Source organism: Agromyces sp. NPDC029043 (assembly GCF_055564615.1).
This window is the reverse complement of the sequence record NZ_JBVHVX010000004.1, coordinates 78,581-135,458: the sequence shown is the minus strand read 5'-3', so window position 1 is coordinate 135,458 and position 56,878 is coordinate 78,581. Positions and strand designations below refer to the sequence as shown.

Below are 56,878 nucleotides of genomic sequence, written 5' to 3'. Positions count from 1 at the left end.
CGACGCTGCCGACATCGAGCGCGACGAGCGCGTCATCGGGCAGGTGCTGGTTCAGTGCGCGCACCGCGAACTCGGGGTTCACCGGGTCAGCGGATGTCTCGGCGCGCGCGTCCGCGATGCGCCGCCAGTCGCGCACGTGCTCGGCGACCCGCTGCCGCCATCCGTCGACCTCCGTCCGATGCATCCGCACCGCCAGCAACCGGAGGGTCTCGCCGGCATCGCCCACCAGCCCGACCTCGACGGGGTACCGACGGCCGATCGCGCGCCCGTCGAGGTCGATCTGCACCGCGCGCGCCTGACCCGGCGCGGGGTAGAACTCCGTCCACGGATCGCTCGAGCCGACGATGAGCAGCGTGTCGCACTCGGCCATCACCCGGGCGCTCGCGGTCGTGCCGAGATGCCCCATCGTGCCGGCGGCGAACGGCAGCGACTCGTCGACGAGCGGCTTGCCGAGCAGGCTCGTGACCACCGCGGCGCCCAGGCGTTCCGCGATCGCGATTACGTCGTCGATGCTGCGACGAGCGCCCTGCCCGACGAGAACGACCGGCCGCTTCGCCTCGGCGAGCAGCGCCGCGGCGCGCTCGAGCTCGCCGGGGTCTGGCAGGACGCGCGGCGAGCGGTAGCCGACCGCCGTCGTGAGGTGTCCGTGCTCGGCCGCGGGCTCGGCGGCCGGCTCGTCCTGCACGTCATGCGGCACGATCACGACCGTCGGCGAGCGCGTCGCGAGCGCGGTGCGCACCGCCTGGTCGATCGCGGCCGGCACCTGCTCGGGTGACACGACCATGGTCGCGTACTGCGCCGCGACATCCGCGAACAGGCGCAGCAGGTCGACCTCCTGCTGGTACTCGGTGCCGAGCACCGTCCGCACCTGCTGGCCGACGATCGCGACCACGGGCACCCCGTCGAGCTTGGCGTCGTACAGCCCGTTCAGCAGGTGGATGGCGCCGGGCCCCTGCGTCGCGGCCACCACGCCGACCCGGCCCGTGTACTTCGCATGTGCGACCGCCATGAACGCGGCCGTCTCCTCGTGCCGCGCCTGCACGAACTCGGGCGCATCCGGCGATCGCCGCAGCGCCAGCATGACGCCGTTGATGCCGTCGCCGCCGTAGCCGAAGATGCGGTCGACGCCCCACTCGACCAGCCGGGCCACGATCGCGTCGGCGACGGTCGGCTGGCGGGCTTCCTGGGCGTCGGAGTCCTGCGCGGGTGAGTTCATCCGGCCACGTTAGGCCGGGGTGGCGGCGGATGCTTCGGGGTTGACAGTTGTCAGAGCTCGGCGCGGGAGATCGAGACCATCTCGTCGCGGGGCACGACCTTGACGCGGGCACGCTCCTCGGCGCTGCCGAGGGCCTGCTCGTGCTCGTCGAGGCGGTGCCATCCGTCGAGGTCGGTCCAGCGGATACCGCGGGACTCGAGCATCTCGATCACCGACTCCTCGGACGGCGACTCGGGCCGCCACCAGTTGCCGAGGTCGTTGATGACGTGCTTGATCGTCTCCATCGCGTCGGACTTCGTGTGCCCGATGAGCCCGACCGGGCCCCGCTTGATCCAGCCGGTCGCGTACACGCCGTACATCTGCCGCGAGTGTCCGGTTTCGGGGTCGCTGATCAGCACCTGGCCCTCGTGGTTCGGGATGACGCCGAGCTCGCGGTCGAACGGGATGCCGGGCAGCGGCGAACCGTAGTAGCCGACCGCCCGGTAGAGCGCCTGGATCGGGATCTCGCGGATCTCGCCGGTGCCGACGACCCCGCCCTCGCCGTCGGGGGCCGTGCGCTCGTACCGGATGGCGCCGACCCGGCCGGTGCCGTCGTCGACGATCTCGAGCGGCTTGGCGAAGAAGTGCAGGTGCAGTCGGCGCGAGGCCTGTCCGGTTTCGCGCTTGCGCCACTGCTGCAGCACCTTGTCGATCACGAAGACCTGCTTGTTGCCGGCGACGGCGGCGCGGGCGGCGTCGTCGTAGTCGAAGTCCTCGTCGTAGACGATCATGTCGACGTCGCGCAGCTCGCCGAGCTCGCGCAGTTCGAGCGGCGTGAACTTCACCGAGGTCGGGCCGCGACGGCCGAAGACGTGCACGTCGGTGACGGGCGACGACTTGAGCCCTTCGTAGACGTTCGCCGGGATCTCGGTCGGCAGCAGGTCGTCGGCGTGCTTGGCGAGCATGCGCGCGGCGTCGAGCGCGACGTTGCCGTTGCCGATCACGCCGACCGACTGCGCCTCGAGCGGCCACTCGCGCGGGTAGTCGGGGTGGCCGTCGTACCAGCTGACGAAGTCGGCCGCGCCGTACGACCCCTGCAGGTCGATGCCCGGGATGTTCAGCGACGCGTCGCGCACCGCGCCGGTCGCGAAGATCACGGCGTTGTAGTGCTTCTTGAGGTCCTCGAGGGTGATGTCGGAACCGAACCGCACGTTGCCGAAGATGCGGATGTCGCCGCGGTCGAGCACCTCGCGGAGGGCCGTGATGATGCCCTTGATGCGCGGATGGTCGGGGGCGACGCCGTAGCGCACCAGGCCGTACGGCGCGGGCAGGTGGTCGAACAGGTCGATCGACACGTCGAAGTGCCGCTCGGCTTTCAGCAGGATGTCGGCGGCGTAGATGCCCGCGGGCCCGGCGCCCACGATCGCCAGTCGCAGCTTGTTCCTCGTCACCGGCAGGGGTCCTTCCGTACTGGACGGGAGCGCGCTCAACTCGAGCGCTCCACGATGGTGTCGGCGAAGCGGGTCAGCGCCTTCTTCACGCTGCCCTCGGGCACGGGCGCGAGCGCCGCGACGGCCTCGCGCGCCCAGCGGTGCGCCTCGAGGAGCGTCGCGCGCGTCGCCTCGTGCTCGCGCAGCTCGGCGACGAGGCCGTCGACGGTCGCGCGCGACGGCACGATGCGAGACGCGAGCGTGTTCGTGTCGAGCGGGTCGCCCGCCTCGGCGGCCGGCGTCGGCAGCACATCGCGACGGATCCGTTCGAGCAGGTCGGCCGACGCGGCATCCGTCTTCGCCAGCTCTTCGAGGCGCAGCAGCGGCAGGGTGACGACGCCCGCGCGCAGGTCGGTGCCGGGCACCTTGCCGGTCTCTTCCGGCTGCGGCGACAGGTCGATGACGTCGTCGATGAGCTGGAACGCGACGCCGATCTTCTCGCCGAACGCGATGATCGGCGCCTCGAGCGCGGAGTCGGCGTTCGAGAACACGATGCCCGACTGCGCAGCCGCCGCGATGAGCGAACCGGTCTTGTCGGCGAGCACCTGGATGTAGTGCGCGATCGGGTCTTCGTCGGGGTCGGGCCCGACGGTCTCGTTGAGCTGGCCGAGCACCAGCCGCTCGAAGGTGTCGGCCTGCATGCGGATGGCGCGCTCCCCCAGCTTGGCCATGAGCTGGCTCGCGCGGGCGAACAGGAGGTCTCCCGTGAGGATCGCGACCGAGTTGCCCCACACCGTCTGGGCGGATGGCACGCCGCGACGCCGGTCGGAATCGTCCATCACGTCGTCGTGGTACAGCGAGCCGAGATGGGTGATCTCGATCGCCATCGCCGCGGTCACGACATCGTCGGTGACGCCGGCGCCGAGCTGGGACGTGAGCAGCGTCAGCATGGGGCGGACGCGCTTGCCGCCCGCCTCGAGCAGGTAGCGGCCCGCGACATCGGCGATCGTGTCGGCGAAGTGGACCTCGTCGACCAGGCCCGACTCGACGCGCTCGAGCCCGGCGTCGATCGCCCTCGCCATCGCCCGGTCGGCCGAGGAGGCGAACACCCGCTCGCTGAGGCCGAGGTTGGCGGCGAGTGTCGACCCACGTCGGACGACCGGATGGCTCGGATTCACGTCGCCCAGCCTACCGAGAGCCAGCCGAGCGGATGCTGCGAGCTTGTCGAACGCGGACCGGCTCGCACTCCGTCGTGGCGGGTCCCGATATGGGCGCTTCGCGCCCTACGCGGCCGCCGCGGTCGCCGGCTTGCGCCCGCGGTGGAGTGCGACGATGCCGGCCGTGAGGTTGCGCCACGCGACATCCGACCACCCGGTCTCGCGGATCCAGCCCGCGAGCGTGGGCTGGTCGGGCCAGGCGTTGATCGACTCGTTGAGGTACTCGTACGCGTCGTCGTTCGAGCTCGACAGCTTGACGAGCGGCGGCATCACGACCTTCTGGTAGAAGTCGTAGCCCGCGCGGACGATGCCGACGGGCGGATGCGAGAACTCGCACACGACGAGGCGCCCGCCCGGCTTCGTGACCCGCAGGAACTCGGCGAGCGCGACCTTCGGTTCCTTCACGTTGCGCAGGCCGAACGAGATCGTCACCGCGTCGAACTCGTCGTCGCCGAACGGCAGCGCCATCGCGTCGGCCTCGACGAATACGAGATTCTGCACGTGCGCCTGCCGGCGCCGACCCTCCTCGATCATGCCCGGCGAGAAGTCGGCGGCCACGACGCTCGCGCCCGACTTCGCGAGGCTCGCGCTCGACGTGCCGGTGCCGGCCGCGACATCCAGGATCTTCTCGCCCCGCTTCGGCGCGACCGCCTTGGTGGTCGCGGCGCGCCACAACGTCGCGTTACCGACCGAGAGCACCGTGTTGGTGCGGTCGTAGCGCGCGGCGACCCGGTCGAACATCGCCGAGACGTCGCGCGGGTCCTTGCCGAGGTCTGCCCGCGTCATGCTGCGAGTCTACGGTCGGCCGCTGGGCGACGGCGGTGAGCGCCGGACTTGCCGAGTTGGGCATCACCTGCCGGAAACCTGTGAAAACCCATGCAAAGGGATGGAACCGGGCGCTCGGCACGTTGACTGAGGATGACACGAGAGGAATGGCAACGACATGGGCATGAAGGCGATCTGGAACGGCACGGTCATCGCGGAGTCCGACGACACGGTCGTCGTTGAGGGCAACCACTACTTCCCGCGCGAGGCTATCCGGCCCGAGTACTTCGCCGACAGCGAGAACCGCAGCGTGTGCCACTGGAAGGGCACCGCCAGCTACTTCCACGTCGAGGTCGACGGGCAGCGCAACCCGAACGCCGCCTGGTACTACCCCCAGCCCTCGGCGGCCGCCGAGGAGATCCGCGACCGTGTCGCGTTCTGGCGCGGAGTCGACGTCGTCGCTGCGTGAGCCGTGATGCCGGCCCGGCGTAGGCTGGTCCGGTGACGCGAACGGATGCCGCGGCGCCGCCGGCCGCCGATACGAAGCTGCGCGTCCGCACCGTCCCGGTCGACGAGACGGCGCCGCTCGTGCCTCGCCTCGATCCGCGTCATCCGCTGCTCTGGATGCGTCGCGGCGAGGGCATCATCGGCCTCGGCGAGGTGCTGCGCATCGAGACGGCCGGGCCCGACCGCGTCGCGCGTGCGGCCGACGGATGGCGTCGGCTCGCCGCCGCCGCCGATGTCGACGACCGCGTGGGACTGCCCGGCAGCGGGCTCGTCGCGTTCGGCGCGATCGCCTTCGCCGACGAATCGGCCGCGACGAGCGTGCTCGTCGTGCCCGAGATCGTGCTGGGCCGGCGCGACGGACGCGCGTGGGTCACGCGCATCGAGCTGCTCGACGCGACCTCGGCCGCCCCGGCCCCGCCTGTCGAGCTGCCCGAGCCCGCCCCGAAGCGCGACGTGCCCCGCGTGCGCTTCGACTCGGGCGCCATGCCGCCCGAGACATACACCGCCGCCGTCGGCGAGGCGGTGCGCCGCATCGACGCCGGGCTCTTCGAGAAGGTCGTGCTCGCGCGCGAGATCGTCGGCGAGCTCCACGAAGATGCGGGGCTGCGCGCCGCGCTCGCCAAGCTCGCCGACGACTACCCCGACACCTGGGTGTTCGCGGTCGACGGTCTGATCGGCGCGAGCCCCGAGACGCTCGTGCGGGTCGACCACGGAACCGTGTCGGCCCGCGTGCTCGCCGGCACCGCGTCGCGCGGTCGCGACGCGACATCCGACCGCGCCCAGGCCGCCCGCCTCGCGGCGTCGCACAAGGACCTCGCCGAGCACGCCCTCGCGGTCGAGAGCGCCGTCGCGACACTCGCCCCCCACACCGCGCGGCTCGACGCGAGCCCCGAGCCGTTCACGCTGCAGCTGCCGAACCTGTGGCACCTCGCGACCGACCTCAAGGGCACGCTCGGCGACGGCTCGAGCTCGCTCGACCTGGTCGCCGCGGTGCACCCGACCGCGGCCGTCGCCGGTACGCCGCGCGAGGTCGCGTTGCGTGCGATCGCCGAGCTCGAGGGGTTCGATCGCGGTCGTTACGCGGGCCCCGTCGGCTGGATCGACGCCGACGGCGACGGCGAGTGGGCGATCGCGCTGCGCTGCGCGCAGGTGTCGCCGGATGGCACGGTCCGGGCGTATGCCGGTTGCGGCATCGTCCACGACTCGGTGCCGGCCGACGAGCTCGCCGAGACCGCGATGAAGTTCCGGCCGATCGTCGAGGCGTTCGGCGCACCGCCGCCCTCGCCGCCGATCCCGTAGTTCCCGCCCGCGGTCAGCTCACCATGAGGCGCTGCCGCTGCTCCTCCACGTCGAAGTCGGCGACGGGCCAGTCGAGGCGCATCGCCTCGAGCGCCTCGATGAGCAGGTGCTGCACCGCGAGCCGCGCGTACCACTTCCGGTCGGCGGGCACGACGTACCAGGGCGCGTGCGGCGTCGTCGTGCGGTCGAACACCATCTGGTAGGCCTCGCGGTACCGCGGCGCGAGCATGCGCTCGTCGATGTCGCCGGGGCTGAACTTCCAGTGCTTGTCGCGCCGCTTCAGGCGCTTCAGCAGCCGCTGCTTCTGTTCCTCCATCGAGATGTGGAGCATGACCTTGATGATCGTCACGCCGGACGCCGCCAGCTCGGCCTCGAACTCGTTGATCGCGTCGTAGCGCCCCTCCATCTCATCGGGCGGCGCGAGCTCGCGCACCTTCGCGATCAGCACATCCTCGTAGTGGGAGCGGTCGAAGACGCCGATCATCCCGCCGTCGGGCAGCTTCTTGCGGATCCGCCAGAGGAAGTCGTGCTCCAGCTCCTCGTCGGTCGGCTGCTTGAAGGCGGCGTACTGCACGCCCTGCGGATCGACGGCGCTCATGACGTGCTTGACGATGCCGCCCTTCCCCGCCGTGTCCATCGCCTGCAGGATGAGCAGGATCCGACGCGGGTCGTCGCCCATCTGGTTCCCGGCGAAGAGCATCTCCTGCTGTTCCGCGAAGATCGCTGCGCCCTGGGCGAGCGACTTCTCGGCATCGGCCCGCGCGCCCGCGAAGCCCGGCGTGCCACGCGGTTCGACCTCCTCGAGCCGGAATCCCTGCCGGACCCGCAGCACCTCGGACGGATCGGTCGCCCAGTACGTTTCGAGACCCACATCGCTCCCTTCATCGCGGCGCGTGCCGCTGTGCTCATCTTCGAGGGGCGACGGATGCCGCGGCAAGGGGTGGCGCTGCGTCGCGCCACCGTGCCCAAATCCGCGGAGATACGATCGGGCGCGCCGCCACTCGCGCGGAGACCTCGGCGTGCCGGATCGTATATCCGCTGGATTGGACGGGTGGCGTCCGGGCGGATGCCGCGCCTCAGCGCGCGAGCGGCACCTCGAGCAGCGTCGGGCCGGTGACGGCGGTGCCGAGCGCCTCGTCGAGCTCACCGCGCGTCGCCGCGCGGCGGTACTCCCAGCCGTACCCACCGGCGAGCGCCGACAGGTCGACCTGCTGCGGGGTGTACTGCACGCGGTCGAATGCACCGGCGGGGGCGGAAGCCGCGACCTCGAGCGCGTCGAAGATCGTGCCGCCGCCGTCGTTGCCCACGACGAGGAGCACGCGCGGGCGCGCCTCGCCCGCGCCGAGGAGGAGCGACCCGACGTCGTGGAGCAACGTGAGGTCGCCGATGATCGCGCGGGTCGTGCCGCGCGCGGCGGGCGCGGGAGCGTCGGGCGCGCCATCCGTCGCCTGGCTCGCGATCGCGATGCCGAGCGCGGTCGCGACCGTGCCGTCGATGCCGGCGAGTCCACGATTGGCATGCACGGCGATGCGGCGGCCGGGCAAGACGCGGTCGGCGTCGCGGATGAGTCGCGAGGCGCCGAACACGAGCCGGTCATGCGGCCACGTCGCGGCCCAGACCGCCTCGACGAGCATGCGGCGGTCGACGGGCGTGCGGATGCGCGCCAGCTGGTCGCGCAGGTACGCGCGCTGCGCGGCGAAGTCGGACACGTGGCCGGTCTCGTCGACGCCGCTGCGCGGGCCAGCGCCATCCGCCCCGCCTCCCGCAGCCGGCTCGTCGAGCAGCGTGCGGCTCGCGCGCACCCAGCGCCCGGTCCACGCGCGCTCCTCGGCGGAGGGCTCGTGCGGCTCGGCGGCGACCGCGCGCTCGAATCGGCCGACGGCATGCCCGGGGTTGTACCACTCGATCCCGGATGGCGCGACCGCGACGACCTCGACGCCCTCGCGCTGCACGAGTGCGGGCACCTCGCGCGACAACGTCGGGTGCCCGAACACGATCGCCCGTTCCACCTCGTCGCCGAAGCCGGGTTCGCGGAGCAGCTCGCGGTAGGCGACGACGAGGTTCGGCCCGAACCGGGCGCCGCTCGAGACCTCGGCGAGGAGCGGCCAGCCGGCGGTGCGCGCGAACTCCTCGGCCCCGGGCCCGGCTCCGGCGCCCGCGATCACGATTGTGCGCGGGCCGTGCGCGAGTCGTGCGACGGGCACGTCGGCGTCGGCGGCCTGGGTCTCGGCTGCGGTCGCGCGGGCGACGGATGCCGCGGCATCCGCCCTCAGCACCGACGCGTCGTCGAGCTCGACCGCCGACGACAGCGGTTCCCGCAACTGCAGGTTGAGGTGCACGGGACCGGGCCCTGGGTGCGGGACGGGCCGGCCGTCGGCGTCGACGCCGAGCGCCGCGCGGACGGCATCGCGCGCGAGGCGAGCCGCGCCATCGGCTTCACCGGGGCGCCCCGCAGGTGGTGGGACGTCGTGCTCGAGGCGCACGGCGCCGGCGAAGATGCCGGGCTGCATCGTCGTCTGGTTCGAGCGGATGCCGCGGAGCTCGGCCGGGCGGTCGGCGGTCGCGAGGATCAACGGCACGCCGGCGTGGTGCGCCTCGAGCACGGCCGGATGCAGGTTCGCCACGGCCGTGCCGGAGGTCGTGACGACGACGGCGGGGCGCGCGGTCTCGACGGCGAGGCCGATCGCGAGGAAGCCCGCGCCGCGTTCGTCGATGCGCACGTGCAGCCGGATGGCGCCGACCCGCTCGAGCTCGGCGGCCGCGAGGGCGAGCGCCTGCGAGCGAGACCCGGGCGCGACGACCACATCGGTCACGCCGGCGCGGACGAACTCTGAGAGCAGGGCGAACGACGACGCGGTCGCGGGACTCGCAACCGCGCGCGCGTCACGCATTCGGCCGGCCCGACGGGCCGGGCTCTCCTGGGGTGTCGGTGCCGGTGTCGGGTCGGCGGTGGTCGCTGCCGAGCGCGTCGTCGGGTCGCGGACGGTCGGACGGAGTGTCGTCGTCGAGCTCGGCGAGCTCCTGCTCGAGGCGGCGGATGCGCTCCTCGTGCTCGGCGTCGGCGCGAAGGCGACGGAGGAACTCGGGATCGTCGTCGGGCGCGTTCGATCGCGGGCCGACCTTGCCGACGCGGACGGCACGGCCGCGGCCCACGAGGAACCACAGCAGCCCGCCGATGATCGGCACGAGCAGGATGACCACGATCCACCAGCCGCGCGGCAGACCGCGGATGCGGGAGCGGTCGAAGAGCGCGCAATCGACCGCCGCGTAGATCGTGAAGACCACGGCGGCGACGCCGAGGATCACCCAGAGGCGGACCATGCACCGATCCTACGCGCGCTGAGTCACAGTCGGCTGGGAGCGGTCACCCAGATTCGCCCGCCTACACTGATCGCGTGAAGGCCGTCCCCGTCTGGCTCCGCTACACGCTGCTGCGCGTGCTGCTGTTCGCCGCTCCGCTGATCGTGCTGCTCATCGCGGGCGTCACCCCGTGGATCGCGGTGCTGGTCGCCGCCCTGTTCGGATTCAGCGCGTCGCTGCTCTTCCTGCGCCGTCAGCGCGAGGAGTTCGCGAGCGGCCTCTACACGGCGCGCCACCGGGAGGCGCCCACGGCGGGTCGCGACGACGCCGAGGCCGAGGATGCCGCGATCGACGCGACGCACGCGGCTCCCTCCGGCGCCCCGACCGACGGCGGCTCCCAGGCCGACTCCCGCGCCGACACGCGCGACCGCCGCGCGGCGGAGTAGCCGCGCCGTCCTGGCGACCGCGTCCCGCCTTCCCGTCGCCCTCGGGCGCACCGCGATTCCCGTGAACGCAGGCGCCGATCGCATCGACGTGGCTGACGCCTGCTCAACACTCTCGCTCTGCCATTCCCGGGTTCGTGCGGGTGCACCCGCAGAAACCCGGAACTCGCGAACGCAGGCGCCGATCGCGTCGACCAGCTGACGCCAACACGCTCGCCCTCCCATTCCCGCATTCGTGCGGGTGCACCCGCAGAAACCCGGAACTCGCGAACGCAAGCGGCGGTCGAATCGGGCGGGCCCAGCCCGCGCCAGCTCGGCACGCTCGTCCTTCCATTCCCGGGTTCGTGCGGGGTGCACCCGCACGAACCCGGGATTCGCGAGGTCAACGCCGGTCACGTGGACTTCGCCTCATGTGAGGGCGCGTTCACGTGAGCGGAGCGGACGACATGGCGGAGGGCCGGGCCGCCGGGGCAACGCGACCGGGGGCGGAAACCGGCGCCGCGCGCCATCCGCTCGACCCGCGGATCAGAGGGCGAAGACGAGCCCCAAGCCGATGCCGTAAGCGAGCGCCGTGAGGCTCGCGAGCTGCAGCGCGGTGATGAGCTCGCGCGGCGTCCGGCCCCAGCCGACGATGATGCACGCGGGAACCGCGGCGAGCAGCGCGAACAGAACGAGCCACGCGGTCGGGTACAGGAACGCCCAGAAGACGACCACCGCGAACGGCAGCAGCATGAACAGCGCGAACAGGATGCGCGAGACGAGCGGGCCGACGAGCACCGAGAGCGTGCGCTTGCCCGCGGCGCGGTCCTGCTCGATGTCGCGCAGGTTGTTCACCATGAGCACCGCGCACGCGATCAGGCCGACGCCGGCGCCGCCGGTCCACGCTTCGAGGTTCACCGTGAGCGCCTGCACGTACGCCGAGCCGGCCGTCGCGACGATGCCGAAGAACACGAAGACGAACAGCTCGCCCAGACCGTAGTAGCCGTACGGGCGCTTGCCGCCCGTGTAGAACCACGCCGCGACGATCGCGACCGCGCCGACCGCGAGCAGCCACCACTGCTGCGTGATCAGCACCAGCGCGAGGCCTGCGACCGCGGCGACCGCGAAGAACGCCAGCGCGACCGCGAGCACCCGCTTCGGGGGCACCATCCCGGAGCCGGTCAGGCGCGCCGGCCCGACGCGGTGGGCGTCGGTGCCCCGGATGCCGTCGGAGTAGTCGTTGGCGTAGTTCACGCCGATCTGCAGGGCCAGCGCCACCACCAGCGCGAGCACGAAACGCCACGGATGGAACGGCTCGTCGAGGTACGACGCCGCGACCACGCCGGCTCCCGTACCGAGGGCGACCGGCGCGATCGCGAGCGGCAGCGTGCGCAGGCGCGCACCCCCCACCCAGTCGCGCCAGGTGATCGGGCCGCGCTGCACCTGCGGCGCGGCGGCGGCCCTCGCGGGATTGCCGGAGCGTCCGCTCGTGCGGCCCTTCGCGGCGGGCTTGGCGGGCGGGTTCATGCGCTGGGGTTTCGGGCGGGCCACGCGTGCCATCGTATTCGGCGAGCGCTCGGGCGCACCTCGGCTGCGGCTATCGTTGCGCTGTGCGGCGGCCCGTGGCCTCCGTTCGACCCGAGTGCGGTCAATGGGACGGGACGGCTCCCGCCGAACAAGAACACTCGGGGTTGGCCGCGCGCCGCGCTACCGGGTGTCCGGAGGCCCGAGCGCGCCGCGGGCGAGCGCCGCTGCCGCGACGCGGTCGGGCTTGCCCGACGCGAGTCGCGGGACGGCGGCGACCGGGATGAGCGACACGGGACGGGCCGCGGGCGGGAGGCCCGCGGCATCCGTCGCCGCGCGCAGCGCGTCGAGCGCGCCAGCCGCCTCGGCCGCCGCCCCCGAGGCGACGATCGCCGCTCGCTCGCCCCACTCGGCGTCGGGCACGACGACCGCGACCGCGTCGCCGAAGCCGGGCACGGCGTGCACGGCCCGCTCGACCTCGCCGAGCACGACCTTGACGCCGCCCGAAGTGATGACGTCGTCGGCGCGGCCCGTGACGCGGAGCACGCCGTCGGCGTCGATCGACCCGAGGTCGCCCGTGCGGTACCAACGTGTGCCGTCCGGGTCGCTCGTGAAGGCCGCGGCGGTGCGCGCGGGGTCGTCGAGGTAGCCGTCGGCGAGCGTCGGTCCGCCGAGCTCGAGCCGGCCGTCGACGGCCCCCGCGCGGACGCCGGGCAGGGGCCGGCCGTCGTAGACGCATCCGCCCGCGGTCTCGCTCGACCCGTACGTCCGCACGATCCGGGCGCCGAACGCCGCCGCGCGCTGGACCAGCGCGGGGTCGACGCGCTGGCCGCCGACGAGGATCGCCGCGTAGAACGCCAGCGTGCGGGCGAGGTGACCGGATGGCTCGGCCTCGGCCGCCTCCACGATGCGCGCGAGCTGCACGGGCACGAGCGAGGTGTACCGCGGCAGCGCGTCGCGCGTGCGCATGATGCGCATGGTCGCCTCGGCGAATGCCTCGGGCGTGAACGGGCCGTCGGCGATCGCGACGATCGGCGTACCCGCGACGATCGAACGGATGAGCACCTGCACGCCCGCGATGTAGTGCGCCGGCACGGCGAGCACCCAGCGGCCGTGACCGCCGAGCGCGGCCGCCGTCGCCTCGGCGCTCGCGCGGAGCGCCGACGACGACAGCAGCACTCGCTTGGGTGCGGCCGTCGATCCCGAGGTCTCGACGACGACCGCGACGCCGTCGTCGACGGAGGCGACAGGGGCGACCTCGGCGACCGTGCGAGTGTCGCCGTTCGCCCCGAGTGCGGCGGGTGCCGGCACCGGCCACACCGCGGGCCCGCCGTCGAGCGCGGCCGCGAGTGCGTCGCGCAGCGCCGCGACATCCGTCACCGGAACCTGCAGGAGCGGTTTCACCGCCGTACCCGCCCGCCGACCGTAACCGGCTGATCTAGTAGTGCCACGGGAACGGCCCCCAGTCGGGGTCGCGCTTCTCGAGGAACGCGTCGCGACCCTCGACCGCCTCGTCGGTTCCGTACGCGAGCCGCGTGGCCTCCCCGGCGAACACCTGCTGGCCGACGAGCCCGTCGTCGATCGCGTTGAACGCGAACTTCAGCATGCGGATGGCCGTGGGCGACTTCGTCAGGATGGTGCGCGCCATCGCGAGCGCCTCGCGCTCGAGGTCGGCGTGCGGCACGACCCGGTTCACCGCGCCCATCTCGTACGCGCGCTCGGCCGAGTACTCCTCGGCGAGGAAGAACACCTCGCGCGCGAACTTCTGCCCGACCTGGCGCGCCATGTAGGCGCTGCCGTATCCGGCGTCGAAGCTGCCGACGTCGGCATCCGTCTGCTTGAAGCGCCCGTGCTCGCGGCTCGCGATCGTGAGGTCGCAGACGACATGCAGCGAGTGCCCGCCGCCGGCGGCCCAGCCCGGCACGACCGCGATCACGACCTTCGGCATGAAGCGGATGAGCCGCTGCACCTCGAGGATGTGGAGGCGCCCCACGGCCGTGTGGCTGCCGCCGGCCCCCTCGACGAGGCCGGTCTCGGCATCGGAGTACTTGTAGCCGTCGCGGCCGCGGATGCGCTGGTCGCCGCCGGAGCAGAACGCCCAGCCGCCGTCCTTCGGGCTCGGGCCGTTGCCGGTCAGGAGCACGACGCCGATGCGCGGGTTCGTGCGGGCGTCCTCGAGTGCGCGATAGAGCTCGTCGACCGAGTGCGGGCGGAACGCGTTGCGCACCTCGGGCCGGTCGAACGCGATGCGCGCGATGCGGCCGTCGGTCGAGTGGTGGTACGTGATGTCGGTGAAACCGCCTGAACCGGTGACGGATGGCGCGGCATCCGTCCACTCGCTCGGATCGAACAGTTCCGACACCTCGCTCGCCATGCCGTCCAGCCTATTCCGGAGCCGGGCGGCGCCGGGTCCGCCCGCTACGGTGGAGCGATGACGGATGTCGCGACACGAACCCTGGGACGCACCGGCCTGACGGTCACCGAGCTGTGCGTCGGCACCAGCCCGCTCGCCAGCATGCCGTACCTCTACGGCCACGAGGTCGGCGAGGAGCGCGCGGTCGAGACCGTGCTCGCGGCGCTCGACAGCCCCATCCGCTTCATCGACACGTCGAACAACTACGGCGAGCACGGCGAGAGCGAGCGCCGAATCGGCGAGGCGCTGCGCCGGGCCGGCGGGCTGCCCGCCGACGTCGTGCTCGCGACGAAGGTCGACCCGCTGCACGGCAGCGACGACTTCTCCGGGCGGCGCGTGCGGCAGTCGCTCGCCGAGAGCCTCGAGCGGCTCGGCGTCGACCGCGTGCCGCTGCTGCACCTGCACGACGCGGAGCGGATCGGCCTCGACGCCGCCCTCGCGCCCGACGGCCCGGTCTCGGCGCTCCGCGAGCTCAAGGCGGAGGGCGCCGTCGACTGGATCGGCCTCGCCGGCGGCACGCTGGCGGTCGCCGCCCCGCTCATGGAGACGGGCGTGTTCGACGTAGTGCTCACGCACAACCGCTACACGCTGCTCGACCGGTCGGCCGACACGCTCATCGACCGGGCGACCGAGCTGGGACTGGGCGTGCTCAACGCCGCGCCGTACGGCGGAGGCCTCCTCGCGAAGGGCCCGGCCGCGACCACGAAGTACGCGTACGGCGAGCGCCCCGACATGCAGGCGGCGGCGGTGCGGATGGCGCAGGCCTGCGCCGAGTTCGACGTGCCGCTGCCCGCCGCCGCGCTGCAGTTCTCCACGCGCGATCCGCGCATCCACTCTACGATCGTCGGGGTGTCGAAGCCCGAGCGCATCGCGCAGACCCTCGAGTCGTATGCGACGCCGATCCCCGACGAGCTGTGGGCGCGGCTCGAGGAGCTCGTGCCGCCTGCCGATACCTGGATCGGCGACCGGTGAGCGGCTCGGCGCTCCATAGACTCGGGGCATGAGCGACGCCGCCGCCGTCCCGCCCCTGCACGACCTGCTCGCGACCGCCCGCGTCGTCGCCCTCCCGCTCGTGACCCGCTTCCGCGGCATCGACGTGCGCGAGGCGCTCCTCCTCGAGGGCCCCGAGGGCTGGACCGAGTTCGCGCCCTTCGCCGAGTACCCCGACGACGAGGCGGCGACGTGGCTGGCCGCGGCGATCGACTTCGGATGGCACGCCACGCCGCCGCCGGTCCGCGATCGCGTGCTCGTGAACGCGACCGTGCCGTCCGTCGACCCCGACGCGGTCCCGTCGGTGCTCGAACGGTTCCCCGGATGCCGCACCGCGAAGGTCAAGGTCGCGGCATCCGACCAGACGCTGGCCCAGGATGTCGCGCGCGTGCGCGCCGTGCGCGAGGCGATGGGACCCGAGGGTCGCATCCGGGTCGACGCGAACGCCGGCTGGAACGTCGACGAGGCCGAGCATGCGATCCACGCGCTCGCCCCCTTCGACCTCGAGTACGTGGAGCAGCCCTGCCCGACGGTCGACGAGCTCGCCGAGATCCGCACGCGCACGAAGTACATGGGCATCCCGATCGCGGCCGACGAGAGCGTCCGCCGCGCCGACGACCCGCTGGCCGTCGCCGAGGCGGGCGCCGCCGACCTCCTCGTGGTCAAGGCGGCGCCGCTCGGCGGGATCCGTCGCGCGCTCGACATCGTCGACCGCGCGGGCCTGCCCGTGGTCGTCTCCAGCGCCCTCGACACGAGCGTCGGCCTCGCGATGGGCGCGCACCTCGCCGCCGCCGTGCGCGACCTCGACTACGACTGCGGCCTCGGCACGGCGTCGTTGCTGGCGGCGGATGTCACGCGCGACCCGCTGCTGCCGGTCGACGGCGCCGTCGACGTCCGCCGGGTCCTGCCCGACCCCGGCCTGCTCGACCGCTACACCGCCGACGAGGAGCGCACGGCCTGGTGGCTCGCGCGACTCGAGCGCTGCCACGCCGTCCTCGCGGCCGCCGGCCCGCCCGGCGCGGAGTGATGCGGGCTCGCGTGATCGCACGGGCGCGCTGCCGCGGCATCCTGTCAAGCCCCAGCATTGGGCATGCAGGAACGGGGACGAGTCTCCGGTAGTCAGGGTGAGCACGGATGTCTCGCGTCGACGAAGACGCGACCGTGGGAGTCGTTGCGCGGAAGACTGCGCGACTCGCAGATCACACGGAGGAAGACCAGATGTTCAGAAGGACCCTGACCAACATCGGCGCGGGCGTCGCGCTCGCCGCTGCGGGCGTGCTCGCCACGGGCGCCGCCGCCTACGCGCACGAGTGCTACAACGCGAACCGCTCCGAGCAGGGCAACGCGGGCGCGTCGAACTCGCAGGCGTGGTACACGCTCGTCGTCGCCGATGTGCTCGGCGGTGAGCTGCCCGCAGACGTCGCGCAGTGCGTCCTCACCGAGTACACCGTCGCCGGCGGGCCCGCCACCTTCACCGTCATGGTCAAGGGAGCGCAGGGCCAGGGCGGCACGATCGCCTCGAACAACCCGCACGTCGAGAAGACCGGCGACGGCTCGGGCATCGACACGATCTTCGGTGCATACGGCGGCGCCATCATCGGCGCATACGAGACCTGCGGAGTTCCGCTTCCCTTCTGAGAGACGAGAACGGGTCCGGGCGGAGGGGCGCACACCCCCTCCGCCCGGACCTCGTCAGGCCGCACCGCGCGCGGCCCGCCTCACCAGAGCAGGATCATCGCCGGGACCGACTGCGATCCGGCGAACCCGTCGCCGCCGCCGAACGACACCTGCACCCAGTGGGCGCCGGGGCCGATCTTCGGCAGCTTCACGCTGAACCCGCCGCGGTCGCGCGACTCGATCGCCTCGGTCGCGACGACCTCGCCGTCGACCAGCACCGAGACGGTACCGACCGGTCGCGAGCCGTCGAGCGCGGTCACCGAACCGGACACGCTGATGGTGCTGCCCGCCTTCGCGACCGACTTGCTCGGCGCCGCGAGCGTCACGGTGGCGACGCCCGCCGGCTCCTGCTCGTCGACGAGCACCGCGGCGGTGCGCGCCGGGAGCGTGAGCGTGCCCGACGCGGCATCCCACGACGTGCCCTTCACGACCTCATCGGCACCGCCGGCCTGCACCTCGTTGAGCGCGAAGTCGCGACCCGCGAGCCCGTCGACCTGCTCGGTGATCGCCTCGGGCGACGCGTTGAAGACGACCAGGGCGCCCTCGAGCTCCTCGTCGACATCGGCGCCGACGAGGTCGTCGATGAGCATCACGATGAGTCCGTCCGTGGCATCCGCCCCGCTGTTCGGGAACGACACCTTCTGCTCGATGAGCTCGGGCGAGCCCAGCTTCAGCAGGTCGACCGACGAGCGCACGCGCAGCAGGTCGAGGGCCGCGGCCTCAGCGGTGGCCATGTCGCCTGCCGCCGGCTTCAGGGCGGGGTCGGCGAGGAGCTCGCGCATGACGGGCCAGTGGTCCTCGTTGTCGGACTTCATGGGCAGGCCGGAGCCGAAGGTCGACTCCTGGCCGGTCCAGTCGATCCGGTTGAACCAGTCCCCGGAGTTGTAGCTGTTGCGGTCGAGCGACTTCGACCGCAACAGCTCGGTGCCCGCGTGCCAGAACGAGGGCGACTGCGAGAAGGTCACCGTCGCGAGCGACAGCGTGTTCATCCGGATGCGGTCGGCCATCGACGTCTCCTGCGGGAGCTTCAACGCCCCGAGGTCGAACAGCGTCTCGTTGTCGTGCGCGTCGACGTAGTTGATGACCTCCTCGGGGTGGTCGGCGTAGCCCGCCGGCGAACCGTTGTAGTCCACCTCGGCGCCGGACTTCACGACACCGTCGGACCCCGTGAACTCGAAGTCGCGCAGGTTGCCGGCGAGGCCGATCTTCACGAGGTCGGTCTGCTCGCCCAGGTCGCGGAGCTGGTCGGCCGGCCGCGTCGGCCTGCCGTTGGGCTCGCCCGCGAGGCCCGTGCCGAAGCCCTGCTCGTACTTCGAGTCGCTCGCCACCGGGCTGCCGCCGTGCACGCCGTCGCGCAGCCGGTCGTTGAAGGTCGCGATGCCGGTGCCGCCGAGCTGGCCCTGCGTGGCCTGCACGAAGCGGGCGTTGTTCGCGACCTCGCCGAAGTTCCAGCCCTCGCCGTAGAGGAACACCTTCGACCCGTCGACGCCGTCCTCCTCGAGCGTGAGCTCGTCGAGCGCGGCACGGATCGCAACCATGTTCGCCTTCGAGTGGTGGCCCATCAGGTCGAAGCGGAAGCCGTCGACCTTGTACTCCTCCACCCAGAGCACGGTCGAGTCGACCATGAGCTTCTGGGCCACGGCGTGCTCGGTCGCGACGTTCTGGCAGCAGGTCGAGGTCTCGACGCCGCCGGTCGCGTTCAGGCGGTGGTAGTAGCCGGGCACGATCTTGTCGAGCACCGACTTCTCCCCCTGGCCCGACTGCGCGGTGTGGTTGTACACCTCGTCGAGCACCACCTGCAGGCCGTTCGCGTGGAGCGCGCCGACCATCTCGCGGAACTCGGCGACGCGGGCTCCGCCCTCGGGGTCGACGGCGTACGAGCCCTCCGGCGCCTGGAAGTGGTACGGGTCGTAGCCCCAGTTGAAGCCGTCGAGGTCGCGGATGCGCTCGATGCACGCCTGCTGCTCCTCCGAGGCCGGGCCGTACGACGCGAGGTCGCAGTCGGGGGTCGCCTGCTGGGTGCGGCGCTCCTCGATGGTCGCGATGTCGAACGTCGGGAGCAGGTGCACGGTGTTGATGCCCGCGTCGGCGAGCTCACGCAGCTGGTCGGTGCCCGCGCTGTCGCGCATGAACGCACGGTACGTGCCGCGCTCGGCCTCGGGCACCGTCTCGTCGGTGATCGAGAAGTCGCGCACGTGCAGCTCGGTGATGGCGCGGTCGACCTGGCGCTCGACGACCGGCGCGGGCGTCTGCGCCCACTGCTCGGGTGCGAGCGACGGGTCGTCGAGGTCGACGACGACGCTGCGCGCCGAGTTCACCGTGAGCGCGACCGAGTAGGGGTCGGTCACCGAGTTCGTCTCGATCTCACCCGTGGTCGGGGCGAAGACCTCGACGAGCCAGCGGTACTCGCTACCGCTCTCGATCGCCGGGCCGGCAACCGACCAGGCACCGGATGCCGCGTCGAACGTCGCCGGGAGCACCTGCGGGTCGCCGGTGGCGCCGGCCTCCCACAGCTGGAGCGACACCGTTCGCGCCGTCGGCGCCCAGACGCTCAGCGTCGGCGCGTCGGTCTCGAACGAGGCGCCGAGCGCGGCGGAGGCCGCACCCTCCGCGTAGAGGTCGTCGAGCACGCCGGGCAGCTGCACGCCCGTGAGGGCGGTCAGCGTGTCGCCGTCGCGCTGCGCGACCTGCAGCTCCTCGGTCACGAGCGAGGCGACGGCCTCGCGATCGAGCCCGGCGGGCCGCAGGGCGACGTAGCCCGCGAGGTGCGGGAACGCCGCGGCGAGCTCGTCGCCGATGCCGGCCGGGTCGTGGGCGAGCTCGATCGGCTCGCCACCGCCAGTCACGGCGCCGTCGGCGACCGCGAGCCCGGCATCGGCCGAGTGCTGGAGCGACCACGACAGGTCGGCGGCCTCGGCGCCCCCGAGCAGCGACGGCGGCCACGCCAGCGTGTTCGCGTCGAGCCAGTACGCGCGTTGCGTGCCGGTTCCCGCGAGCGGCGGGTCGGCGACGACCACGTCGAGCACGTGCGTCGCGAGCGTGTACCGGAACGTCACGAGCTTGCCCGTGGTCGCGCTGAACGAGATGTTCGCGCCGTTGCGCACGCCGTCGGCGCCGTAGTTCTCGTCCCACGAGAGGCCGTGCGCGACCTTCAGCTCGTAGTTCCCGGTCGGCAGCTGGTCGGTCGCGAACTCGTAGACGCCGTCCTTGTCGCCGTCCTGCGCGAACGTGACCATGCAGCCGGGCGACCAGTCGGCCGGGCAGCCGAGCTCGGACTGCAGGCTGCCGGGCAGGGTCACGATCGGGCCCTCGGCGGTCGAGGAGAACACCTTGGTGCGCGGGTCCCAGTAGAACGTGACCGGCTTCGTGCCATCCGTCGTGTAGGTGACGTTGGCGCCGTCCTGCACGCCGTTCGCGCCGTAGTTCAGCGACCAGTTGCCGTTGATCGCGACCTTGTACTGGTAGGTGCCGGCCGGGATCTGGAACGTGCCCGCGTAGATGCCGTCGGCGCGCTGGGTGAGCTTGGCCGCCTCGCAGCCGGGAGCCCAGTCGCCCGCGCAGCCCATCTCGGAGTTGTGCTCGCCGGGGACCGTGACGAGACCGATCTCGGGCTCGGGCTCCTCCTCGACGACGAGGGTGACCGGGTTGCCGACCGACGCGTAGGTCGATGCCGCGGCGCGGTTGCCCGCGGCATCCGTCGAGATCGCGCGGTACTCGACGAGGGTGCCCTTCGCGAGCCCGGCCGTGTCGTGGAACACCCGCGGCGTGGTGTCCTCGGCGGTGCCGAGCGGCGTCCACTCCTCGGAGCCGGCGACGCGCCACGCGAAGCTCGTCTCCTGCCAGGTCGCGTCGGCGACATCGGCCGAGACGGGGGTCACGCCGGTGACGCCGGCGCCCGCGGCGGGCACGTCGACGGCGATCGCGGATGCCGCGTCGGGGGCGGTCACCTGGCGGTCGGCCTTCAGCACGATCGCGCCCAGTGCCGGCACGGCGACGGATGCGACGCCCTCGGCGTTCGCGGTGATTCCGGGACCGTCGGTGCCGTACAGCGGCGTGAAGACGCCGTCGGCGGTGAGCGTCGAGACGTCGACCGCCTTCGCCTCGGCCGCGTTGTTCACCGCGACGAGGTACTCGACCTTCTCGTCGCGGTCGACGCGGCTGAACGCGTAGACGCCCGCGCCATCCGTCGCGTACCGCTCGATCTGAGCGCCCTGGTCGAGCGCCGGGTGCGCGTCGCGGAGCTCGGCGAGGGCCGCGATGTGCTGGTACAGCGGCGCGTCGGTGCCGTAGCGGTCGACGCTGCCGGCGTTTCCGCCGGTCACGAGCGGCTGGTTCACGTATTCCGCGACCTCGCTCGCGAAGAGCGTCTGGCGTGCGTCCTTGTCGCCGCCGGTGCCGGCGAAGCCCTGCTCGTCGCCGTAGTAGACGACCGGCTGGCCGCGCGTGAGGTACATGAGCTCGTGCGCGAGCTCGTCGCGCTCGAGCGCGTTGCCCGTCGAGGCGAGGAAGTGGCCCACCCGGCCCATGTCGTGGTTGCCGAGGAAGGTCGGCAGTGCCGTGGCCGACGAGTCGGGCGTCGTGTAGTAGTCGTCGCCCGCGAACAGCGACTGCAGGTTCTTCGCGCTGTTGCCCGACGCGTACGAGACGGCCTGCGACTGGAACGTGAAGTCGAGCACCGAGTTCATGTCGGTCTTGCGCACGTACGGCGAGAGCTTCACGGGGTCGGCGTCGTAGACCTCGCCGAACATGAAGAAGTCGGGCTTGCCCTGCTCGTGGGCGTAGTCGAGCACCTCGGCCGACCACTGCTCCCAGAACTCGAAGTTCACGTGCTTGGCCGTGTCGATGCGGAAGCCGTCGATGCCGAGGTCGATCCACGTCTGGTACACGTCGACGAAGCCGTCCACCACGGTGGGGTGCTCGGTCATGAGGTCGTCGAGGCCGACGAAGTCCCCGAGCGTCACCGACTCGCCCGACCAGGTCGAGTCGCCGCGGTTGTGGTACAGCGTCGGGTCGTTGAGCCAGGCCGGGACCTTGAGCTCGGCGTCCTCGGTGCGCACGACCGGCGTGTACGGGAAGCTCGTGGCCGGGTCGAGCGCCGGGAACGGCTTCGAGCCGTCGGCGTACTCGGCCGGGTCGAACACCGCGCCCGCTGCATCGCGATACGGCTCGGTCTTCTGGTCGATGTACGAGTACTGCTGCTCCTCGTAGTCGATCACGTCGGCCGTGTGGTTCGTGATGATGTCGAAGTAGACCTTGATGCCTTTGGCGTGCGCCTCGCCGATGAGCGCCTCGAGCTCGGCGTTCGTGCCGAGGTGCGGGTCGATCTGGGTGAAGTCGGTGATCCAGTAGCCGTGGTAGCCGGCGCTCGCGTTCGCGCCCTCGCCCTGCACCGGGCGGTTCGTGAAGCTCGGCGTGAGCCAGATCGCAGTGGTGCCCAAGCCGTCGATGTAGTCGAGCCGGTCGCGCAGGCCCTGGATGTCGCCGCCGTGGTAGAAGCCCTTGTCGGTGGGGTCGAACCCGTGCGCGAGCCGGTCGCCCTCGATGCCGGCGGTGTCGTTCGCCTCGTCGCCGTTGGCGAACCGGTCCGTCATGACGAAGTAGAAGTTCTCGGTGCTGCCCGGCTGGCGTGCCGGTGCGGCGACGAGCGCGGCATCCGTCGCGCCGTCGTAGGCGCCGCGGGTCTCGAGCAGTTCGAGGCCCACGCGCTTCTGCGCGTCGTCGAACACGACGCGCACGTCGGTGTCGCCGCCGACGGTCAGCGGGATGTTGTCGCCGCCGCCGTCGAGGCCCCACGAGTCGTCCCACGCGTCGTTCGCGGCGACCTTGTACTCCCACGACCCTGCGGGGACGGTGAACTCGGCGGCGTACACGCCGGCCGTGTCGGTCGGCAGCAGGTGCGTCGCCTCGCAGGCGGGTTGCCAGTCCGCCGAGCACCCGAGTTCGGACTGCAGCGAGCCGACGAGAGCGAACGTGTCGCCCTCCTCGGCCGCCGCTCCGACGGGTACGACGGCGAGCACGGATGCCGCGACGACGCCCGTCACCCCCAGTGCCAGCCAACTGCGAGCGCGCGCTCGATGCGTCATCTTCGACTCCCGATTCCCCGGCACGACCGCGTGCCTGAACGACATTGGGAGCGACGCTATCGCGAGCGGGATCCTTAATGCAAGCGTTTACAATTCCTCAGAAACTCGTCGAGCAATGCTCGGCGGCCAAGCCGTCTGGACCGGGAGCAACGCTTCGCAAGCGCTTGCGAGGCCGCGGGGCGGATCTCGCCCCGCGGCCCCACTCCGAGGGTCACAGCACGCGACCCACCGCGACGGTGCGGAAGTTCTCCGCGCGCAGCCGATCGGCCTCGCGCTGCAGTTCGTGGAGCTCTCGAGGATCCAGCTCATCGAGCCCGGTGGAGCGAGCGCGCGACAGCGCGAGCGCGGCGCGGCGGAGGATGCGGCCGGGCAGCGTCCAACGGCGGATCCGACTGGTGGCGGCTGGGGCGATGATCGCAGTGTTCATGTCGACGTCTCTCGGTCGATGGGGATGGTGGTGGGGAGGTGAGCCGCCTGACGGCGGGCCGGGTCAGCGGGAAAGGGTCGGCGTGCGGCGGTAGCCGTCACGACGGAACTGGACGGATGCGCCGGTGACCGCCGCCGCAGCGAGCAGTCCCAGCGCGATCATCGTTGCGAGCATGTCGCCCTCCTCTCCGTCTGGATCCGTGGCCCCGATCGGGCACATCTCCGTTGTACGGCGGAAGGGCATGGCGGATCGTCGGGGACGACTACTGAGATCACGCTGCGCGCATACCGAGATCGAGGCCGGCGACCCCTGAGCGCGGGCGGCTGCGGATGGCGGCGGGCCGGCGAATCAGCCCGCCTGTTCGAGCACCTCGGGCGCGAGCCGTGCCGCCTCGCCGCGGGTCGCGACGCCGAGCTTGGCGAGCACGGCGGCGACGTGCGTGTCGACCGTGCGGACGGAGAGGACGAGCCGATCGGCGATCTCGGCGTTCGTGAGCCCGTCAGCGACGAGGCGGAGCACCTCGACCTGCCTGGCGGTGAGTCCGGCCGGGTTGCCGCGGGTCATCGTGGACGGTCCACGCGGGATGCTGCGGACGCCGCGCTCGCGCAGGAGGGAGCGGACGATGCGCGCGAGCGGGGCCGCGTCGAGCCGGTCGAGGATGGCGAGTGCGGCGACGAGGTCCTCGTCGTGAGGGCTCTCGGCGAGCGCCGCCGCCTCGTGGTAGGGCGCCCCGGCGGCATGCCAGAGTTCCGCGGCGCCCCGCCAGTCGCCCCGGGCCTGCACCGCGAACGGGTGGTCATCGTCGTCGGCGACGTCGACGTCGTCTCCGGCCCGGCGCAGCAGGTACGCGAGCTCGGCTCGCAGCGACCTGGCGTCGAGGCGATCCGCCTCGTCGAACTCCGGGCGCGCGAGCGCGCGCGCCCGCGCGCGATCGCCGCGCAGGAGCGCCGCCTCGGCGCGCGCCGCCGCCACCGGCCCGCGCCGCTGCAGCTCGCCGAGCCGGACCGCGAGCCGCCAGGCCTCCTCGAGCAACTCCTCGCCGTCTCCGTCGCCACGCCGGATCGCCACGGTGCCGGCCACCGTCAGCGCGACGCAGCGGGCGTGCGGTGCCTCGATCTCGCGATCGAGCCTCTGCAGCGCGTCATCCCACCTGGCGCGGGCGAGGTCGAGCCGCGCCTGCTCCATCTGCTGGTAGGTGACGAATCCGATGAACTCCGCGCGCTCCGAGATCTCGAGGGCGCGCTCGAGGTAGTGATCGGCGAGGTCGAGACGGTACTGATCGAGCAGCCCCCACACGAGGTTGACCGACGCGCGCGCCGCGTCCTCGATGTCGTCGACCGCCAGGGCGACCTCGGCGGCCTCGACCAGCTCGGCCATGCCCGCGTCGTCGGCGACGTACATGAGCGCCGTGCCGTGGTTGTTCAGCGCGTGCGAGAGCACTCCGGCGTCGCCCGTCTCCCGGGCGATGTCGATGGCGAGGCCGGAGAGCTCGATGGCCCGCGGAGTCTGGTGCGCGAGCAGCGCCAGCTGCGCCTCGTTGCTCAACGCCATGGCGTAGAGGCTCGGGTCGCCGGCATCGACGAGCACTGCAGACGCCTCGCGCGCCGCGGCCTCGGCGGCGGCCCGGTGCCCGGCGAACCACTGGAAACGTGACAGCCATCGCCAGCTCGCGCCCAGTCGGAGCGGGTCGCCCAACTGCCGGCGCAGTGCGATCGCATCGGACTGGGGGGCGACGGCCTCCTCCGCGAAGCCGATCGTGTACGCCTCGATCGCGTACTCCTCGAGCAGGTCGGCGCGCTCCGGGGGCGGATACCGGTCGGCGTGGTCCCGGACCACTCGGTAGTGCTCGGCGGCCTGCCGATGCGCGCCGGATGCCGCGGCATCCCGAGCCGCGCGCGGCGCCCATTCGGCGACGACCTCGAGGTCGCCGGCCGCGAGCGCGTGGTGCACGAGCCTGGCGGGATCGATCCCGCCGGATTCGAGGAGCGCCGCGAGCACCCGACGCTCCAGCTCGATGCGGTGCGAGGCCGGAAGCCCGTCGACCACGGCGCGCCGCGTGAGCTCGTGGCGGAAGCGGACGCCGTCGGGCTGCACCACGAGGAGGCCGCCCTCCTCGGCCGCCCGGAGCGCGCCGGCTCCGCCCGGGACGAGCCGGGCGAGCAGGTTCGCGTCGACGGCGGATGGAACGACGGCCAGCTGCTCGACGTGCTCCTGCGTCGGAGCATCCAGCCGTCTGAGGCGGCCGGTCACGGCATCGACCACGGTCGGCGGCACGCTGACCTCGTCGGCCGAGGCGACGATCTCGCTGACGAAGTACGGGTTCCCCTCGGTGAGGGCGACGACACGGTCGACGTCGAGGCCGCTGCCGGCGGTGAGCTCGCCGACGGCCCCACGTGAGAGGCGCCGCGGCGCGATGCGGTCGACCCGGTCGCCATGCCCGAGGTCGCCGAGCAGGCGGCTCAGGGGGTGGTCGCGATCGAGCTCGTCGCGGTAGGTCAGGACCAGCACGGCGGGGAGGTCGTCGATCCGCCGCGCGAGGAAGCGAAGCGCGTCGAGCGTCGCCTCATCGGCCCACTGCGCGTCCTCGACGACGAGGACCGTCGCCGGCGTACCCGAGAGCTCCTCGCGCAGCGCGTCGAAGACCTCCTCGCGGTCACCCGCTCGGAGCGCCTGCCCGAGCCGGGGTCCGACCGCCGCGGTCAGGTCGCGGAGGGGCCCGAGCGGGCGCGGAGTGGACATCGCGTCGCACGAGCCGAGCAGCACGCGCACGCCGTCGGGCGGGGCGGCCCGCAGCGCGTGCACGAGCGTCGACTTGCCGATGCCCGCCTCGCCGTGCAGCAGCACAACACGGCCGCGCGACGCGGCCGCCGCGCGCGCCGCGGATCGCAGCGCGTCGAGTTCCCGGTCGCGCTCGAGCAGTGCCCGCCCCATGCAGCGATCGTGCCCGCGACCCGCGAGGATCGCAACCGCGCGGCCCCCGAGCGGCCGTGCGCGGGCGGATCAGAGACCCGAGTAGGCGTGCAGTCCCTTGAAGAACAGGTTCACGACGGTGAAGTTGAACAGCACCGCCGAGAAGCCGATGATCGCGAGCCATGCCGAGCGCGTGCCGCGCCAGCCGCGGGTCGCGCGCGCGTGGATGTAGCCGGCGTAGACCACCCAGATGATGAAGGTCCACACCTCCTTGGTGTCCCAGCCCCAGTAGCGGCCCCACGCCTTCTCGGCCCAGATCGCGCCGGCCATCAGCGTGAACGTCCACAGGATGAAGCCCACGATGTTCACGCGGTACGCGAGGTTCTCGAGCGCCGCCGCGGTGGGCAGCGTCGCGAGGAACGACTTCTTGACGGCATCGGCAGTGGCGGCGATCGCCTCGCGCCGCGCCTGCATGAGCTGCACGACCGACAGCGCGAAGCCGAGCGCGAAGAACCCGACCGACGCGGTCGCCACGAACACGTGGATCACGAGCCACACCGACTGCAGCGCCGGCGGCAGCGGCACGACGCTCACGTAGAAGTTCACGGTCGCGACCCCGAGCAGCACCAGCACGAGCCCCGTGATGAACGTGCCGAGGAAGCGCAGGTCGGTCTTCGAGATCACCAGCACCAGGAGGTAGACCGTCGTGACGACGAGCGTGCCCGTCAGCGCGAACTCGTACATGTTCGCCCACGGCACGCGCTCGGCGGCGATGCCGCGCAGCACGGTCGCACCGAGATGCAGCAGCCACGCGATCACCGTCATCGCGACGGCCACGCGCAGCACCGGCGAACGCCCGTAGGCGACCGGCTCGGATGTCGCAGCGCCGGCCTTCGCGGACCCAGCGCGACCGCCGGCACCGGTTGCGGCCTTCGGCGCGGTGGCGCCCGTACGCCCTCCGGCCCCGGCGAGGACCTCGACCCGCGCGGAGGCGGGCGCGGACGCGGGCTCGGGGGTGGCCGCGGACGCGGTGTCGGTCACCGCCGCCGACGCGGCCGACCGCTTCGCGAGGTCGATCGAGTACGCGATGAACGCGATCGCGTACACCGCCATGGCCGAGTACACCGCGATGATGGAGATCTCGTCGAGCGTCACCGTTCTACCTTACGTCGAAGAAGTTTCGTTGCCGGTGGTGGTCATGAGCGGGTGCGCGTGCTCGTCCGCGAACTCCTCGACGGCACGCTCGAGGCCCGGGTCGTCGCCGCGCGCGAGGCCGGCGTACTCGAGCACGACCGTGCCATCCGGCTTCGTCACCGCCTTGACCCACATGCGTCGGCGCGGCACGAACAGCGACAGCAGCAGTCCGCCGATGATGAGCACCGCGAACACGAGCACCCAGCCCTGCGACGGGTCGTGGTGCACGTCGAACGAGGCGAAGCGCGGCACGGACCGCGAGAAGTCCTCGGCCGCGGCATCCGGGGTCGCGGTCTCGAACTCGACCGTGCCGAGGCCGTTCGGCAGCTCCGTGGACTCGCCGGGCATGAGCTCGACCGAGTCGACGCCCGTCTCACCGCCGGTGAGCTGCTCCATCCCGGTCGTGTCGAGCTGGTACACCGACCGCGGCGTGCCCTCGTCGATGCCGAGGTCGCCCGAGTACACGTTGAGCGTCAGCACCGGGTAGACGAGGTCGGGGTAGGTCGAGGTGTACGCGCCCGAGGGGAGCGTCGACTGCGTGGGGTAGAAGAAGCCGACCATGCCGATCTGCTCGTCGAGCCCGTCGGGCACCTTCACGACGCCGATCGAGGTGAGGTTCGCATCCTGCGGCAGGAACGGGATCGAGTCGGTGAACACGATCTCGCCGTCGGGGTCGCGCACCGTGATCGTCGGCGCGTAGCCGTTGCCGAGCAGGTACACGTCGGTCCCGTATTCGTACAGCGGCTCGTTCACCTTGACCTGGTGCTCGGCATCGCCGTCGGAGCCCGAGACGGTCACTCGCGCCGTGAAGTCGATCGCCTGGCCCAGCGCATCTCGGTTCTCGGTCTCGTAGACGGCGTCGAGCTCGTCGAGCGTCAGCCGGTACGGGGTGAGCCGGGAGTCGTCGAAGAAGCGGCCCGGGTTGAACGAGTCGTACGCCGCGAGCGTGTTCACGAACGACTGCCCCTCGACGATCACGCGCTGGCCCGAGAAGCCGAAGCCGCCGCCGATCGCGACCGCGACGAGCACGCCGACGAGGGCCGTGTGGAAGACGAGGTTGCCGGTCTCGCGGAGGTACCCGCGCTCGGCCGACACGGATGGCGCACCGCGCGAGTCGTACCGCTCGACCCGGTAGCCCGACTTCCTCAGGGCCGCCGCGGCCCGCTCGATCGCGGCCTCGGGCGTCTCGGTCTCGACCGCCGGCCCCGCCGCTGCCGCGCTCCCGGCTGCGAGCGGCCGCTCGGTGTACGCCGACAGCCGCGACAACCGCGCGGGCGTCTTCGGCGGTCGCGCTCGCAGCGCCTCGAAGTGGTGCTTGGTGCGCGGCACGATGCACCCGATCAGCGACACGAACAGCAGCAGGTAGATCGCCGAGAACCACACCGAGGTGTACACGTCGAACATCTGGAAGCCGTCGAGCACCGGCGCGAGGTCGGGGTTGTCGGCGAAATACTGCACGACGCCGTTCGGGTCGCTCGACCGCTGCGGCACGAGCGAGCCCGGCACCGCGGCGATGGCCAGCAGGAGCAGGAGCAGCAGTGCCGTGCGCATGCTCGTGAGCTGGCGCCATCCGAATCGCAGCCACTCGACCGGACCGAGCTTCGGCGAGGTGACCGGGCCGGCAGCGCCGCCCGACCCGGCGACCTCGGCCGGCCCCGCCGAGCCGTCGTCGTAGTCGGCCGGCCGCAGCGGGTCGACGCCCGTGCTGCGCGCGGACGCGGCATCCGCTCGCCCGGTCTCAGATCGCGGGGACGAAACCACTGATCACCGCCTGCAACTCGTACATCCAGATGGTCCAGAGGCCCGACACCATGAGCAGGCCGATCGCGATGAGCAGCCCGCCGCCGATGAGGTTCACCGCGCGGATGTGCCGGCGCACGAACGCCAGCGCGTTCGCGGCCCAGCCGAAGCCGAACGCGACGAGCACGAACGGGATGCCGAGCCCGATGCAGTACGCCAGCCCGAGCAGCGCGCCCCGGCCCGCCGAGCCCGAGTCGGCGCTGAGCGTGAGCACGACCGCGAGCGTCGGGCCGATGCAGGGCGTCCAGCCGAGGCCGAAGACCACGCCCAGCAGCGGCGCGCCCGCGAGCCCGGTCGCCGGGCGCCACGACGGCTTGAACGTGCGCTGCAGGAACGTGAACTGCCCGATGAACACCAGGCCGAGCCCGATGAGCAGCACGCCGGCGACCCGGATGATCGCGTCGGAGTACCGCGCGAGCCAGGCCCCGAGCGCGCCGAACGTCGTGGTGAAGACGAGGAACACCAGCGTGAAGCCCGCGATGAACAGCAGCACGCCGAGCAGCAGCCGGCGACGCGCGCGACGCTGCTCGGCCGCTTCGGCGCTGGCGTCGGCGAACCCGCCGAGGTAGCCGAGGTAGCCGGGGACGAGCGGCAGCACGCACGGGGACAGGAACGACACGAGTCCCGCCGCGATCGCGATCGGCACGGCCGCGAGCAACTGCCCGTTCAGGATGACCTGGCTGATGTCCATGCGCGCGGGGCCGACTACGCCTGCTCGGCGATGACGTCGCGCACGATGGTCTCGAGGATCGACGCGTCCTTCAGCTGGCCGAGGATGCGTGCCGCGACGCGGCCCTCGGCGTCGAGCACGATCGTGGTCGGCACCGCTGCGGGCGGCACCTCGCCCGCGAACGCGTACTGCACGGCGCCGTCGTTCACGTCGACGATCGACGGGTACGTGATGCCGTAGTTCTCCTCGAAGGATGCCGCGGTCGCGGCCTGGTCACGCACGTTCACGCCGACGAACGATGCGCCGCTCCCGTCGAACTCCTCGGAGACCTCCTGCAGCAGCGGCGCCTCGGCACGGCATGGCGCACACCCGGCGTACCAGAAGTTCACGACCGCGACCTGGCCGACGAGGTCGGCGGAATCGAGCGCCTCGCCCTCGATGGTCTCGCCCGCGAACTCGATCGGCTCGCCGCGCTCGTCGGCGGGGAACTCGGCGATCGTGCCGTCGCCGGCGATGTAGCCCTTGTTGCCGCCCTCGCGGTACTGCTCGGCGAGCGGGTCGCTCGAACACCCCGCGAGGAGCAGGGCGGATGCCGCGGCGAGCGCGATCAGGCGCGAGCGCATCACACCGCCCCCACGTCGGTCGCCTGCTCCTGGAGCCCGGCAGCCGGGTCGCGATAGCCGACCTCGACGAAGCGGCGGCCGCGGCGCTCGAACGTCGTGATGCTCGAGAGCGCGCAGCGGCGTCGGCGCGGGTCGTGCGCGAGCGACTTGCCGGCGACTCGGCGGTGCGCCATCCAGATCGGCAGCTGATGGCTCACCATCACGACGTCGCCCTCCTCGACGGAGTCGGCGGCATCGGACATGGCCGCGAGCATGCGACCGGCGATGGATCCGAACGGCTCACCCCAGCTCGGCTCCCACGGGTTCACGAGGAAGACCCAGTTGCGCACGTCGCGGAGCGCGGAGTCGGGCCCCGCCATCCGCTTGCCCTCGAACCGATTCGTCGGCTCGATGATGCGGTCGTCGAGCGCCGGCTCGAGCGAGAACGCCTTCGCGATCGGCTCGGCCGACTGCTGCGTGCGCTGGAGCGGCGAGGAGACCAGCGAGGCGACGTGGCGCTTGCGCATGACGAGGTCGACCGCGGCGGCCTCGGCCATCGCGCGACCGAGGTCGCTGAGGCCGAACCCGGGGAGACGGCCGTACAGCACGCCCTGCGGGTTGAAGACCTCGCCGTGGCGCACGAGATGGATCTGCTCGGCCGGCACGCCCTCCAGTCTACGAAGCGGTTCCCTTTGAAAGCGCCGAGCGTCGTCCCGGTGGGCCAGGAGCCGCGGCTGCGGCGATCGAGACCCCGGTCGGGCGCGGAAATCGCGGCCGGTAGGATGGCCTCTCGTGAACACGCGCACCCTCGTCAAGGACCTCGCCGCCCTGCCCGACGGCCCCGTCACCGTTTCCGGATGGGTCGAGACGGTCCGCGACCAAAAGAAGGTGCAGTTCATCATCCTGCGCGACGAGTCGGGGGCGGTGCAGCTCGTGAACCCGGCCGTGCGCGAGCTCGACCCCGAGGGCGTCAGCGTCGGTGCGGCAGAGGCGCTCGCGCTCACCGAGCAGATCTCGGCGCTGGGTCACGGCACGTTCATCTCGGTCTCCGGCGACCTCAAGCACGACGAGCGCGTCAAGCTCGGCGGGCTCGAGGTGAAGATCGGCTCGCTCGACGTCGTCTCCGAGGCGCTCGAGACGCCCATCGCGGCCGACTCGAGCCTCGACAAGCGCCAGGACTGGCGCTTCCTCGACCTGCGCCATCCGAGGCAGAACCTCATCTTCCGCATCCAGACCACGTTCCTGCACGCGCTGCGCACGTACTGGGTCGAGCGCGACTGGGTCGAGATCCAGACGCCGAAGCTCATGGCATCGGCATCCGAGTCGCGCGCCGAGCTGTTCGAGCTCGGCTACTTCGAGGGCACGGCGTACCTCTCGCAGAGCCCGCAGTTCTTCAAGCAGATGGCGCAGCCCGCGGGTTTCGGCCGCGTCTTCGAGGTCGGGCCGGCGTTCCGCGCCGACCCCTCGTTCACGTCGCGGCACGCGACCGAGTTCACCTCGATCGACGCCGAGATGAGCTGGGTCGACTCGCACGAGGACGTGATGCGGATGCACGAGGAGCTCCTCGTCGCGGCGTTCACCGCGGTGAAGGAGAAGCACGGCGCCGAGATCCAGGAGCTGTTCGGCGTCGAGATCACGGTGCCGACCACGCCGTTCCCGCGCATCCCGCTCGCCGAGGCCAAGCGCATCGTCGCCGAGCGCGGCTACGTCGTGCCGCGCGCCGACGCCGACATGGACCCTGAGGGCGAGCGCCGGATCTCGCAGTACGTGAAGGACGAGTTCGGGCACGAGTTCGTGTTCCTCACCGACTACGCGTCGAGCATCCGCCCGTTCTACCACATGCGCCACGCGGATGACCCGGGCCTCACGAACTCGTACGACCTCATCTTCAACGGCGTCGAGATCTCGACGGGCGCACAGCGCGAGCACCGCATCGACGTGCTCGTCGAGCAGGCGAAGGAGAAGGGCCTCGACCCCGAGGAGCTCGGCTTCTACCTCGACTTCTTCCGCTACGGCGTGCCGCCGCACGGCGGGTTCGGCATGGGCCTCGCGCGCGTGCTGATGCTCATGCTGCACGAGCACTCGATCCGCGAGACGACGTACCTCTTCCGCGGGCCGACGCGCCTGCTGCCGTAGGTCTCTCGCCGGCCCGCCCGGCGCTACTCCTCTGGCATGAGATGACGCGAATCGCTGCTCCCGGGACGCGTGAGCAGCGGTTCCCGTCATCTCATGCACCGGACCCCGACGGCGCCCAGCCCGAGTTGACGAGGGCCTCGCGCACCCGCTCGATGCGAGCCGCGCGCTTCGGGCCGACGTGCGACGCGTTGAAGCGGATGACGCGCCATCCGGCGCGTGCCAGGTCATCCAGCCGGTCGACGTCGCGCGCGTACTGTGCTCGCTCCGCGCGGTGGTGCTCGCCGTCGTACTCGACCACCACGCGCCATTCCGCGTAGACGAGATCGCCGATGGCGATCAGCCCGCCGGACTCGTCGTGGATGGATACGTTGACGTCGGGCTCGGGCAGCCCGGCGTCGATGAGGTCGAGCCGGAGCGCGGTCTCGGCCGGCGAGTCGGTCCTCGGCCGCACGCGGGCGAGCGCGCGTGCCAACCGGCGCGAGCCGCGCCGGCCCGCCAGCGCTGCCACCGCCCGATGCACGGCATCCAGCGTCGCGAGGGGTTGCTGCCGCCGGACGAGCGCGTCCCCGAGCACGACGAGCTCCCGCTCGGACAGCTCGGCTCCCAGCTGACACCATGCGTCGATCGCCGACACCATCCGCAGCCCGTCGATCACGCGGACCGTGACGAAATCGCGCTTGATCCGGTGACCGCGCACGCCGGCAGCACGCGGAATCCCGTGAGGCGCGGCGGACGCGACATCGATCGCGCCATCCGGATGCTGCCCCGCGACGGGCAGACCATGCAGCGCCGCGGCCGTGCGGTGGCTGAACGCCTCGGTCGGCCGCATCCGCTCGGCGTACGCGCGGCAGACGCCGAGCAGGTCGAGGTCGACGGATGTCGCGACGCGAACGCCGTGGAAGGGGCGAGCGAGGTCCGGTCCGCGCAATCGACCCTCCCCGAGGCCGGCGCCGCGCGCCCGCCCCACCGAGAACGGCGACCCCGCGAGCTTCGTCGGCAATGCCACGCGCGCACCCATGGGGACAGCCTTGCCGCGCTCCCGCTCGCGTCGGGACGAACCCGCTCGTGGCACACGCAGTCCCTGCCCTCCCGTGGGTGTGGAGGACCAGTCGCGGGGCCGTCGCTTCCCATGCGAGATGACGCGGACCGCGGTTCATCGGCGCGCAGACCACGTTTCGCGTCACTTCACGGGGAGAGGCGGGACGGCGCGCGTGCGTGCCGACGGACGCGGGCGTCAGACTGAGCGTGTGGAAGCGCTGCTCCTGTCGTTCGCGGTCGTCCTGCTCGCCGCGATCCTGATCTCCGGTATCGCGCACCGCACGGTGCTGTCGACGACGGTGCTGTTCCTCGTGGCCGGGTTCCTGCTGGGCAGCGGCATGCTCGACGTGATCGTGCTCGATCCGACCGATCCGACCGTCACCACCGTCTCCTCGCTCGCGCTGTTCATCGTCCTGTTCACCGACGGCCAGGAGATCGGGCTGCGGGAACTGCGCCGGGCATGGCACCTGCCCGGGCGGGCGCTGCTGCTCGGCATGCCGATCACGTTCGCGATCACGACCGTGCTCGGGGTGTGGCTGCTCGGCTTCACCTGGCTCGAGGCGGCCCTGGTCGCGGCGGTGCTCGCGCCGACCGATCCGGTGTTCGCGTCGGCGATCGTCGGGCGCGGGGAGATCCCGTACCGGGTGCGGCACCTGCTGGGCGTGGAGTCGGGCCTCAACGACGGCCTCGCCCTGCCCGTGGTGCTCATCCTCATCGCCACGGTCGGCGGCCCTGAGGTCGAACCGCTCGTGCTCGCCGAGGAGCTCGTGCTCGGCGTCATCGTCGGCATCGCCGTGCCGCTCGTGGTCTCGTGGCTGGTCCGCCGGCCGGTGTTCACGCGCACGCCGCTCTACGCGTCGCTCACCCCCGTGGCGGTCGGCCTCATCGTCCTCGGCATCTGCACGATCACGCACGCCAACCTGTACCTTGCGGCGTACGCGGCGGGCATCACGGTCGCGACGGCGGCCCCCGAGATGCGCGACGCGTTCCACCAGCTCGGGGGTCAGGTCTCGGAGCTGGTCAAGCTGCTCGCCATCCTGATGTTCGGCGCACTCATCTCGCCGGCACTGCTCGTCGACGTGCCGTGGACCGGCTACCTGTTCGGCCTGCTGCTGATGCTCGTCGCGCGGCCCGTCGCGGTGGAGCTGTCGCTCATCGGCAGCCGGCTGCCGTGGGAGGAGCGGGCGACCGCGGCGTGGTTCGGCCCCAAGGGCTTCGCCTCGGTGCTGTACGGCCTGCTCGTGCTGCAGAGCGGTGCGCCGGGTGCGGAGTTCATGTTCCACGTGATCGTCGTTGCGATCGCGCTGTCGATCCTGGCGCACTCGTCGACCGACGTCCCGATCGCGGCGTGGTTCGCCCGGCGCGAGGCGGCCGACCGGGAGGCGCACGCGACGTGGCGGGACACGCCCGAGCCCGGGCGTCGCGCCATCCGCCCGCCTCAGGCGGAGGACTGATCGACGGGGGCCGGCTCGACGGGGGCCGGCTCGGCGGCGGCCTGTTCGGCGACGGCCGGCTCGGCAACGGCCGGCTCCGGCTCGGCGACGGCCGCAGCGCCCGCGGCCCGCTCGGCCGCACCCGCGCGCAGCACCTCCTCGAGCGGCGTCACCTCCGCGCGCTCGAGGTCGCGGACCCCCGGCCCCTCGATCCGGTGCCCGCGGCGGTCGAAGCGCGACGCGTGCAGCGGGCAGTCCCACGTGCACTCGGCGTCGTTCCAGCGCAGCACGCCACCCATGTGGGTGCAGATCGCCGAGACCTCGCACGTGTCGCCCCCGACCGTCGAGACGCCCACGGGCCTCGCCCCGCGCCGCAGCACGACGCCCACGCCCTCGGGCGGCGCCGGCGCGGCCTGCGCCTCGGGCGCGCGGAGCGCGTTCACCCAGCCGCTGACCGCTGCCGCGCCGACGCGCGCACCCTCGGCCACGCCGCGCGCGAAGTCGACGGGCAGCGTGAGCCGCGTCCCGATCGTCCACCCCCAGTCGGGGCGGCGGGCGCCCAGCATCTCGTGCGTGATGCGGATGGCCGCAGCGGTGCCGTTCGTGAGCCCCCACTTCGCGTAGCCGGTCGCGAACCAGACGCGGCCGCGGCCCCGCGGCATCCGGCCGACGAAGGGCACCTCGTTGTGCGACTCGTAGTCCTGCGCCGCCCACTGCTCGGCGTCGACCACGTCGGGCCACCACGTGTGCGTCCACTCGAGCAGCTCGTCGAGCAGCTCGCGCGTGCTGGACTCGCGGCCGGTGCGGTGGTCGGCGCCGCCCACGATCAACTGCCGGCGACCGCCGTGCTCGATCGAGCGGATGCTGCGGCTCGGCGAGTCGACGGAGAGGTACAGCCCGTCGGGCAGGCGCGCGGCCGCCTCGGCGGGCGCGTCGAACGAGGCGAGCATCGACCGGAACCCGCCGGTCTTCGCCCAGTAGAGTCCGCGGTCGAGCATGGGCGCGCCCGTCGCGATGACGACCTGGTCGGCCGTGTACGTGCCCGCGCTGGTGCGCACCCGCACGGGATCGGAGGCGCGCACGCCGAGCGCGCGCACGCCCGTGACGAGCCGGCCGCCGCCGCGGGCGAACAGGGCGGCGAGCCCGCGCATGAGCTCGGCGGGGTCGAGCGCGACCTGGCGGTCGAGCGCGGCCGCACCCGCGAGCGGGAAGGGCACCCCGTCGGGCACGTCGTTCACGCGCCGCACCGGCAGCCCGGCCTCGCGGCCGGCCCGCACCTCGGCGTCGACGGCGTCGAGACCGTCGACGGACTGGGCGTAGCTGTACGCCGTCGCCTCGCGGTAGGCGACGTCGGCCCGTTCGCACGCCCGCCGCAGCCACTGCTGGCCCGCGCGGTTGGCGTCGACGTACGCGCGGACGAGCCGCGCGGGGTGTCCGCGCCGGATCTTCGAGAGCCGCGTGCCCTGCAGCAGGCTCGCCTTGCCCGTGTTCCGCCCGCTCGCGAGGGCGCCCGCGACATCCTGCTCGAGCACGGTCACGCGCCGGCCGGCGTCGAGCAGCATGATCGCCGTCGAGAGCCCGGTGATGCCCGCTCCCACGACGACCACGTCGGTGTGCTCGAGGGCGGCCTGCTGGTCGGCGTGCGGTGCGGCGAGGGTCGTCATGCCGCAAGTCAACGCCTGCGGCATCCGATTTTCACCCCCTTGAGCGAGCGGATGCCACGGGCTAGCGCTTCGCGAGCAGCGCCGTCTTCAGGCGTACCGGGTCGATGCGCCAGTACCCGTGCACCTCGTCGTCGATGAGCAGCACGGGGATCTCCTCGGCGTACCGCGCGCGGAGCGCCTCGTCGTCGAGGATGGACCGCTCCTCGAGGCTCGTGCGGGGCGCGTCGGGCGTCGCGGCGAGCTCCTCCCGGACGCACTGCACGACTTCCCGTGCGTCGTCGCACAGGTGGCACCCCGGCTTGCCGATCAGGGTGAGGCGGATGGCGCTGGGGGTCACCCGCTCAGGATACGCGCGCCGAGGCAGCGAAAAGCGCCAGGCCTGACGGCCTGACGCCCTGCCAGTGGTCGAGTCGACTACTTCTTGTTGCGACGCTGGTGGCGAGTCTTGCGAAGCAGCTTGCGGTGCTTCTTCTTCGCCATGCGCTTGCGACGCTTCTTGATGACGGAACCCACGAAAACCTCACAAAGATCGGGCCGGCCGCGCGTGCCGCAGCCGTGGGCGGAAACGCCCCGCGGTAGTCTAGCCCATTCGCCGACGCGGCGCCGAGCCATCCGCTACGGTCGAGGGATGCCACGACCCGGACTCGTGATCCGAACCACGCGCGAAGCCGACTGGGCGGCGGTGCGGGAGCTGCGCCTCGAGATGCTGCGCGACACCCCGATCGCGTTCGGCGACACCCTCGAGCGGGCGCTCGCCTACGAGGAGGCCGAGTGGCGCGTGCGCGCGCGTCGCGGCGAGGCGAGCGAGCAGACGGTGATCGTCGCGATCGAGGGCGACCGGTGGGTCGGCACGATGGGATGCTACGTGCCGGATGCCGCGACCGGGCCGCTGCTCGTCGGGGTCTACGTCGCACCCGACCGGCGCGGCGAAGCGGCCGGGGTCACGCGCGCGCTGCTCGACGAGATCGAGCGGTGGGCCGCCGAACGGAGCGACACGCTCCGGCTCGAGGTGCACGAGGACAACCCCCGGGCGCGTCGGTTCTACGAGAAGCTCGGGTTCGCGTACACGGGGCACCGGCGTCCGTACGAGCTGGAGCCCGGCGGCATGGAGCTCGAGATGGAGAAGCGGGTGCGCTGAGGCGTCCTGGCCTACTTGCGCTTGCGCTGCGCGACGACCGCCGTGACCTGGTGCGCGGTGTCGGCGAACGCCTTTCCGAGCGCCGACGCGAACGCGCGCTGCTCGTCGTTGAGGCCCTCGTCGGCTCCGGCGTCGGCGCCGGCGAGCGTGACGGCGTCGGCCGCGGCATCCGTCGACACGAAGGGGATGAGCCAGTCTTCCAGCCGCTCGAGCGGCGCGCGGTCGAGGCGGTAGTAGCGGTGCTGGCCCTCCTCGCGAACGCCGACCAGTCCGGACTCGCGCAGCACCTTGAGGTGCTTGGACACCGTGGGCTGGCTGACGCCCAGCGCCGTGACGATCTCGCCGACGCTGATCTCGCCGCCGGACTCGGGAACCGACGTCTCGCGGTCGAGGAGGACGCCGAGGATGTCGCGCCTGGTCGGGTCCGCCACCACGTCGAAGATGTCCGCCATGGCTCAAGGGTAGTCAGTCCGCGCGGACAGCGGGGAGTACGATGACACACGCGTCGAGCGAGGGAGGGCGGATGGCCGCGCAACCCGTGGGACGCCGGGGAGTCGCCCGGCGCTCGTGGTTGGGCCGTATCCGCGACGCCATCGACGGCCTGGTGCGCAGCTCGCCCTCGCGGTTCGCGATCCTGATCTTCGCGGGGCTCGTGCTCATCACCACCCTGCTGCTGTCGCTGCCGCTCGCCCGGGCCGGAACCGGCACCGGCGGCACTCCGCTGTACGACGCGTTCTTCACCGCCGTCTCGACCATCTGCGTCACGGGACTCACGACCGTCGACATGGCCACGCACTGGTCGCCGTTCGGCAACGCGGTGATCTTCATCGGCATGAACATCGGCGGCATGGGCGTGCTGACGCTCGCCTCGATCCTCGGCCTGGTGATCTCCCGGCGCCTCGGCCTGCGCGCACGGCTGATCGCCGCGAGCGACACGAACGTCGCGCGCACGCATGCGGGCCCCGTCTCCGAGCAGCAGGCGATCCGGCTCGGTGAGGTCGGCGGCCTGCTGGCCACGGTCGCGCTGAGCACGCTCGCGATCGAGTCGGTCATCTTCCTCGGGCTCATCCCGAGCGTGCTCGCGCAGGGCTACGACGTGGGCACGAGCCTCTGGTACTCGGCGTACTACTCGGTCAGCGCGTTCACCAACACGGGCTTCGCACCCAACGCGCTGGGCCCTGTCGAGTTCTTCGACGACTACTGGTTCCAGTCACTGCTCATGCTCGACGTGTTCCTCGGCAGCCTGGGCTTCCCGGTGATCTTCGCGCTCCTGCGCACCTGGAGGTTCCCGCGTCGCTGGAGCGTGCACGTCAAGCTCACCCTCACGACCACGGCGGTCCTGTGGGTCGCGGGCGCGCTCACGTTCCTCGTGCTCGAGTACGACAACCCCAAGACGTACGGCTCGTTCGGCTTCGGCAAGACGCTGTACGAGGCGTTCTTCATGTCGACCATGACCCGCTCGGGCGGGTTCGCGACGATCGACATGGCCGACCTGTACGGCTCGAGCCTGCTCGTGACCGACATGCTGATGTTCGTCGGCGGCGGCTCGGCGTCGACCGCCGGCGGCATCAAGGTCACGACGCTGGCCGTGCTGTTCCTCGCCGCGTACGCGGAGGCGAAGGGCAAGCCGGCCATGGAGGCGTTCGGGCGCCGCATCCCCCGCGACATGCTGCGCCTCGCGGTGAGCGTGGTCCTGTGGGGCGCGACGATCGTCGCCGTGTCGACCGTGATCATCGTGCAGATGACGAAGGCGCCGCTCGACTTCGTGCTGTTCGACGTGATCTCCGGCTTCGCCACGTGCGGTCTCTCGACCGGCCTCACGAACGACCTGCCGCCGGAAGGCAAGTACGTCATGGCGCTGACCATGTTCATGGGCCGCGTCGGCACCGTCACGCTCGCGGCGGCGCTCGCCGCCTCGCAGAAGCGCCAACTGTTCAAGCGACCGGAAGAGAGGCCCATCGTTGGTTGATCGCATCAAGCACGACGCCCCCGTGCTCGTCATCGGACTCGGCCGGTTCGGGGCCGCCACGGCCGGCCAGCTCGATCGCCTCGGCCGCGAGGTGCTCGCCGTCGACGAGGATGAGGGCCTCGTCCAGAAGTGGGCCGAGCGGGTCACCCATGCGGTGGTGGCCGACGCGAAGTCGCTCGACGCGCTGAAGCAGATCGGCGCGCAGGAGTTCTCGATCGCCGTCTGCGCGGTCGGATCCTCGGTCGAGGCCTCGGTGCTCATCACAGCCAACCTCGTCGACCTGAAGATCCCGCAGATCTGGGCGAAGGCGATCTCGACCTCGCACGGCAAGATCCTCGAGCGCATCGGCGCGAACCACGTCATCTACCCCGAGCGGGAGGCCGGCGAGCGCACCGCGCACCTGGTGTCGGGCCGCATGCTCGACTTCATCGAGTTCGACGACGACTTCGCGCTCGTGAAGATGTATCCGCCCAAGCCGATCCGGGGCAAGAACCTCACCGAGTCGGGCGTGCGCTCGCGGCACAACGTCACCGTGGTGGGCGTGAAGAGCCCCGGCAAGCCGTTCACGTACGCGACCGAGAAGACCGTCGTGTCCAACCACGACCTCATCATCGTGTCGGGCACCGAGGGCGACATCGAGAAGTTCGCGGCGCTCGAGTGATCGGGGGCGTGACATCCTCCCGTTAGGGCTTCGTTAGGAGAATTCACAACATTGTGAATCCGGCGTAGCATCCGGATTATGACCACCGTCATCAGCACCCGCGAGCTCCGGAAGCACTTCGGGCGCACCATCGCCCTCGACGGTCTCGACCTGACGGTCGAACCCGGTGAGATCCACGGCTTCCTGGGCCCCAACGGCGCCGGGAAGACCACGACCCTCCGCATCCTGCTCGGCCTCGCCCGGGCATCCGGCGGCGAGGCCGCGCTCTTCGGCCGCGATCCCTGGACGGATGCCGCCGACCTGCACCGCCGCGTCGCCTACGTGCCCGGCGACGTCTCGATCTGGCCGAACTTCACCGGTGGGGAGTCGATCGACCTGCTGAGCCGGCTGCGCGGCGGAACCTCCGACAAGGACGCCTACCGGCAGCGCAAGGAGCGGCTCTGCGAGGCCTTCCAGTTCGACCCGAGCAAGCGAGGGCGCTCGTACTCGAAGGGCAACCGGCAGAAGATCGCGCTCATCGCCGCATTCGCCAGCCCGGCCGAGCTCTACCTGCTCGACGAGCCCACGAGCGGACTCGACCCGCTCATGGAACAGGTCTTCAACCGCGAGATCAGCCGCGTGACCGCAGAGGGCTCGACGGTGCTGCTCTCGAGCCACATCCTGTCCGAAGTCGAGCAGCTGTGCGACCGCGTGAGCATCATCCGGGCCGGCCGCATGGTCGAGAGCGGCACCCTCGCCGAGCTCAGGCACCTCACCCGGACCGAGATCGCGTTCGTGCACCGACCCGGACAGGAGCAGGCGATCGACGCGATCGACGGCACGCACGACCTCACCATCGACAGCGGACGCGTGAGCTTCACGGTCGACAGCGACCGGGTCGCGAGCGTCCTGCCGGAGCTGGCACGTCTCGACGTGCAGGGCCTCACCGTCGCACCCCCGTCGCTCGAGGACCTTTTCCTGCGCCACTACGACAACGAGCTCGCGGAGATCGTCACGAGGGAGGCACGGACGTGACCCGGCTCACGGTGCTGCTCCGGCAGCGGATCCGACGCGACCGCCTCCAGCTCGCGCTGTGGGTGCTCGGCACCGCGCTCCTCGCGTACGCCGCGATCGCGGCGGTGCTCGACACCTTCGCCGAGGAGGAGGACCGACGTCAGATCCTCGGGGTCGCCATCGCGACCCGGACCATCCTCGTGTTCCGCGGCACGCCGAACGGCGTCGACGACGGCGCGTTCGCGTTCTTCCTCCTCTTCGCCTGGCTTTCGCTCATGGGCGGACTGATGAGCACCTTCCTCGCCGTGCGGCACACCCGTGCCGAGGAGGAGCAGGGCCGCGCCGAGTACATCGCCTCGACCCCTGCGGGACGCATCCTGCCGACGGCGGCGACGGTCGTGCACGGCGTGCTCGCCAACCTCGCACTCGGCCTGTTCATCGCGCTCGCGTGGATCGCGGCAGGCCTCGATGCGACCGGATCGTTCGTCGGCGGCGCCGCCATCGCCGCGTCGGGCGTCGCGTTCCTCGCCTTCGGGCTCTTCGCGGCGCAGCTGTTCCGCACGTCGCGCGCCGCGAACTCCCTCTCGGTCGCGTTCGTGCTCGCCGCGTACCTCCTGCGCGGACTCGGGGACGCTGCCGGAACCCCATCCGAGGACCTGGTGCGTGTCACGCCGGCGTGGCCCAGCTGGCTGAGCCCGATCGGCTACGGCCAGTTCACCGGCGCCTTCGTCGAGAACGACCTCACGCCGCTGCTCGTCCCGATCGGATTCGCCGTCGTCGTCATCGCCGGCGTATTCGCACTCCAGTCAGTGCGCGACCAGGGGGCGAGCCTCCTCGCCGGCCGCAGCGGGCGCGTCACGGCGGGGCCGATGCTGTCGAGCTCGTTCGGGCTCACGTGGCGGCTCAACACGCCGATCCTGCTGTCGTGGACCGCGGGCGGCATCGCGACGGGCCTGCTCGCCACCTCGCTCTCCTCCATCGTCGCCGACTTCTCCGGCGACCTTCCGCAGATCGCCGAGATGCTGCGCCAGGCGATCGGCAGTGAGGCGACCATCGAGCAGGCCTTCGTGGGGACGTTCTACGGCATCGTCGGCATCCTCGCCGCCGCCTGCGCGGTCCAGGTCGGCATCCGCGCACGCCAGGAGGAGGCCCACGGCACGGCGGAGCAGGTGCTCGCGACGCGGGTCCCGCGCGTGCGGTGGCTCCTCGAGTACTGGATCGTCGGTGTCATCGTCATCGTCGTGGTCCTCGCCGCTGCCGCGCTCGCGGGCGTGGTCGGCGCCGCGCAGTCCGATGCCGCCGAGACGCTCGTCCCGAACGTGATCGAGGCGGCGGCCGCGCAACTGCCGGCGTGCCTCGTGTTCCTCGGGCTGACGCTCCTGGTGTTCGTGTTCGCACCGCCGGCGACCATCCCGCTGGGCTGGACCGTCCTCGGCCTCGCCGCGATCATCGGCACGTGGGGGCCGCTCCTGCAGCTGCCGGAATGGGTCACGAACCTGTCGCCGTTCACGCACTCCCCCGTGCCGGCGGGCGGTGACACCGACTGGACCGGTGGCTTCTGGCTGCTCGGCATCGGCCTCGCCGCAGGGGTCGCCGCCGTGGTCGCCATGAATCGCCGGGAGCTCGCGAGCGGCGGTTGAGCGCGAGTGGCGGATGGGAGACTGAGCGGATGCCGCGCGACGAGCAGGGCCTGAAGGCCGCGGTCGAGCAGTCGGCCGCGGTCCTCACGGCCGCGGGCTTCCCCCGCATGCCGGCTCGGGTGCTCATGGCGCTGCTCGTCGCCGAGGAGGGCGGCCTGACCGCGAGTGAGCTCGCCGAGCGGCTCGGTGTCAGCGCCGCGGCGATCTCGGGCGCGGTGCGCTACCTGGAACAGATCGGCATCCTCCACCGCGTGCCGCAGGCGGGCAGCCGCCGTGACCGCTGGGAGTTCCTCGACGACGCGTGGTACACGGCGCTCATGGCGAAGAGCCCCGTCTACGGCGTCATCGCCGACCTCGGCGACCGGGCGGCGGACGCGATCGGCGACGAGTCCGAGGCCGGGGCCCGGCGTGCCAGGGAGATGGCGCGGTTCTACCGGTTCATCGACACCCGGATGCCCGATCTCATGCGGGAGTGGGAGGAACTGCGCGCACCCTGATCGGGCCGGTCAGGCCATCGCGCCCGCGACGGTCGACGCCACGGTGGAGACGAGGCCGATGCCGAGGAGGATCACCGCCAGCGTGCCGAGCAGGCGCGGCACGGGCGAGTCCGCCTCGAACCGCAGCCGGTCGGGCGTGCGCCGCCGGTACCAGGCGCGCTGGGTCTCCTCGCCGCGGACATGATGGTGCTCGTCGGGCTCGAGGCCGCGCTCGTGGAACTCGCCCTCGGCGAACCACCTCACGCGCGGACCACCCGAACCGTCGACCACGACCGCCTCGGTCGGCTCCCACGTGCCGTCGGCCATGCGCGCGAACGCGAACGCGAGCAGGCACAGCCCGCCGCCGACGAGGGTGATCCACGCGACCACTTCACCGACGAGCGCGATCACGTCGAGCACACCCATGACGCCGAGCGTACCTGCGGTTCGAGTCGACGGATGACACGACGTCGCGCCGTTGGCGGCCGCGTACCCTTGACGGGTGCAGTGCCCGTACTTCGACGCGGGGCGATGCCGGTCGTGCTCGCTCATGGGCCGTCCGTACCCGGCGCAGCTCGCCGACAAGCAGCGGCACGCCCAGGAACTGCTCGGGCCCTTCGACGTGCCGGCGTGGCTGCCGCCGGTCGCCTCCGGCGAGCGCGACTACCGCAACAAGGCGAAGATGGTCGTCGGCGGCACCGTCGACGCCCCCACCATCGGCATCCTCGACGCCGATGGGCACGGGGTCGACCTGCAGGCGTGCGGCATCTGCTCACCCGGGCACCGCGCGGCGTTCCCGGTGCTCGCGCGGTTCATCACGCTCGCGCGAATCACGCCCTACGACGTGGCATCCCGCCGCGGCGAGCTCAAGCACGTCATCGTCACCGAGTCGCCCGACGGCGAGCTGATGGTGCGCTTCGTGCTGCGCTCGACCGAGCCGCTCGGCCGCATGCGCAAGCACCTGCCGACGCTGGTCGCCGAGCTGCCGAACGCGCGCGTCGTGACCGCGAACCTGCTCCCCGAGCACAAGGCCGTGCTCGAGGGTGCCGACGAAGTGGTGCTCACCGACGCCGACACGCTGGCGATGCGCCTGAACGACGTGACGATGCACCTGCGTCCGCAGAGCTTCTTCCAGACGAACACCGCGATCGCCGAGGCGCTCTACGCCGAGGCGCGCGACTGGATCCGCGAGCTCGCGCCCGAGGCCGCCTGGGACCTCTACTCCGGCGTCGGCGGGTTCGCGCTGCACCTCGCCTCCGGCGCCACCGAGGTCACGGGCATCGAGACGAGCGTGGAGGCGGTCGCGAGCGCCGAGCTGAGCCGAACGGATGCCGCGCTCTCACGCGTGCGCTTCGCAGCGGGCGATGCCACCGCGTTCGCGCTCGCCGCGGCATCCGCCCCCGATCTGGTCGTCGTGAACCCGCCGCGCCGCGGGATCGGCGCCGAGCTCGCCGGCTGGCTCGAGCGGTCGGATGCCGCGCACGTGCTCTACTCGAGCTGCAACGTCGCGTCACTCGCGAAGGACCTCGCCGCGATGCCGTCGCTGCGCCCCGTGAAGGCGCGGGTGTTCGACATGTTCCCGCAGACGACGCACTTCGAGGTCATGGTCCTCCTCGCCCGCGCCGCCTGACCCGCAGATTCCTTTTCTCAGGCCCCTGCGCGCAGAACCACACGTTTCTCAGGCCGACACGCCGGGCTCGAACGCGACCCGCCGGATAACGCCTGAGAAAAGGATCACGCGCCGGCGGCGAGTTCGCGTGCGCGGGCGAGGGCGGCGTCGGTGGCGCGACCGAAGAGCGCGGCGAGGTCGGCCTCCTGCAGCACGGCGATGGCCCGTTCGGTGGTGCCCTTCGGGCTCGTGACGCGTCGGCGCAGCTCGGCCGGGTCGTCGGCGGATGCCGCGAGCAGCTCGCTCGCGCCGCGGAACGTGCCCTGCACCATCGTCGCGGCCTGCTCGGGCGTGAAGCCCTTGGCGATCGCCGCATTCGTGAGCTCCTCGATGAGGAGGAACACGTACGCGGGCCCCGACCCGGAGATCGTCGAGAGCGCGTCGAGCTGGGACTCGGGCACGACGAGCACCTCCCCCACGGTCTCGAACAGGGAGACCACGAGCGCCAGGTCGGCCTCGCTCGATCGCGTGCCGGCCGACACGCCCGTGACCGCTCGACCGACGACCGCGGGCGTGTTCGGCATCGTGCGGATCACCGACACGTGCGACGGCAGGTGCGCCTCGAAGGTCGCCACCGTGACGCCCGCCGCGACGCTCACCACGACGGCACCGGGCTCGAGCGCGTCGGCGACCTCGTCGAGGAGGTCGGGCACCATGGCGGGCTTGACCGCGACGACGACGAGCTTCGCGCCGGCGACCGCGCGGCGGTTGGCCGCGGCATCCGCCTCGGTCGCGTACGCGGTCACGCGCGGTTCGTCGTCGAATTCGGCCGCGCGGGCCTCGCTGCGATTGGTGGCGCGGATGCCGCCGGCCACCGTGACATGCGGCTGCAGGAGTCCGGCCAGGATCGCGCGGGCCATCGATCCTGCCCCGAGGAAGGCGATGGTGGGGAGTTCAACGGGCGCGTCAACCGGCTGGCGGGAGGTCATGGGAGCCATCCTAGGATTGGCGCATGAGCGCATCAGGCGGACACAAGGCCATCCTCGCGGCGTTCCTCGCGAACACCGGCATCGCGGTGACGAAGTTCATCGCATGGCTCGTCTCGGGGTCGGCTTCGATGCTCGCCGAGGCGGTGCACTCGGTGGCGGATGCGGGGAACCAGCTGCTGCTCTTCGTCGGCGGCAATCGCGCCAAGCGCGAGGCCGACCGCGAGCACCCGTTCGGCTACGGGCGCGAGCGCTACGTGTACGCGTTCGTCGTGTCGATCATCCTGTTCTCGGTCGGCGGACTGTTCTCGATCTACGAGGGCGTCGAGAAGATCCAGCACCCCCACGCGCTCGAGAACGCCTGGGTTCCGCTGATCGTGCTCGCGATCGCGATCGTCCTGGAGTCGTTCTCGCTGCGCACCGCGGTGAAGGAGTCGAACCTCGTGCGCGGCAAGCAGACCTGGGTGCAGTTCGTGCGTCACGCGAAGGCGCCCGAGCTGCCCGTCGTGCTCCTCGAGGACATCGCGGCCCTCCTCGGCCTCGTCTTCGCCCTGTTCGGCGTCGGCCTCACCGTCATCACGGGCAACACGATCTTCGACGCGATCGGCACGCTCATGATCGGCACGCTGCTGATCGTCGTCGCGATCATCCTCGGCATCGAGACGAAGAGCCTGCTGGTGGGCGAGGGCGCGGGCGCCGGCGATCTCGGCAAGATCGAGAACGCGATCCTCGCGGGCCCCGAGGCCGAGCGCATCATCCACATGAAGACCCTCTACCTCGGTCCCGACGAGCTCCTCGTCGCGGCCAAGCTCGGCTTCCACGGCGGCGAGACGCTCGCCGAGGTGTCGACGGCGATCAACGTCATCGAGGAGCGGGTGCGGCACGCCGTGCCCACCGCCCGCGTGATCTACCTCGAACCCGACATCTACGTCGACCCGAACGAGCACGCCCCGCCCACCGACGCCATCGTGATCAAGGGCCTCGAATGACGGCTGCCGCGGGCGCGTCGGCGCGTCCGGTCGCCCTGGTGCTCCGCCACGATTCCGCGATCGGCCTCGGCAACCTCGGCCCGGTGCTCGAGGCGCACGGTTACGAGGTCGCGACCGTCGACGCGCCGCGCGAGGATGTCGCCGCGATCGACGCGCTCGCGCCCGACCTCATCGTGGTGCTCGGCGGCGACGAGGCCGCCTACGAGACCGACCGCTACCCGTACGTCGGGCACGAGATCGACCTGCTCCGGCAGCGGATCGCGGCGAAGGCACCGGTCTTCGGGGTGTGCCTCGGCGCCCAGATGCTCGCCGACGCGCTCGGCGGTCGCGCCTACCGCGGGCCGCGGAAGGAGGTCGGATGGCTCGGGGTCGACGTGACCGAGGCGGGCGAGAGCTCACCGGTGCGTCACGCCCGCGGCGTCCGCTTCGTGCAGTGGCACGGCGACACGTTCGACCTGCCCGAGGGGGTCGAGGTGCTGGCGTCGTCGCCCGAGTACGCCAATCAGGCGTTCCGCGTCGGCGACTGGCTGCTCGCGGTGCAGTTCCACCCCGAGGTGACGCCCGCGATCCACGACGACTGGCTGGCCGCCTGGGGCGACGAGCTGCCCGAGTACGGCCTCACGGTCGAGCGCATGCGCGAGCTGCAGCTCGAGTGCGGTCCGGCCGCCGAGGCCGCCTCGAGCGCGATCCTCGGCGAGTTCCTCGACGGGCTCGCCGCGTCGCGACAGGTCCGCCTCGCAAGCTGACGAGCAGCGTGCCTTCGCCCCGACCCTAGTCGGCGCGTCGACGGCGGGCGGGGTCCTCGAAGAAGTCGAGCAGCAGCCGCGCCGCGGCATCGGCCTCGATGCCGGCGTAGACCTCGACCCGGTGGTTCAGCCGCCGGTCGCGCAGCACGTCGTAGAGCGACCCGCCCGCGCCCGCCTTCTCGTCCCACGCGCCGAAGACCACCGTCGGGATCCGCGCCGCGACGATCGCGCCCGCGCACATCACGCACGGCTCGAGCGTGACCACGAGCGTGCAGTCGGTGAGGTGGCGGTCGCGCGTGACCCGCGCGGCCTCGCGGATGGCGAGCAGTTCCGCATGCGCGGTCGGATCCTCGCGGCGTTCGCGTTCGTTGCGGCCGGTCGCGATGACCTGGCCGTCGCGCACGACCACGGCACCCACGGGCACGTCGCCGGTGGCGAGCGCCGCGGAGGCCTCGGCGAGTGCCAGCCGCATCCATTCCGCGTGCTCGGGCAGCTCGACCGGCATCCCTCGCCCCTTCTCGCTGGCGGAACCCCCGCAACTAGACTCGAGCCTATGCGAGTCCACGTTGCCGACCACCCGCTGATCACCCACAAGCTGACGGTGCTGCGCGACGTGAACACGCCGTCGCCGGTGTTCCGCTCCCTGGTCGAGGAGCTGATGACCTTGCTCGCGTATGAGGGCACACGCGACGTGCGCGTCGAGCCCCTCGACATCGTGACGCCCGTGGCACCCACCACGGGCGTTCGCATCGCCGACCCGAAGCCGCTGATCGTGCCCATCCTGCGGGCGGGCCTCGGCATGCTCGAGGGCATGGTCAAGCTGCTGCCGAGCGCCGAGGTCGGCTTCCTCGGCATGGCGCGCAACGAAGAGACGCTCGAGCCGACCACCTATGCCGAGCGCCTGCCCGACGACCTCAGCGGCCGGCAGTGCTTCGTGCTCGACCCGATGCTCGCCACCGGCGGCTCGTTGACCGCGGCCATCGAGTTCCTGCTGCAGCGGGGCGCGACGGATGTCACGGCCATCTGCATCCTCGCCGCGCCCGAGGGCCTCCGGGCCGTCGAGGAGGCGCTGCACGGTCGCGAGGTGTCGATCGTCCTCGGCGCCGTCGACGAGCGCCTCAACGAGCACGGGTACATCGTGCCGGGCCTCGGCGATGCGGGCGACCGCCTGTACGGCACCGTCTGACTCGACGTTTCGTCCCGGTCACCGCGACCTCACGTCGCAGGATCTTCGCCGTGAGACACGCCGCTGCACGTTTCGAATTCCACAATTCGACGAATTGGCTTCTCATCGAAGAATCTTCTCCACCGTCGGATGATTCGTCCGAACCTCGCACGGGCGGGCGCGCCGCGCGCATCGCGTGCGACGTCACGCGCCGTCATCCCCGTGTCACGGTTTGACACATCGCGGAACGTGGGTTTGACTTTCGCTCATGACTGACACCGCACGCACCCTGACCGCCCGCGAGGCGAACAGGACTGCCGACATGATGATGTCGGCGCGTGCCCCCATGTGTTGTCGAATGTGCCGCTGACCAGCGAACCCTCCGCCGAGTCACGCGACTGATCCCACCCCGATCGGCGCTGCTCCGTCGAACCCGATGCTCTTCCGGGTTCCCCCGGCCACCACAGGCCTTCGCTTCAGACCCTTCACCGGGGTCGTCGACGCATCTTCAGCACAAGGATCCGCCATGTCTCTCGCTCTCGCTCCCGCCGTCCGCCCGTCCCACCCCGCCGTCCGCCCGTCGCACCCCGCGGCGTACGCCCCGCAGCCCGCCCGCCCCGCCGCCGCCCCGCCCGCACCCGCCTCGGTCCCGGCTCCGGCTGCGCCCGCGCAGGCCGCGCCCCGCGTGCGCGCCGTGCCCGAGGGCACCGAGGCGCGCGGGTTCGTGCTCTACGTCGGGCTCGACGAGGCCAAGGCCGTCGCCGACGGCACCACGCTCCACCGCCTCGTCGAGGCGATCCGCACCTTGACCGCTGAGATCGCGCCGTCGGCCGAGACCTACGCCGCGGTCGCGCTCGCCCCCGAGGGAGCCGGCGGCCGCGACGTCGACGTCGTCCGCCTCGCCCTGCAGGACCCGACCGCTCTCGCCCGCCAGCGCGAGTCGCAGGGCCTCCAGGGGGATGCCGACCGCCATCCCGACGGCGTCATCATCGACATCTCGCGCAAGCGCGTCCTGCTCGACGGCGAGGCCGCGGGCCTCACCTACAAGGAGTTCGAGCTGCTGCAGTACCTCGTGCTCCGCGAGGGCCGCACGATCGACCGGCACGAGCTCATCGACGGCCTCTGGTCGGGCGAGGACGAGGTGCCCAACGAGCGCACGATCGACGTGCACGTCCGTCGCCTGCGCTCCAAGCTCGCCCACTACCAGGACATCGTGCGCACGGTCCGCGGCGTCGGCTACCGCTTCGACCGGCACGCCGACGTCTCGATCCGCCAGGCGTCCACGCCGAGCCCCGACGTCTTCTGATCCCGGCCCGTCACGCCGTCCCCAGTGGGTCGCGGCAGCGCCTGCGGACGCGCGAGGATCGACGCGTCATCCTGCATCGACGGCCGACCACGGCGAGAGATGCCGCTCGACCCGACGTCCGGAAAATCACCCGCATTCGGGGCACACAGGGCTAGCGCCCGTTACCGATCCGTTATATATTCGAAGAGCACCGGTTGTTTGCTGTGGCGGCCGGTGCGGAATGTGATTGCAGGACACTCTTGGTGCAAGGGCGAGGGCCGGTCGTCAGCCTCTACGACCGGCCCTCAACCGTGTCCGCAGCGCTTCGCCGCCCCCACGTTCGGGGCGCATCGCGCGCGTCGCCCCGACCGGATCCCTCGGCCGCCGACGGTCTTCGCTATCGTCGGACACGGCGGTGCCGCTGAGGGCCGCCGAGCCTGACGGAGGGAGCACGGGTGGCTGATCGAGCGACGGCCGTTGCGGCATGGGAGGCACTCTTCCGGGCGCAGGTCTCGGTGATGCGGAGGCTCTCCGCGGTGTTCCCCACCGAGCTGATGTCGCTCAACGAGTACGACGTGCTCTTCAACATCTCTCGTGCCCCGGGCCGGCGCCTGCGACTCAAGGAGCTCAACCGGCACGTGCTCATCTCGCAGCCGAGCGTGAGCCGTCTCGTCGACCGCCTGGTCGCGCGCGGTCTCGTCGAGAAGACCGACGACCCCCTCGACGGCCGCGGCACCATCGTGCAGCTCACGCCGAAGGGCTTCGAGGAGTTCCGCCGCGCCGCGATCCAGCACATGCACGCGATCACCGACCGGGTGGGCACCGCGCTCGAGGATGACGAGCTGCGCCGGCTGATCGAGCTCTGCGACCGCCTGCGCGAGGCGCAGGGTCCGGCGGCCGGCGCGCCGGCGGGCGAGCACCGCGACGACCGGGAGCGCGAAGGCTGAACATGGCGAACTGGCGGATTCGCGACTTCCACGCCGACGACGTCGACGGGATCCTGCGACTCTGGGAACAGGTCGCCGCCGCAGCCGCCGAGCCGGTGTACAACCTCGCCGAGGTGCTCGCCTCCTGCACCGAGGACCATGCGGTGGTCGCGGTCCGAGGCGACCACGTCATCGGCGCCGCCGTCGGCAGGGTCGCGCACGCCCAGGGCTGGGTCGTCTTCCTCGCGACCGCGGCCGATGACCGCGGGCGCGGCATCGGATCCTCGCTGCTCGCCGCCCTCGAAGCCCGGATGGCGCCATCCGGCGTCTCGAAGCTCTCGGCGCTCATGCCGGCCGCCGAGACGCGGGTCGGCGCGTTCCTCCACCAGGGCTTCGAGCTGAAGCAGGACCTCCACTACTTCGAGCGGCACATTCCCGTGCAGCGCGAGGAGCTGAAGCTGCTCGCCGAGCTCGGCGGCCGGGTCCTTCCCCGCGGACTGTGGGACGCGGTCGGCGGGATGGCACGCGAGAAGGAGCTCCTCGAACGCCGCCTGGTCCTGCCGCTCGCCCAAGCCGAGCTCGCGGAACGCTTCGGGGTCGCGCCGCCCCGCGCCGTCGTGCTCTTCGGGCCGCCCGGCACGGGCAAGACGACCTTCGCCAAGGCGATCGCCTCCCGGTTGGAGTGGTCGTTCGTCGAGGTGTTCCCCTCACGCCTGGCCGCCACGCCGGGTGCGCTGGCCGGCGCGCTGCGCGAGACCTTCCTCACGATCTCCGAGCTCGAGCACGCGGTGGTGTTCATCGACGAGGTCGAGGAGATCGCCTCCCACCGCCAGGGCGAGCCGCCGTCGCCGACGCAGGGCGTGACGAACGAGCTGCTGAAGATCATCCCCGCCTTCCGGGAGCAACCCGACCGGCTGCTGATCTGCGCCACGAACTTCATCCGCGCGCTCGACTCGGCGTTCCTGCGGCACGGGCGGTTCGACTACGTCATCCCGATCGGGCTGCCCGACGAGGAGGCGCGGACCGCGATCTGGGGACGGTACATCCCGCCGGCCGCGGTCGACGTCGACGTCAGCACGCTCGTGGCGATGACGGACGGCTTCTCGCCGGCCGACATCGAGTACGCCGCGCGGAAGGCGTCGCAGTCGGCGCTCGAGAAGGCCGTGTACTCCGACGACGCCGATGCGCGCGGCCCGCACCTCGAGGACTACGTCACCGCGATCGCGGCCACGCGGGCGACGGTGTCGGCCGAGGTCGCCGCCGAGTTCCTCGAAGACATCGAGACGGTCGGGCGGCTGTAGCCGAGCGCGCTGCGGCGACGCGCGGCGGCGTGCGACCGCGGACGTGACGTACCGCGGACATGACGGTGGGGCGGGAACCCTACCTCCCGCCCCACCGCGGCCTCACAGGAGGCCCTCCCCGCCGAGCGACCCGAACTGAGCTCGGCGAGCCAACCTCCCGAGCGACCGTGCTGGGACACATGGCGGTCGCGTTCGCCGCGGTGCGACGATCTGTCGGGTCGGGTTCCCGACTCGGGGTTTTGAGGAATGCTATCTTCCGCCGTCGAAGGCCGCAGTGCCCCAGAGCGGGGGTCAGGATCCGGACCGGCAGGTCCGGATCCTGACTCATGCGGCGGGCGAGGTGCCGGCCGGCCAGTCGACCGAGGCCTCGTAGCCGTGGTGCCGGCGGAGGTACGCCGCGATGAACGGGCACCTCGGGACGATCCGCTCGCCGCGAGCGACGGCGTCGTCGAGCACGTGCCTCGCGAGGCGGCTGCCGAGCCCCTGACCTTCGAAGGCCGGGTCGATGATCGTGTGGATGAACACGATCCGGCCGGGTCGGAGGTGGAACTGGACGTGGCCGGCGAGCGTGTCGCCGACGAACAGCTCGTACCGTTCCGTCTCGTCGTCGCGCTCGATGCGGACGTCGTCGTCGTCGGTCACGACTCGACCGAGCGCGTCGCCTCCGGCACCTGGACCGTACGCGCCGAGTCGGCGGTCTCGACGGCCACCTTGCGCGGCTTCGCCTTCTCGCTGACCGGGATCGTCACGCTCAGCACGCCGTTGGCGTAGCTCGCCGCGATGCGCTCGGTGTCGACCCCCTGCCCGAGGTTCAGCTGCCGCAGGAACGACGCGGCCTCGCGCTCGCGGGTGATCCACTTCACGTCCTCGCCGGACGGGAGCGTGCGCTCGGCGCGGATCGTGAGCAGCTGGCCGTCGACGTCGATGTCGACCGATCCCGGGTCGATGCCGGGCAGGTCGGCCGTGAGGACGTAGTGGTCGCCGTCGCGGTAGAGATCCATCGGCATGCGTCGCGGCCCCCGTCGGTTCGATTCGAAGAGCGCGGACGCGAGACGGTCGAGGTCGCGGAACGGGTCGGTGTTGGCCATGATCTCTCCTTTCATCGCTGCGAAGTTGAGTCGTGTGGACTCATGCTTGTATTCCATGATACGAGTTGAGTCGGCTCGACTCAACTTCTCATCAGGAAGAACGCGCGAGCGCCGGCGCCATTCCGCGGGAGCGTCCGCCGACGGCGAACGTCGGAATCGCGGTCACGCGGCGCTCGGGCCGAGGTGGTGCGGGCTCGGGCCCCATCGAGGGGTGCGTCGTCACGACCAGCGCGATGAGCCACACGAACACCAACGCGAACGCCACGACCTCGAACACCGTGAGCGAGGCGAGTCCGAGCCGGTCGTACACGATCCAGGTCCCGACCTCGACGGCCAACGACGCCCAGGACGTCACGACGAGTCGCCGCGGCATCCGTCGCACGAGCCACGGGGTGAGCGAGGCCAACAGGAAGAACGCGGCGCCGGCGGCGCTCGCGAACACGTTGTGCAGCAGTTCCTCGGTATTGATGGGCACCAGCCCGACGCCCGCCAGCGCGAGGCCGATCACGGCGATCAGCACCTTGGCCGTCGCCACCGCCCCGCGTCGGGCGGCGTACTCGGGGCGCACGAGGCCGCTCGCGAGCCGGCCGGACATCGCGGCCATCGCACCGCCCGAGAAGATGAGCGCGAGGTTGAAGCACGCCGCCGCGAAGTCGCCCGATGTGCCGAGCGTGCTGAAGTTGTTCACCCACCACTCGCCGGTCGACGTGAGGCTCATGCTCGCCAGGCATCCCGCCGCGAGCAGCATCGCGACCATGTTGAACGATCGGTACGCCGACTGGTGGTGCGCGCGCCGGTGCACCGAGCCCGTGACCGCGCCGAGCGTGCCCGCGAACAGCGCGCTCGCAGTGAGGTGACCGCCGGGCAGCGGGGCGAACGCCTCGGCCGCCGCGCCCACGGCGAGCGCGGCGATGGTCGCCCATACCGAGGCGTTGGCCATGGCACCGAGCCCGGGGCTCGCCCAGACCACGCGACAGCGGCCGCGGGGTCGGCGGTCGGTCGGCGCGGACGCCACGGCGAGCGCCGCGAGCAGGAGACCCGCGACGCCGATGGCCGCGGCCACGCACAGCGGGTCGAACACGACGTGCAGGCCCTCGTGCGCACCATGCCGGCCGTCCGCCGCGTGCACCACGTGGACGAAGTGGAGCAGTTCGCTGGCCACGGCGACGGCGACCGCCGCGGCGATGGCGATCATGGCCGTCGCGAGGGCAGCATGACGGACGATCGGCGCCGGGCCGATCGCGACGGCTCGCACACCCCTCATAGCCGAACTCTCGATCGCGGGAATCAGACCGGTTCGAGCCTAGCCCGCCCCACCGGGCCCGTCACGCTCCCGAAGTGGGGCCTCGCCGGCATACGGGGCGGATTCACAGCGCTCGCCTCCCGTTCGCGGGACAGATGCGGCAGGCTGGGCACATGGCACGACTGGGAATCGACGCCGATGTCGACCTCGCCCGGATCCGACCGTCGGCGGCGGCGCCTGCGACCACGGCCGACGCCGAGTTCATCCGGCGCCTCACGACCCACTTCCCCACCCTGCATGGGTTGTTCCGCCGCCTGTACGGCGAGCGCGACGACGGGCTCGACCAGCTCGCCGGGGTGATCGACGACGCGGAGACATCCTGGGCCGCGCGGCCCGCCGACCTGAAGGAGGCCGATGCACGCCGCGAGCAGGACACCGGATGGTACCTGTCGAACCGCATGCTCGGCGGCGTCTGCTACGTCGACCGGTACGCGGGCGATCTCGCCGGCGTCCGCGCACGGATCCCCGAGTTCGTCGAACTCGGCCTGACGTACCTGCACCTCATGCCGCTGTTCGCGGTGCCCGAGGGCAACTCCGACGGCGGCTATGCGGTCTCGAGCTACCGGGCCGTCGCGCCGCACCTCGGCACCATCGACGACCTGCGCGGCCTGGCCGCCGAGCTGCGTGCGAACGGCATCTCGCTCGTGCTCGACTTCATCTTCAACCACACCGCCTCGAACCACGACTGGGCCCGCAAGGCGGTGGCGGGCGAGCCGGGGTACGAGGACTTCTACCTGATCTTCCCCGACCGCACGATGCCCGATGCGTACGAGAAGACGGTGCGCGAGATCTTCCCCGACGACCACCCCGGCTCCTTCGTGCAGCTGCCCGACGGGCGCTGGATCTGGGCGACGTTCCACACCTTCCAGTGGGACCTCAACTACGCCAACCCGGCCGTGTTCCGCGCGATGGCCGGCGAGATGCTGTTCCTCGCGAACCTCGGCGTCGACGTGCTGCGCATGGACGCCGTCGCCTTCATCTGGAAGCGGCTCGGCACGCCGTGCGAGTCGCTGCCGGAGGCCCACCTGCTGCTGCAGGCCTTCAATGCGGTGCTGCGGATGGCGGCGCCATCCCTGCTGTTCAAGTCCGAGGCGATCGTGCACCCCGACGAGGTCGCCGAGTACATCTCGCTCGGCGAGTGCCAGCTCTCGTACAACCCGCTGCAGATGGCGCTCACGTGGGAGATGCTCGCGACCCGCGACCCGCGCATGCTGCGGCAGGCGCTCGAACGCCGGCACGCGCTGCCCGAGGGCTGCTCGTGGGTCAACTACGTGCGCGGCCACGACGACATCGGCTGGACCTTCGCCGATGAGGATGCCGCCGAGTTCGGCATCCAGGGCTTCGACCATCGCCGGTTCCTCAACGCGTTCTACGTCAACCGGTTCCCGGGCAGCTTCGCGCGCGGCGTGCCGTTCCAGGAGAACCCGCGCACGGGCGACGCGCGCGTCGCGGGCACGACGGCCTCGCTCGCGGGCATCGAGGCCGGCGACGCCCACGGTGTCGACCGCGTGCTGCTCGCGCATTCGATCGCGCTCTCGACGGGCGGCATCCCGCTCGTCTACCTCGGCGACGAGGTCGCGCAGCTCAACGACCACTCCTATCTCGACGACCCCGCGCTCGCCGACGACAGCCGCTGGGTGAACCGCCCGCCCTATCCCGCCGAGGCGTATGCGCAGCGGAACGATCCCTCGACGCCGGCGGGCGCCGTCTACGCGGGCCTGACGCGGCTCATCCGCGTGCACCGCGAGACCCCCGAGCTCGCGGGCGGCCGGCTCGTCCCGTTCGACGCGAAGCACCCGACGGTTCTGGGCTACCAGCGGCCGGGCGCGGGGGGGGGGGGGGGGGGGGCAGCCCCCACCACTATTGTTCTCTTTCCACCTCCCTCGTCGCCTCTGCCCCCATCGCCG

The 56,878-nt window shown here is 71.8% G+C and carries 51 protein-coding genes (1 of these 51 only partly in view); 22 read left to right on the top strand and 29 right to left on the bottom strand.

The window, feature by feature from the left end; all coding sequences use genetic code 11:
• The 4 genes from ACZ4TW_RS07440 to ACZ4TW_RS07425 form a co-directional block, all read right to left on the bottom strand.
• Window positions 1–1,216, bottom strand: partial view of a thiamine pyrophosphate-requiring protein gene (locus ACZ4TW_RS07440; protein ID WP_465541638.1) — the 5' portion only. It extends 620 nt beyond the left edge of the window; 1,216 of the gene's 1,836 nt are visible here — the first part of the coding sequence; it begins with the start codon at window positions 1,214–1,216; its stop codon lies beyond the left edge, outside the window.
• Between the two features lie 50 nt (window positions 1,217–1,266).
• On the bottom strand, window positions 1,267–2,646 hold the full coding sequence (locus ACZ4TW_RS07435) for an FAD-dependent oxidoreductase (RefSeq protein ID WP_465541637.1): 1,380 nt from the start codon (window positions 2,644–2,646) through the stop codon (window positions 1,267–1,269).
• A gap of 35 nt (window positions 2,647–2,681) precedes the next feature.
• On the bottom strand, window positions 2,682–3,803 hold the full coding sequence (locus ACZ4TW_RS07430) for a polyprenyl synthetase family protein (RefSeq protein ID WP_465541635.1): 1,122 nt from the start codon (window positions 3,801–3,803) through the stop codon (window positions 2,682–2,684).
• 105 nt (window positions 3,804–3,908) lie between these two features.
• The gene (locus ACZ4TW_RS07425; RefSeq protein WP_465541633.1) at window positions 3,909–4,628 is read right to left on the bottom strand and encodes a demethylmenaquinone methyltransferase; all 720 of its coding nucleotides are present in this window, start codon (window positions 4,626–4,628) and stop codon (window positions 3,909–3,911) included.
• A 157-nt stretch (window positions 4,629–4,785) separates the two neighbouring features.
• Between ACZ4TW_RS07425 and ACZ4TW_RS07420 the strand changes: the two genes are divergently transcribed.
• Window positions 4,786–5,076: a DUF427 domain-containing protein gene (locus ACZ4TW_RS07420; RefSeq protein WP_465541631.1), complete on the top strand. Its 291-nt coding sequence runs from the start codon at window positions 4,786–4,788 to the stop codon at window positions 5,074–5,076.
• A gap of 32 nt (window positions 5,077–5,108) precedes the next feature.
• Window positions 5,109–6,413: an isochorismate synthase gene (locus ACZ4TW_RS07415; protein ID WP_465541629.1), complete on the top strand. Its 1,305-nt coding sequence runs from the start codon at window positions 5,109–5,111 to the stop codon at window positions 6,411–6,413.
• A gap of 13 nt (window positions 6,414–6,426) precedes the next feature.
• Here the strand turns inward: ACZ4TW_RS07415 and ACZ4TW_RS07410 are convergent, their stop codons facing one another.
• The 3 genes from ACZ4TW_RS07410 to ACZ4TW_RS07400 form a co-directional block, all read right to left on the bottom strand.
• Window positions 6,427–7,284, bottom strand: coding sequence for a PPK2 family polyphosphate kinase (locus tag ACZ4TW_RS07410; RefSeq protein WP_465541627.1), 858 nt, complete (start codon window positions 7,282–7,284; stop codon window positions 6,427–6,429).
• 205 nt (window positions 7,285–7,489) lie between these two features.
• Window positions 7,490–9,304: a 2-succinyl-5-enolpyruvyl-6-hydroxy-3-cyclohexene-1-carboxylic-acid synthase gene (menD, locus tag ACZ4TW_RS07405; protein ID WP_465541625.1), complete on the bottom strand. Its 1,815-nt coding sequence runs from the start codon at window positions 9,302–9,304 to the stop codon at window positions 7,490–7,492.
• Window positions 9,297–9,734, bottom strand: coding sequence for a PLD nuclease N-terminal domain-containing protein (locus ACZ4TW_RS07400; protein WP_465541624.1), 438 nt, complete (start codon window positions 9,732–9,734; stop codon window positions 9,297–9,299). Before ACZ4TW_RS07400 ends, menD begins: the two co-directional genes overlap by 8 nt.
• A gap of 74 nt (window positions 9,735–9,808) precedes the next feature.
• On the opposite strand from ACZ4TW_RS07400, the gene ACZ4TW_RS07395 reads away from it, so the two are divergent.
• The gene (locus tag ACZ4TW_RS07395) at window positions 9,809–10,159 is read left to right on the top strand and encodes a DUF4229 domain-containing protein (RefSeq protein WP_465541622.1); all 351 of its coding nucleotides are present in this window, start codon (window positions 9,809–9,811) and stop codon (window positions 10,157–10,159) included.
• Window positions 10,160–10,681: 522 nt separating this feature from the next.
• Here ACZ4TW_RS07395 and ACZ4TW_RS07390 read toward each other — a convergent pair.
• The 3 genes from ACZ4TW_RS07390 to ACZ4TW_RS07380 all read right to left on the bottom strand — a co-directional run bounded on the left by ACZ4TW_RS07390 (window position 10,682) and on the right by ACZ4TW_RS07380 (window position 14,033).
• On the bottom strand, window positions 10,682–11,695 hold the full coding sequence (locus tag ACZ4TW_RS07390; RefSeq protein WP_465541621.1) for a 1,4-dihydroxy-2-naphthoate polyprenyltransferase: 1,014 nt from the start codon (window positions 11,693–11,695) through the stop codon (window positions 10,682–10,684).
• Between the two features lie 147 nt (window positions 11,696–11,842).
• The gene (locus ACZ4TW_RS07385; protein WP_465541619.1) at window positions 11,843–13,063 is read right to left on the bottom strand and encodes an AMP-binding protein; all 1,221 of its coding nucleotides are present in this window, start codon (window positions 13,061–13,063) and stop codon (window positions 11,843–11,845) included.
• Between the two features lie 34 nt (window positions 13,064–13,097).
• Complete coding sequence (locus tag ACZ4TW_RS07380) at window positions 13,098–14,033, bottom strand: 1,4-dihydroxy-2-naphthoyl-CoA synthase (protein ID WP_465541617.1); 936 nt, start codon at window positions 14,031–14,033, stop codon at window positions 13,098–13,100.
• 57 nt (window positions 14,034–14,090) lie between these two features.
• Between ACZ4TW_RS07380 and ACZ4TW_RS07375 the strand changes: the two genes are divergently transcribed.
• The 3 genes from ACZ4TW_RS07375 (at window position 14,091) to ACZ4TW_RS07365 (ending at window position 16,700) form a co-directional block, all read left to right on the top strand.
• Window positions 14,091–15,044, top strand: a complete 954-nt coding sequence (locus tag ACZ4TW_RS07375) for an aldo/keto reductase (RefSeq protein ID WP_465541615.1) — start codon at window positions 14,091–14,093, stop codon at window positions 15,042–15,044.
• Window positions 15,045–15,072: 28 nt separating this feature from the next.
• The gene (locus ACZ4TW_RS07370; RefSeq protein ID WP_465541614.1) at window positions 15,073–16,089 is read left to right on the top strand and encodes an o-succinylbenzoate synthase; all 1,017 of its coding nucleotides are present in this window, start codon (window positions 15,073–15,075) and stop codon (window positions 16,087–16,089) included.
• A 191-nt stretch (window positions 16,090–16,280) separates the two neighbouring features.
• On the top strand, window positions 16,281–16,700 hold the full coding sequence (locus ACZ4TW_RS07365; protein WP_465541612.1) for a hypothetical protein: 420 nt from the start codon (window positions 16,281–16,283) through the stop codon (window positions 16,698–16,700).
• An 80-nt stretch (window positions 16,701–16,780) separates the two neighbouring features.
• On the opposite strand, the gene pulA is transcribed toward ACZ4TW_RS07365, so the two are convergent.
• The 8 genes from pulA to ACZ4TW_RS07325 form a co-directional block, all read right to left on the bottom strand.
• Complete coding sequence (gene pulA / locus ACZ4TW_RS07360) at window positions 16,781–22,822, bottom strand: pullulanase-type alpha-1,6-glucosidase (RefSeq protein WP_465541611.1); 6,042 nt, start codon at window positions 22,820–22,822, stop codon at window positions 16,781–16,783.
• A gap of 211 nt (window positions 22,823–23,033) precedes the next feature.
• Complete coding sequence (locus tag ACZ4TW_RS07355; protein ID WP_465541609.1) at window positions 23,034–23,249, bottom strand: hypothetical protein; 216 nt, start codon at window positions 23,247–23,249, stop codon at window positions 23,034–23,036.
• Window positions 23,250–23,597: 348 nt separating this feature from the next.
• On the bottom strand, window positions 23,598–26,180 hold the full coding sequence (locus ACZ4TW_RS07350) for an ATP-binding protein (protein ID WP_465541608.1): 2,583 nt from the start codon (window positions 26,178–26,180) through the stop codon (window positions 23,598–23,600).
• A gap of 69 nt (window positions 26,181–26,249) precedes the next feature.
• Window positions 26,250–27,272, bottom strand: coding sequence for a c-type cytochrome biogenesis protein CcsB (ccsB, locus tag ACZ4TW_RS07345; protein WP_465541864.1), 1,023 nt, complete (start codon window positions 27,270–27,272; stop codon window positions 26,250–26,252).
• A 51-nt stretch (window positions 27,273–27,323) separates the two neighbouring features.
• Window positions 27,324–29,114: a cytochrome c biogenesis protein ResB gene (gene resB / locus ACZ4TW_RS07340; RefSeq protein ID WP_465541606.1), complete on the bottom strand. Its 1,791-nt coding sequence runs from the start codon at window positions 29,112–29,114 to the stop codon at window positions 27,324–27,326.
• Window positions 29,092–29,844 carry a cytochrome c biogenesis CcdA family protein gene (locus tag ACZ4TW_RS07335; protein WP_465541604.1) on the bottom strand — a complete coding sequence of 251 codons (753 nt, stop codon included), beginning with the start codon at window positions 29,842–29,844 and terminating at the stop codon, window positions 29,092–29,094. Before ACZ4TW_RS07335 ends, resB begins: the two co-directional genes overlap by 23 nt.
• A 14-nt stretch (window positions 29,845–29,858) precedes the next feature.
• On the bottom strand, window positions 29,859–30,446 hold the full coding sequence (locus ACZ4TW_RS07330) for a TlpA family protein disulfide reductase (protein WP_465541603.1): 588 nt from the start codon (window positions 30,444–30,446) through the stop codon (window positions 29,859–29,861).
• Window positions 30,446–31,090 (bottom strand): histidine phosphatase family protein, encoded by a 645-nt coding sequence (locus ACZ4TW_RS07325; protein ID WP_465541601.1) that lies wholly within the window; start codon window positions 31,088–31,090, stop codon window positions 30,446–30,448. Before ACZ4TW_RS07325 ends, ACZ4TW_RS07330 begins: the two co-directional genes overlap by 1 nt.
• 127 nt (window positions 31,091–31,217) lie before the next feature.
• On the opposite strand from ACZ4TW_RS07325, the gene aspS reads away from it, so the two are divergent.
• A complete protein-coding gene (gene aspS, locus ACZ4TW_RS07320; protein ID WP_465541600.1) occupies window positions 31,218–32,561 on the top strand; it encodes an aspartate--tRNA(Asn) ligase in 1,344 nt (447 codons plus the stop codon).
• A gap of 91 nt (window positions 32,562–32,652) precedes the next feature.
• Here the strand turns inward: aspS and ACZ4TW_RS07315 are convergent, their stop codons facing one another.
• Window positions 32,653–33,579 (bottom strand): endonuclease domain-containing protein, encoded by a 927-nt coding sequence (locus ACZ4TW_RS07315; RefSeq protein ID WP_465541599.1) that lies wholly within the window; start codon window positions 33,577–33,579, stop codon window positions 32,653–32,655.
• Window positions 33,580–33,808: 229 nt separating this feature from the next.
• Between ACZ4TW_RS07315 and ACZ4TW_RS07310 the strand changes: the two genes are divergently transcribed.
• Window positions 33,809–35,053, top strand: coding sequence for a cation:proton antiporter (locus tag ACZ4TW_RS07310; protein ID WP_465541597.1), 1,245 nt, complete (start codon window positions 33,809–33,811; stop codon window positions 35,051–35,053).
• Here the strand turns inward: ACZ4TW_RS07310 and ACZ4TW_RS07305 are convergent.
• From ACZ4TW_RS07305 to ACZ4TW_RS07295, 3 genes are all read right to left on the bottom strand, one after another.
• Window positions 35,038–36,696, bottom strand: a complete 1,659-nt coding sequence (locus tag ACZ4TW_RS07305) for an FAD-dependent oxidoreductase (protein WP_465541595.1) — start codon at window positions 36,694–36,696, stop codon at window positions 35,038–35,040. The two genes, ACZ4TW_RS07310 and ACZ4TW_RS07305, sit on opposite strands and share 16 nt — an antisense overlap.
• 61 nt (window positions 36,697–36,757) lie before the next feature.
• Complete coding sequence (locus ACZ4TW_RS07300) at window positions 36,758–37,033, bottom strand: glutaredoxin family protein (RefSeq protein WP_465541593.1); 276 nt, start codon at window positions 37,031–37,033, stop codon at window positions 36,758–36,760.
• 77 nt (window positions 37,034–37,110) lie between these two features.
• Window positions 37,111–37,209 (bottom strand): 30S ribosomal protein bS22, encoded by a 99-nt coding sequence (locus ACZ4TW_RS07295; RefSeq protein WP_003792170.1) that lies wholly within the window; start codon window positions 37,207–37,209, stop codon window positions 37,111–37,113.
• A 115-nt stretch (window positions 37,210–37,324) separates the two neighbouring features.
• Here ACZ4TW_RS07295 and ACZ4TW_RS07290 point away from each other — a divergent pair, with 115 nt between their 5' ends.
• On the top strand, window positions 37,325–37,834 hold the full coding sequence (locus ACZ4TW_RS07290; protein ID WP_465541591.1) for a GNAT family N-acetyltransferase: 510 nt from the start codon (window positions 37,325–37,327) through the stop codon (window positions 37,832–37,834).
• 11 nt (window positions 37,835–37,845) lie between these two features.
• Here the strand turns inward: ACZ4TW_RS07290 and ACZ4TW_RS07285 are convergent, their stop codons facing one another.
• Window positions 37,846–38,286 carry an ArsR/SmtB family transcription factor gene (locus tag ACZ4TW_RS07285; protein ID WP_465541590.1) on the bottom strand — a complete coding sequence of 147 codons (441 nt, stop codon included), beginning with the start codon at window positions 38,284–38,286 and terminating at the stop codon, window positions 37,846–37,848.
• A 71-nt stretch (window positions 38,287–38,357) separates the two neighbouring features.
• Between ACZ4TW_RS07285 and ACZ4TW_RS07280 the strand changes: the two genes are divergently transcribed.
• From ACZ4TW_RS07280 to ACZ4TW_RS07260, 5 genes are all read left to right on the top strand, one after another.
• Window positions 38,358–39,803, top strand: a complete 1,446-nt coding sequence (locus ACZ4TW_RS07280) for a TrkH family potassium uptake protein (RefSeq protein ID WP_465541588.1) — start codon at window positions 38,358–38,360, stop codon at window positions 39,801–39,803.
• Window positions 39,796–40,464, top strand: a complete 669-nt coding sequence (locus ACZ4TW_RS07275; RefSeq protein WP_465541586.1) for a potassium channel family protein — start codon at window positions 39,796–39,798, stop codon at window positions 40,462–40,464. Before ACZ4TW_RS07280 ends, ACZ4TW_RS07275 begins: the two co-directional genes overlap by 8 nt.
• A gap of 78 nt (window positions 40,465–40,542) precedes the next feature.
• Complete coding sequence (locus tag ACZ4TW_RS07270; protein ID WP_465541585.1) at window positions 40,543–41,478, top strand: ABC transporter ATP-binding protein; 936 nt, start codon at window positions 40,543–40,545, stop codon at window positions 41,476–41,478.
• Window positions 41,475–43,097, top strand: coding sequence for an ABC transporter permease (locus tag ACZ4TW_RS07265; protein ID WP_465541583.1), 1,623 nt, complete (start codon window positions 41,475–41,477; stop codon window positions 43,095–43,097). The genes ACZ4TW_RS07270 and ACZ4TW_RS07265 overlap by 4 nt, the downstream gene beginning before the upstream one ends.
• 29 nt (window positions 43,098–43,126) lie before the next feature.
• Complete coding sequence (locus ACZ4TW_RS07260; RefSeq protein WP_465541581.1) at window positions 43,127–43,594, top strand: GbsR/MarR family transcriptional regulator; 468 nt, start codon at window positions 43,127–43,129, stop codon at window positions 43,592–43,594.
• Between the two features lie 9 nt (window positions 43,595–43,603).
• Here ACZ4TW_RS07260 and ACZ4TW_RS07255 read toward each other — a convergent pair whose 3' ends face one another.
• The gene (locus ACZ4TW_RS07255) at window positions 43,604–43,999 is read right to left on the bottom strand and encodes a hypothetical protein (protein ID WP_465541579.1); all 396 of its coding nucleotides are present in this window, start codon (window positions 43,997–43,999) and stop codon (window positions 43,604–43,606) included.
• 76 nt (window positions 44,000–44,075) lie between these two features.
• Between ACZ4TW_RS07255 and rlmC the strand changes: the two genes are divergently transcribed.
• Entirely contained in the window at window positions 44,076–45,203 is a 1,128-nt protein-coding gene (gene rlmC / locus ACZ4TW_RS07250; protein ID WP_465541577.1) for a 23S rRNA (uracil(747)-C(5))-methyltransferase RlmC, read from the top strand.
• 104 nt (window positions 45,204–45,307) lie between these two features.
• On the opposite strand, the gene proC is transcribed toward rlmC, so the two are convergent.
• Complete coding sequence (proC, locus tag ACZ4TW_RS07245) at window positions 45,308–46,171, bottom strand: pyrroline-5-carboxylate reductase (protein ID WP_465541576.1); 864 nt, start codon at window positions 46,169–46,171, stop codon at window positions 45,308–45,310.
• A gap of 23 nt (window positions 46,172–46,194) precedes the next feature.
• Here proC and ACZ4TW_RS07240 point away from each other — a divergent pair, with 23 nt between their 5' ends.
• A complete protein-coding gene (locus tag ACZ4TW_RS07240; protein WP_465541574.1) occupies window positions 46,195–47,157 on the top strand; it encodes a cation diffusion facilitator family transporter in 963 nt (320 codons plus the stop codon).
• Entirely contained in the window at window positions 47,154–47,903 is a 750-nt protein-coding gene (locus tag ACZ4TW_RS07235) for a glutamine amidotransferase-related protein (RefSeq protein ID WP_465541572.1), read from the top strand. The genes ACZ4TW_RS07240 and ACZ4TW_RS07235 overlap by 4 nt, the downstream gene beginning before the upstream one ends.
• A gap of 25 nt (window positions 47,904–47,928) precedes the next feature.
• On the opposite strand, the gene tadA is transcribed toward ACZ4TW_RS07235, so the two are convergent.
• Window positions 47,929–48,408 (bottom strand): tRNA adenosine(34) deaminase TadA, encoded by a 480-nt coding sequence (gene tadA, locus ACZ4TW_RS07230; RefSeq protein ID WP_465541571.1) that lies wholly within the window; start codon window positions 48,406–48,408, stop codon window positions 47,929–47,931.
• 48 nt (window positions 48,409–48,456) lie between these two features.
• Here tadA and upp point away from each other — a divergent pair, with 48 nt between their 5' ends.
• The 4 genes from upp (at window position 48,457) to ACZ4TW_RS07210 (ending at window position 52,580) form a co-directional block, all read left to right on the top strand.
• Window positions 48,457–49,089, top strand: coding sequence for a uracil phosphoribosyltransferase (gene upp, locus ACZ4TW_RS07225; protein WP_465541569.1), 633 nt, complete (start codon window positions 48,457–48,459; stop codon window positions 49,087–49,089).
• A gap of 505 nt (window positions 49,090–49,594) precedes the next feature.
• Window positions 49,595–50,374: a winged helix-turn-helix domain-containing protein gene (locus ACZ4TW_RS07220; protein ID WP_465541567.1), complete on the top strand. Its 780-nt coding sequence runs from the start codon at window positions 49,595–49,597 to the stop codon at window positions 50,372–50,374.
• A gap of 434 nt (window positions 50,375–50,808) precedes the next feature.
• Window positions 50,809–51,300: a MarR family winged helix-turn-helix transcriptional regulator gene (locus ACZ4TW_RS07215; RefSeq protein ID WP_465541565.1), complete on the top strand. Its 492-nt coding sequence runs from the start codon at window positions 50,809–50,811 to the stop codon at window positions 51,298–51,300.
• Between the two features lie 2 nt (window positions 51,301–51,302).
• Window positions 51,303–52,580 (top strand): ATP-binding protein, encoded by a 1,278-nt coding sequence (locus ACZ4TW_RS07210; RefSeq protein ID WP_465541563.1) that lies wholly within the window; start codon window positions 51,303–51,305, stop codon window positions 52,578–52,580.
• Between the two features lie 324 nt (window positions 52,581–52,904).
• On the opposite strand, the gene ACZ4TW_RS07205 is transcribed toward ACZ4TW_RS07210, so the two are convergent.
• The 3 genes from ACZ4TW_RS07205 to ACZ4TW_RS07195 all read right to left on the bottom strand — a co-directional run bounded on the left by ACZ4TW_RS07205 (window position 52,905) and on the right by ACZ4TW_RS07195 (window position 54,932).
• Entirely contained in the window at window positions 52,905–53,222 is a 318-nt protein-coding gene (locus ACZ4TW_RS07205; RefSeq protein WP_465541562.1) for a GNAT family N-acetyltransferase, read from the bottom strand.
• Window positions 53,219–53,668 carry an Hsp20/alpha crystallin family protein gene (locus ACZ4TW_RS07200; protein ID WP_465541560.1) on the bottom strand — a complete coding sequence of 150 codons (450 nt, stop codon included), beginning with the start codon at window positions 53,666–53,668 and terminating at the stop codon, window positions 53,219–53,221. Before ACZ4TW_RS07200 ends, ACZ4TW_RS07205 begins: the two co-directional genes overlap by 4 nt.
• Before the next feature lie 91 nt (window positions 53,669–53,759).
• Window positions 53,760–54,932: a hypothetical protein gene (locus tag ACZ4TW_RS07195; protein WP_465541559.1), complete on the bottom strand. Its 1,173-nt coding sequence runs from the start codon at window positions 54,930–54,932 to the stop codon at window positions 53,760–53,762.
• Window positions 54,933–55,084: 152 nt separating this feature from the next.
• On the opposite strand from ACZ4TW_RS07195, the gene ACZ4TW_RS07190 reads away from it, so the two are divergent.
• Window positions 55,085–56,878 (top strand): alpha-amylase family protein (locus ACZ4TW_RS07190; RefSeq protein WP_465541557.1); only part of this gene is annotated, 1,794 nt, incomplete at its 3' end.

Coding starts and splice junctions, on each gene's coding strand:
- ACZ4TW_RS07425 (WP_465541633.1), bottom strand. CDS start 4,628: ATGACGCGGGCAGACCTCGGCAAGGACCCGCGCGACGTCTCGGCGATG.
- ACZ4TW_RS07420 (WP_465541631.1), top strand. CDS start 4,786: ATGGGCATGAAGGCGATCTGGAACGGCACGGTCATCGCGGAGTCCGAC.
- menD (WP_465541625.1), bottom strand. CDS start 9,304: ATGCGTGACGCGCGCGCGGTTGCGAGTCCCGCGACCGCGTCGTCGTTC.
- ACZ4TW_RS07400 (WP_465541624.1), bottom strand. CDS start 9,734: ATGGTCCGCCTCTGGGTGATCCTCGGCGTCGCCGCCGTGGTCTTCACG.
- ACZ4TW_RS07390 (WP_465541621.1), bottom strand. CDS start 11,695: ATGGCACGCGTGGCCCGCCCGAAACCCCAGCGCATGAACCCGCCCGCC.
- ACZ4TW_RS07380 (WP_465541617.1), bottom strand. CDS start 14,033: ATGGCGAGCGAGGTGTCGGAACTGTTCGATCCGAGCGAGTGGACGGAT.
- ACZ4TW_RS07375 (WP_465541615.1), top strand. CDS start 14,091: ATGACGGATGTCGCGACACGAACCCTGGGACGCACCGGCCTGACGGTC.
- ACZ4TW_RS07370 (WP_465541614.1), top strand. CDS start 15,073: ATGAGCGACGCCGCCGCCGTCCCGCCCCTGCACGACCTGCTCGCGACC.
- ACZ4TW_RS07365 (WP_465541612.1), top strand. CDS start 16,281: ATGTTCAGAAGGACCCTGACCAACATCGGCGCGGGCGTCGCGCTCGCC.
- pulA (WP_465541611.1), bottom strand. CDS start 22,822: ATGACGCATCGAGCGCGCGCTCGCAGTTGGCTGGCACTGGGGGTGACG.
- ACZ4TW_RS07355 (WP_465541609.1), bottom strand. CDS start 23,249: ATGAACACTGCGATCATCGCCCCAGCCGCCACCAGTCGGATCCGCCGT.
- ACZ4TW_RS07350 (WP_465541608.1), bottom strand. CDS start 26,180: ATGGGGCGGGCACTGCTCGAGCGCGACCGGGAACTCGACGCGCTGCGA.
- ccsB (WP_465541864.1), bottom strand. CDS start 27,272: ATGGCGGTGTACGCGATCGCGTTCATCGCGTACTCGATCGACCTCGCG.
- ACZ4TW_RS07335 (WP_465541604.1), bottom strand. CDS start 29,844: ATGGACATCAGCCAGGTCATCCTGAACGGGCAGTTGCTCGCGGCCGTG.
- ACZ4TW_RS07330 (WP_465541603.1), bottom strand. CDS start 30,446: ATGCGCTCGCGCCTGATCGCGCTCGCCGCGGCATCCGCCCTGCTCCTC.
- ACZ4TW_RS07315 (WP_465541599.1), bottom strand. CDS start 33,579: ATGGGTGCGCGCGTGGCATTGCCGACGAAGCTCGCGGGGTCGCCGTTC.
- ACZ4TW_RS07305 (WP_465541595.1), bottom strand. CDS start 36,696: ATGACGACCCTCGCCGCACCGCACGCCGACCAGCAGGCCGCCCTCGAG.
- ACZ4TW_RS07290 (WP_465541591.1), top strand. CDS start 37,325: ATGCCACGACCCGGACTCGTGATCCGAACCACGCGCGAAGCCGACTGG.
- ACZ4TW_RS07285 (WP_465541590.1), bottom strand. CDS start 38,286: ATGGCGGACATCTTCGACGTGGTGGCGGACCCGACCAGGCGCGACATC.
- ACZ4TW_RS07280 (WP_465541588.1), top strand. CDS start 38,358: ATGGCCGCGCAACCCGTGGGACGCCGGGGAGTCGCCCGGCGCTCGTGG.
- ACZ4TW_RS07270 (WP_465541585.1), top strand. CDS start 40,543: ATGACCACCGTCATCAGCACCCGCGAGCTCCGGAAGCACTTCGGGCGC.
- ACZ4TW_RS07260 (WP_465541581.1), top strand. CDS start 43,127: ATGCCGCGCGACGAGCAGGGCCTGAAGGCCGCGGTCGAGCAGTCGGCC.
- ACZ4TW_RS07255 (WP_465541579.1), bottom strand. CDS start 43,999: ATGGGTGTGCTCGACGTGATCGCGCTCGTCGGTGAAGTGGTCGCGTGG.
- proC (WP_465541576.1), bottom strand. CDS start 46,171: ATGACCTCCCGCCAGCCGGTTGACGCGCCCGTTGAACTCCCCACCATC.
- ACZ4TW_RS07240 (WP_465541574.1), top strand. CDS start 46,195: ATGAGCGCATCAGGCGGACACAAGGCCATCCTCGCGGCGTTCCTCGCG.
- ACZ4TW_RS07235 (WP_465541572.1), top strand. CDS start 47,154: ATGACGGCTGCCGCGGGCGCGTCGGCGCGTCCGGTCGCCCTGGTGCTC.
- tadA (WP_465541571.1), bottom strand. CDS start 48,408: ATGCCGGTCGAGCTGCCCGAGCACGCGGAATGGATGCGGCTGGCACTC.
- upp (WP_465541569.1), top strand. CDS start 48,457: ATGCGAGTCCACGTTGCCGACCACCCGCTGATCACCCACAAGCTGACG.
- ACZ4TW_RS07220 (WP_465541567.1), top strand. CDS start 49,595: ATGTCTCTCGCTCTCGCTCCCGCCGTCCGCCCGTCCCACCCCGCCGTC.
- ACZ4TW_RS07210 (WP_465541563.1), top strand. CDS start 51,303: ATGGCGAACTGGCGGATTCGCGACTTCCACGCCGACGACGTCGACGGG.
- ACZ4TW_RS07200 (WP_465541560.1), bottom strand. CDS start 53,668: ATGGCCAACACCGACCCGTTCCGCGACCTCGACCGTCTCGCGTCCGCG.
- ACZ4TW_RS07195 (WP_465541559.1), bottom strand. CDS start 54,932: ATGAGGGGTGTGCGAGCCGTCGCGATCGGCCCGGCGCCGATCGTCCGT.